The sequence below is a fragment of the Nakamurella aerolata genome, assembly GCF_013002705.1.
GTDB lineage: Bacteria > Actinomycetota > Actinomycetes > Mycobacteriales > Nakamurellaceae > Nakamurella > Nakamurella aerolata.
The window spans coordinates 173,015-230,685 of the sequence record NZ_JABEND010000008.1 but is presented as its reverse complement, the minus strand read 5'-3'; the positions used below and the strand labels follow the sequence as shown (position 1 = coordinate 230,685).

At 69.2% G+C, this 57,671-nt stretch carries 44 protein-coding genes, 1 pseudogene and 1 riboswitch (1 of these 46 cut by a window edge); of the genes and pseudogenes, 22 read left to right on the top strand and 23 right to left on the bottom strand.

The genetic code is table 11. The features are described from left to right. Nucleotides 1-198: 198 nt before the first annotated feature. The 4 genes from HKD39_RS14420 to HKD39_RS14405 all read left to right on the top strand — a co-directional run bounded on the left by HKD39_RS14420 (nucleotide 199) and on the right by HKD39_RS14405 (nucleotide 4,587). A complete protein-coding gene (locus HKD39_RS14420) occupies nucleotides 199-1,299 on the top strand; it encodes a mechanosensitive ion channel family protein (protein ID WP_171200563.1) in 1,101 nt (366 codons plus the stop codon). A 36-nt stretch (nucleotides 1,300-1,335) separates the two neighbouring features. After that, a riboswitch (SAM riboswitch) is annotated at nucleotides 1,336-1,451 on the top strand. A 56-nt stretch (nucleotides 1,452-1,507) separates the two neighbouring features. Beyond that, nucleotides 1,508-2,686 (top strand): isopenicillin N synthase family dioxygenase, encoded by a 1,179-nt coding sequence (locus HKD39_RS14415; protein WP_171200562.1) that lies wholly within the window; start codon nucleotides 1,508-1,510, stop codon nucleotides 2,684-2,686. 176 nt (nucleotides 2,687-2,862) lie between these two features. Further along, entirely contained in the window at nucleotides 2,863-3,549 is a 687-nt protein-coding gene (locus tag HKD39_RS14410) for a hypothetical protein (protein WP_171200561.1), read from the top strand. 168 nt (nucleotides 3,550-3,717) lie between these two features. Beyond that, nucleotides 3,718-4,587, top strand: a complete 870-nt coding sequence (locus tag HKD39_RS14405; RefSeq protein WP_171200560.1) for an oxidoreductase — start codon at nucleotides 3,718-3,720, stop codon at nucleotides 4,585-4,587. A gap of 82 nt (nucleotides 4,588-4,669) precedes the next feature. Here the strand turns inward: HKD39_RS14405 and HKD39_RS14400 are convergent, their stop codons facing one another. After that, a complete protein-coding gene (locus tag HKD39_RS14400) occupies nucleotides 4,670-5,623 on the bottom strand; it encodes an NAD-dependent epimerase/dehydratase family protein (RefSeq protein WP_171200559.1) in 954 nt (317 codons plus the stop codon). Between the two features lie 140 nt (nucleotides 5,624-5,763). Between HKD39_RS14400 and HKD39_RS14395 the strand changes: the two genes are divergently transcribed. Beyond that, the gene (locus tag HKD39_RS14395; RefSeq protein ID WP_171200558.1) at nucleotides 5,764-6,480 is read left to right on the top strand and encodes a TetR/AcrR family transcriptional regulator; all 717 of its coding nucleotides are present in this window, start codon (nucleotides 5,764-5,766) and stop codon (nucleotides 6,478-6,480) included. A gap of 36 nt (nucleotides 6,481-6,516) precedes the next feature. Then, the gene (locus tag HKD39_RS14390; RefSeq protein WP_171200557.1) at nucleotides 6,517-6,972 is read left to right on the top strand and encodes an AAA family ATPase; all 456 of its coding nucleotides are present in this window, start codon (nucleotides 6,517-6,519) and stop codon (nucleotides 6,970-6,972) included. Here HKD39_RS14390 and HKD39_RS14385 read toward each other — a convergent pair. Beyond that, nucleotides 6,949-7,725 (bottom strand): SGNH/GDSL hydrolase family protein, encoded by a 777-nt coding sequence (locus HKD39_RS14385; protein ID WP_343074722.1) that lies wholly within the window; start codon nucleotides 7,723-7,725, stop codon nucleotides 6,949-6,951. The two genes, HKD39_RS14390 and HKD39_RS14385, sit on opposite strands and share 24 nt — an antisense overlap. A 372-nt stretch (nucleotides 7,726-8,097) precedes the next feature. Between HKD39_RS14385 and HKD39_RS14380 the strand changes: the two genes are divergently transcribed. Beyond that, complete coding sequence (locus HKD39_RS14380) at nucleotides 8,098-10,029, top strand: ABC transporter ATP-binding protein (protein WP_171200556.1); 1,932 nt, start codon at nucleotides 8,098-8,100, stop codon at nucleotides 10,027-10,029. Nucleotides 10,030-10,393: 364 nt separating this feature from the next. Here the strand turns inward: HKD39_RS14380 and HKD39_RS14375 are convergent, their stop codons facing one another. After that, nucleotides 10,394-11,437: an LLM class flavin-dependent oxidoreductase gene (locus HKD39_RS14375; protein WP_212754578.1), complete on the bottom strand. Its 1,044-nt coding sequence runs from the start codon at nucleotides 11,435-11,437 to the stop codon at nucleotides 10,394-10,396. A gap of 9 nt (nucleotides 11,438-11,446) precedes the next feature. Continuing rightward, on the bottom strand, nucleotides 11,447-11,596 hold the full coding sequence (locus tag HKD39_RS14370; RefSeq protein ID WP_171200555.1) for a hypothetical protein: 150 nt from the start codon (nucleotides 11,594-11,596) through the stop codon (nucleotides 11,447-11,449). 1,428 nt (nucleotides 11,597-13,024) lie between these two features. Here HKD39_RS14370 and HKD39_RS19730 point away from each other — a divergent pair. From HKD39_RS19730 to HKD39_RS14355, 3 genes are all read left to right on the top strand, one after another. Further along, on the top strand, nucleotides 13,025-14,029 hold the full coding sequence (locus tag HKD39_RS19730) for a ParA family protein (protein ID WP_343074730.1): 1,005 nt from the start codon (nucleotides 13,025-13,027) through the stop codon (nucleotides 14,027-14,029). 139 nt (nucleotides 14,030-14,168) lie between these two features. Beyond that, complete coding sequence (locus HKD39_RS14360) at nucleotides 14,169-15,380, top strand: ParB/RepB/Spo0J family partition protein (RefSeq protein ID WP_171200554.1); 1,212 nt, start codon at nucleotides 14,169-14,171, stop codon at nucleotides 15,378-15,380. A gap of 513 nt (nucleotides 15,381-15,893) precedes the next feature. Beyond that, nucleotides 15,894-16,457 carry a GNAT family N-acetyltransferase gene (locus HKD39_RS14355; protein WP_171200553.1) on the top strand — a complete coding sequence of 188 codons (564 nt, stop codon included), beginning with the start codon at nucleotides 15,894-15,896 and terminating at the stop codon, nucleotides 16,455-16,457. Nucleotides 16,458-16,897: 440 nt separating this feature from the next. Here the strand turns inward: HKD39_RS14355 and HKD39_RS14350 are convergent, their stop codons facing one another. The 3 genes from HKD39_RS14350 to HKD39_RS14340 all read right to left on the bottom strand — a co-directional run bounded on the left by HKD39_RS14350 (nucleotide 16,898) and on the right by HKD39_RS14340 (nucleotide 19,993). Further along, nucleotides 16,898-17,443: a GNAT family N-acetyltransferase gene (locus HKD39_RS14350; protein ID WP_171200552.1), complete on the bottom strand. Its 546-nt coding sequence runs from the start codon at nucleotides 17,441-17,443 to the stop codon at nucleotides 16,898-16,900. 129 nt (nucleotides 17,444-17,572) lie between these two features. After that, nucleotides 17,573-18,586: a D-alanine--D-alanine ligase family protein gene (locus HKD39_RS14345; RefSeq protein ID WP_343074721.1), complete on the bottom strand. Its 1,014-nt coding sequence runs from the start codon at nucleotides 18,584-18,586 to the stop codon at nucleotides 17,573-17,575. Between the two features lie 111 nt (nucleotides 18,587-18,697). After that, entirely contained in the window at nucleotides 18,698-19,993 is a 1,296-nt protein-coding gene (locus tag HKD39_RS14340) for an aminotransferase-like domain-containing protein (protein ID WP_171200551.1), read from the bottom strand. Between the two features lie 122 nt (nucleotides 19,994-20,115). Between HKD39_RS14340 and HKD39_RS14335 the strand changes: the two genes are divergently transcribed. Beyond that, a complete protein-coding gene (locus HKD39_RS14335; protein WP_212754577.1) occupies nucleotides 20,116-20,916 on the top strand; it encodes a GNAT family N-acetyltransferase in 801 nt (266 codons plus the stop codon). Nucleotides 20,917-21,088: 172 nt separating this feature from the next. Here HKD39_RS14335 and HKD39_RS14330 read toward each other — a convergent pair whose 3' ends face one another. Continuing rightward, nucleotides 21,089-22,102 carry a helix-turn-helix transcriptional regulator gene (locus HKD39_RS14330; protein ID WP_171200550.1) on the bottom strand — a complete coding sequence of 338 codons (1,014 nt, stop codon included), beginning with the start codon at nucleotides 22,100-22,102 and terminating at the stop codon, nucleotides 21,089-21,091. A 409-nt stretch (nucleotides 22,103-22,511) separates the two neighbouring features. Between HKD39_RS14330 and HKD39_RS18915 the strand changes: the two genes are divergently transcribed. After that, nucleotides 22,512-22,688 (top strand): VOC family protein, encoded by a 177-nt coding sequence (locus HKD39_RS18915; protein ID WP_212754576.1) that lies wholly within the window; start codon nucleotides 22,512-22,514, stop codon nucleotides 22,686-22,688. A 72-nt stretch (nucleotides 22,689-22,760) separates the two neighbouring features. Here the strand turns inward: HKD39_RS18915 and HKD39_RS14320 are convergent, their stop codons facing one another. Continuing rightward, nucleotides 22,761-24,008 (bottom strand): ROK family transcriptional regulator, encoded by a 1,248-nt coding sequence (locus tag HKD39_RS14320; protein ID WP_171200549.1) that lies wholly within the window; start codon nucleotides 24,006-24,008, stop codon nucleotides 22,761-22,763. A gap of 356 nt (nucleotides 24,009-24,364) precedes the next feature. Between HKD39_RS14320 and HKD39_RS14315 the strand changes: the two are divergent. The 3 genes and pseudogenes from HKD39_RS14315 to HKD39_RS14305 all read left to right on the top strand — a co-directional run. Next, nucleotides 24,365-26,596, top strand: a pseudogene (locus HKD39_RS14315) (alpha-N-acetylglucosaminidase); the annotation flags it as partial. A 100-nt stretch (nucleotides 26,597-26,696) separates the two neighbouring features. After that, the gene (locus HKD39_RS20610) at nucleotides 26,697-27,518 is read left to right on the top strand and encodes an NPCBM/NEW2 domain-containing protein (protein WP_343074729.1); all 822 of its coding nucleotides are present in this window, start codon (nucleotides 26,697-26,699) and stop codon (nucleotides 27,516-27,518) included. A 725-nt stretch (nucleotides 27,519-28,243) separates the two neighbouring features. Beyond that, a complete protein-coding gene (locus HKD39_RS14305) occupies nucleotides 28,244-32,101 on the top strand; it encodes a glycoside hydrolase family 2 TIM barrel-domain containing protein (protein ID WP_343074728.1) in 3,858 nt (1,285 codons plus the stop codon). Between the two features lie 64 nt (nucleotides 32,102-32,165). Here the strand turns inward: HKD39_RS14305 and HKD39_RS14300 are convergent, their stop codons facing one another. The 3 genes from HKD39_RS14300 to HKD39_RS14290 form a co-directional block, all read right to left on the bottom strand. Next, nucleotides 32,166-32,615: a GNAT family N-acetyltransferase gene (locus tag HKD39_RS14300; RefSeq protein ID WP_171200546.1), complete on the bottom strand. Its 450-nt coding sequence runs from the start codon at nucleotides 32,613-32,615 to the stop codon at nucleotides 32,166-32,168. Nucleotides 32,616-32,768: 153 nt separating this feature from the next. Beyond that, nucleotides 32,769-34,004 (bottom strand): hypothetical protein, encoded by a 1,236-nt coding sequence (locus tag HKD39_RS14295; protein ID WP_171200545.1) that lies wholly within the window; start codon nucleotides 34,002-34,004, stop codon nucleotides 32,769-32,771. A gap of 54 nt (nucleotides 34,005-34,058) precedes the next feature. Then, nucleotides 34,059-35,228 carry an N-acetylmuramoyl-L-alanine amidase gene (locus tag HKD39_RS14290; protein ID WP_171200544.1) on the bottom strand — a complete coding sequence of 390 codons (1,170 nt, stop codon included), beginning with the start codon at nucleotides 35,226-35,228 and terminating at the stop codon, nucleotides 34,059-34,061. 142 nt (nucleotides 35,229-35,370) lie between these two features. Here HKD39_RS14290 and HKD39_RS14285 point away from each other — a divergent pair, with 142 nt between their 5' ends. The 3 genes from HKD39_RS14285 (at nucleotide 35,371) to HKD39_RS14275 (ending at nucleotide 38,272) form a co-directional block, all read left to right on the top strand. Continuing rightward, nucleotides 35,371-35,592: a hypothetical protein gene (locus HKD39_RS14285; protein ID WP_171200543.1), complete on the top strand. Its 222-nt coding sequence runs from the start codon at nucleotides 35,371-35,373 to the stop codon at nucleotides 35,590-35,592. 287 nt (nucleotides 35,593-35,879) lie between these two features. Then, nucleotides 35,880-36,518, top strand: coding sequence for an RNA polymerase sigma factor (locus HKD39_RS14280; RefSeq protein ID WP_212754574.1), 639 nt, complete (start codon nucleotides 35,880-35,882; stop codon nucleotides 36,516-36,518). Further along, the gene (locus HKD39_RS14275; protein WP_171200542.1) at nucleotides 36,515-38,272 is read left to right on the top strand and encodes a hypothetical protein; all 1,758 of its coding nucleotides are present in this window, start codon (nucleotides 36,515-36,517) and stop codon (nucleotides 38,270-38,272) included. The genes HKD39_RS14280 and HKD39_RS14275 overlap by 4 nt, the downstream gene beginning before the upstream one ends. Before the next feature lie 71 nt (nucleotides 38,273-38,343). Here HKD39_RS14275 and trxA read toward each other — a convergent pair whose 3' ends face one another. Further along, nucleotides 38,344-38,667, bottom strand: coding sequence for a thioredoxin (trxA, locus tag HKD39_RS14270; protein WP_171200541.1), 324 nt, complete (start codon nucleotides 38,665-38,667; stop codon nucleotides 38,344-38,346). 91 nt (nucleotides 38,668-38,758) lie between these two features. Then, on the bottom strand, nucleotides 38,759-39,823 hold the full coding sequence (trxB, locus tag HKD39_RS14265) for a thioredoxin-disulfide reductase (protein WP_171200540.1): 1,065 nt from the start codon (nucleotides 39,821-39,823) through the stop codon (nucleotides 38,759-38,761). Between the two features lie 78 nt (nucleotides 39,824-39,901). Here trxB and HKD39_RS14260 point away from each other — a divergent pair, with 78 nt between their 5' ends. Further along, nucleotides 39,902-41,008, top strand: coding sequence for a hypothetical protein (locus tag HKD39_RS14260; protein ID WP_212754586.1), 1,107 nt, complete (start codon nucleotides 39,902-39,904; stop codon nucleotides 41,006-41,008). A gap of 116 nt (nucleotides 41,009-41,124) precedes the next feature. On the opposite strand, the gene HKD39_RS14255 is transcribed toward HKD39_RS14260, so the two are convergent. From HKD39_RS14255 to HKD39_RS14215, 9 genes are all read right to left on the bottom strand, one after another. Then, nucleotides 41,125-42,990: an alpha/beta fold hydrolase gene (locus HKD39_RS14255; RefSeq protein WP_171200539.1), complete on the bottom strand. Its 1,866-nt coding sequence runs from the start codon at nucleotides 42,988-42,990 to the stop codon at nucleotides 41,125-41,127. Between the two features lie 306 nt (nucleotides 42,991-43,296). Continuing rightward, nucleotides 43,297-44,289 (bottom strand): helix-turn-helix transcriptional regulator, encoded by a 993-nt coding sequence (locus HKD39_RS14250; protein ID WP_171200538.1) that lies wholly within the window; start codon nucleotides 44,287-44,289, stop codon nucleotides 43,297-43,299. Between the two features lie 71 nt (nucleotides 44,290-44,360). Next, the gene (locus HKD39_RS14245; protein ID WP_212754573.1) at nucleotides 44,361-44,972 is read right to left on the bottom strand and encodes an AAA family ATPase; all 612 of its coding nucleotides are present in this window, start codon (nucleotides 44,970-44,972) and stop codon (nucleotides 44,361-44,363) included. Nucleotides 44,973-45,143: 171 nt separating this feature from the next. After that, a complete protein-coding gene (locus HKD39_RS14240) occupies nucleotides 45,144-46,424 on the bottom strand; it encodes an ATP-binding protein (protein ID WP_171200537.1) in 1,281 nt (426 codons plus the stop codon). Between the two features lie 399 nt (nucleotides 46,425-46,823). After that, nucleotides 46,824-49,571 carry a sugar-binding protein gene (locus HKD39_RS14235; RefSeq protein WP_171200536.1) on the bottom strand — a complete coding sequence of 916 codons (2,748 nt, stop codon included), beginning with the start codon at nucleotides 49,569-49,571 and terminating at the stop codon, nucleotides 46,824-46,826. Nucleotides 49,572-49,751: 180 nt separating this feature from the next. Continuing rightward, entirely contained in the window at nucleotides 49,752-50,555 is an 804-nt protein-coding gene (locus HKD39_RS14230; protein ID WP_171200535.1) for a carbohydrate ABC transporter permease, read from the bottom strand. Then, the gene (locus HKD39_RS14225; protein ID WP_212754572.1) at nucleotides 50,555-51,514 is read right to left on the bottom strand and encodes a carbohydrate ABC transporter permease; all 960 of its coding nucleotides are present in this window, start codon (nucleotides 51,512-51,514) and stop codon (nucleotides 50,555-50,557) included. Before HKD39_RS14225 ends, HKD39_RS14230 begins: the two co-directional genes overlap by 1 nt. Beyond that, the gene (locus tag HKD39_RS14220) at nucleotides 51,511-53,055 is read right to left on the bottom strand and encodes an ABC transporter substrate-binding protein (RefSeq protein WP_171200534.1); all 1,545 of its coding nucleotides are present in this window, start codon (nucleotides 53,053-53,055) and stop codon (nucleotides 51,511-51,513) included. Before HKD39_RS14220 ends, HKD39_RS14225 begins: the two co-directional genes overlap by 4 nt. Before the next feature lie 17 nt (nucleotides 53,056-53,072). Then, nucleotides 53,073-54,317: a carbohydrate kinase family protein gene (locus HKD39_RS14215; RefSeq protein WP_171200533.1), complete on the bottom strand. Its 1,245-nt coding sequence runs from the start codon at nucleotides 54,315-54,317 to the stop codon at nucleotides 53,073-53,075. A gap of 679 nt (nucleotides 54,318-54,996) precedes the next feature. Here HKD39_RS14215 and HKD39_RS14210 point away from each other — a divergent pair. From HKD39_RS14210 to HKD39_RS14200, 3 genes are all read left to right on the top strand, one after another. Then, nucleotides 54,997-55,782 (top strand): DeoR/GlpR family DNA-binding transcription regulator, encoded by a 786-nt coding sequence (locus tag HKD39_RS14210; protein ID WP_171200532.1) that lies wholly within the window; start codon nucleotides 54,997-54,999, stop codon nucleotides 55,780-55,782. Beyond that, nucleotides 55,779-57,113 carry a 6-phospho-beta-glucosidase gene (locus tag HKD39_RS14205; protein ID WP_171200531.1) on the top strand — a complete coding sequence of 445 codons (1,335 nt, stop codon included), beginning with the start codon at nucleotides 55,779-55,781 and terminating at the stop codon, nucleotides 57,111-57,113. Before HKD39_RS14210 ends, HKD39_RS14205 begins: the two co-directional genes overlap by 4 nt. A gap of 368 nt (nucleotides 57,114-57,481) precedes the next feature. Further along, nucleotides 57,482-57,671 carry the beginning of a DUF4185 domain-containing protein gene (locus HKD39_RS14200; RefSeq protein WP_171200530.1) on the top strand. 2,108 nt of this gene lie beyond the right edge of the window, so the window shows 190 of its 2,298 coding nt (coding positions 1-190); its start codon is at nucleotides 57,482-57,484; its stop codon lies off the right edge, out of view.

Below are 57,671 nucleotides of genomic sequence, written 5' to 3'. Positions count from 1 at the left end.
GGGGTTGGGTGCTGATCTGGTCTTGCGCTGATCGGCTCCCGCGGCGGGCGGCGGACACTGATGGGATTGTCAGCCGATCCTCATCCGACGGTCGTCGGTTGGCGATCCGCGGCCGCCACCATGTGTGGCGCGGCGGGTGCCGACCTCCGATTGCCGCGGCACCGTCGCCGGGTGAATTCTGAACAGTGAGCGATATCGATGACCCTGCAACAGTTTTTCACGCTACTGCTGTGCGCGGTGCTGGCCGGTGCCGGCGCGTGGCTCTTGGCAGCGGCGGTGCGCCGGGTCGCGCTGCGGCGCGGCCCCGAGATCCTGGTGGACGGAGACCGGTTGTGCCGGCGCGCCCTTGTCGGCGCGGTAGCCGCGATCACCACGCTGAGCCTGATGGTGGGCTGGAACAGCGCCGGCGGCTGGCAGCGGATCGGCGTGATCGTGGTGATCGCCGCCGTCACCTATCTGGTGGTACGCAGCCTGAAAGCGTTGGAAATCTTCATCTTTGCCCGGGTCCGGATCGACGGGCCGGACAACAAGCGACGCCGGCGGGTGCGCACCCAAGTGACGTTGCTGCGGCGGATCGTGGCGGCGGCCGTGGTGTTGATCGCGCTCTGCGCCGTGCTCATCACCTTCCCTGCGCTGCGCACCTTCGGCACCTCGGTGCTGGCGTCGGCCGGCCTGGCCGGTGTGGTGGCCGGGCTGGCCGCGCAAACCACCCTCGGCAATGTTTTCGCCGGTCTGCAGCTGGCCTTTTCGGACGCGGTGCGCATCGACGACGTGGTGGTGGTGGAAGGCGAGTGGGGGTGGATCGAGGAAATGACGCTGACCTATGTGGTGGTGCGCACCTGGGACGAGCGCAGGCTGGTGTTGCCGACCAGTTACTTCGTCACCACACCGTTCCGCAACTGGACCCGGAACCACTCGACGGTGATCGGCAGCGTGCAGCTGTACCTGGACTACTGCGCGCCGATGCCGTTGATTCGCGAACGGGCCGAGCAGATTGTGACAAGTTCGCCGCACTGGGACGGCGGCACGTTCGCGGTGCAGGTGGTGGACAGCACCGAAAAGGCCATGGTGGTAAGGATTCTCGCTTCCGCTCCGGACGGGCCGCGGTGTTTCGACCTGCGCTGCGAGGTGCGCGAGGGAGTGCTCAGGTTTCTGCAACACCAGCACCCGCAGGCGCTGCCGACGGTGCGCGTCGCCGGTCAGCAACTGGCCGGGACCGGCACCACCGCCGGCGTCGGGTCGGGAGGTGAAGGGGTGTCGCCGGTGTCGCCGGCGGACCAGGTGATGGCGGCCGTCTGAGCATTCCGGCGCGATGGCTGCTAGCGTCGACGGCACGGTCAAGAGTCTCAGCGCGAAGCCCTGGCTTGCTGAGCGGCAACCCTCTCCCGCGGTGGGGTGCTCCAGGTGAAGACCTGGCCGGGCGGCGACCGCCACCCGAGCAAGCGCGGTCATCGCTCGCCGGTGACCACTCCGGGTATCCCGGAGCAGCCCGGAAGGTGCCTGCACGATGACGGATCAACCTCTCCACGACCAGGCCCGAGACTTGGAACGCGACCTGGAGTGGGACTCGGAACGCGACCTGGCCACCGGCGGCCCGCGGCTGCCGGTTCTCGACCTGCGGCAGCTGGGCGATCCCGCACAGGCGGAACGCTTCACCGACGAGCTGGCCACTGCCACCCGTGATTGGGGATTCTTCTACCTGACCGGGCACGGTATCCCGGATGCTTTGCAGCACAGGCTGATCGAGGTGTCGCGCCAGTTCTTCTCGTTGCCGGACAGCAGCAAACAACAGATTGACAAGCGATACAGTCCGCAGTTCCGTGGCTACTCACGGGTCGGTGAGGAACTCACCCGTGGCCGCCGGGACTGGCGGGAACAGATCGACATCGGGCCGGAGCGGCCGGTGCTCACCGGTGCCGAGTTGCCGGAGTGGACCGTGCTGCAGGGCCCGAACCAATGGCCGGCGCAACCGGCGCAGTTCCGTGCGGTCATCGAGCAGTGGCAGCAGCACACCGAGCGTGTGGCGCGCACCTTGCTGGCGTCGTGGCTGCAGGCTCTCGGCCAGCCGCCCGGTGCATTGGACTCGGCGTTCACCGAACCGGACGTGCTGCTGAAGGTGGTCCGCTATCCCGGCAATCCCGCCCGGCCCGGCCGTCCCGCCGAGCATGGTGCTGCTGCCGATCCCGCCAACGCCGCGGATCCCGCGAGCGGCGCTGCCGAGGCGGTCGACCGCTCGCAAGGTGTTGGCGCACACAAAGATTCCGGTTGGCTGACACTGCTGTTCGTCGAGCCGGGCAAGGGTGGTCTGCAGGTGCGGCACGGCGATGCCTGGGTGGACGCGCCGCCACTGCCGGGGTCGCTGATCGTGAACATCGGTGAGCTGCTGGAGTGGGCGACCGCCGGCTACCTGCGCGCCACCGTGCACCGGGTGGTGTCCGAGCCGGGAACCGGCGACCGGATCAGCGTGCCGTACTTCTTCAATCCCGCCTACGGGGCGGAGATACCGCAGTGGCAGCTGCCGGAGCCGTTGGCGGCGCAGGCTCGCGGCGTCGAGGACGATCCCGACAACCGCATCTACTCCAACTACGGTCTGAACGCGCTGAAGAGCCGGCTGCGCAGCCACCCCGAGGTGACGGCCAAGTACCACGCCGCGCTGGCCGATCGGCTCTCCGCCGGGGTCAGCTGAGGCCGACTCGCCGGCACCGAGAGCAGCCGCAGTAGCCAGCGTCCGCCTGCGGTCGCCCACCGTCGTCCCGGCACGGCCCGTCCACCCGTGGGCGCTCCGTCGACGGTGGCGGTAGCGTTGACCGGCGAAGGGCGCCGCGGCGGCGTCCGGTCCGGTGCGCGAGGGAGCGAGAAGCGATGAATGCCAACACCCGCAAGACTTTTCAGAGCCTGACCAGCGGCAAGGCGCCCCGCGATCTTGAGTGGGACAAGTTCATCTCGCTGTGGGAGGACATCGCCGACAAGGTGGAGAATGAGTCGGGCGACCGGCTTTCGGTGACCATCAACGGGCACCGTGAGGTGTTCCGCCGCCCGCACGACGGCCGGGTCTCGATCGAAGACGTCGAGCGCGCCAGGCACCTGTTGGCCGAACACCCGCAGACCGAGGGTGGCCCCACCCCCGGCGGCACCGACAGCGTGGTCGCCGTGGCCATCGACGAGCGCACGGCCCGAATCTTCACCTTCAACATCGACGCCCAGAACGTGCAGGACACCGAGAAGACCATGCGCAACCCGGAACCTGACGACCGGCACCTGCGCAAGGTGGAGCGGCAGAGCGGCAACGACGAGAAGCACACCATGGTGACCTTCTACGACGAGGCCGCCAAGGAGCTGGTCGACGTGCTGAACGCCAACGGGCAGAACAGCTTTGCCATTCTCGGACACGGCAAGGGCACCTCGAACGCCGGGGAGGGCCTTGCCGAACGGATTCGCGAGAAGCACCCCGCGCTGCGCTCCCGCCTCGCGGGCGTGGCCGATGTCGATCTCTCGGCGGCCAACGACGCGGAGCTGGAGCAGCGGGCCAGGGCCGTGGTGGGTGGCTGAGGCCGAGACGTCGGCTCTCGGCGCTGGTTCTGGGCCGGCTCAGGGCTGGTGCCGGCCGGGGCCGGTGCTGACACCGATCCTCTGACACCGACCCGCTGACACCCACACCGGCGGGCAAGGCGCACCCGGCGCTGGGCAGCCGCGCGCCGGTGTGGTGAGCTTGAAAGCATGACGGACCTTTTCGAGCTGACCGGACACCAGGTGAAGCGCATGGGCTTCGGCGCCATGCAACTGCCTGGACCCGGAGTGATGGGACCACCGCGCGACCCCGACGAGGCACGTGCGGTGCTGCGCACGGCGATCGAGCTCGGCATCAATCACGTTGATACCGCACAGTTCTACGGACCCGACGTTGCCAACGAGCTGATCCGCGAGACGCTGTCCCCGTATCCCGCCGACCTGGTCCTGGTGTCGAAGGTCGGTGCCCGCCGGGACAGCGCCGGCGCCTGGTTGCCGGCCCAGCGACCTGCCCAGCTCACCGAAGACGTGCACGCCAACCTGAACACCCTCGGGGTCCAATCGCTGCCGGTGGTGAACCTTCGGGTGATGCCACGCGAGGAGATCCCCGCGACCGAATACGTGCCGCTGGACGAGCAGCTCGGCGCCATGCAGGAGCTGGTGAAATCCGGTGCGCTGCAAGCATTCGGCGTCAGCAACGTGACCCTGGAACAGGCCGAGATCGCCATCGACGCCGGCGCGGTGTGCGTGCAGAACGCCTACAACCTGCTGCATCGCGACGACGATCCGGTGCTGCAGCTGACCAGCTCCCGCGGGGTCGGCTATGTGCCGTTCTTCCCGCTCGGATCGGCCTTCCCAGGGTTGCCCAAGGTGCCGGAAAACCCGACGGTGCAGGCGATTGCCGAGCGCGTCGGCGTCACCGCGTCGCAGGTCGGGCTGGCCTGGCTGCTGGCCCGCGCCGACAATATCCTGCTGATTCCGGGGACGTCGTCGGTCGCGCACCTCCGCGAGAACACCGCGGCGCAGCAGCTGACCCTGGCCGCTGACGACCTGCAGGAGCTGGACGCGCTGGCCGGTTGACCGGGCCGGGCCGGCCATAGCGCTGGGGACGACGGGCGCCGGCGATCGGTGCGCGGCGCTGCCTGCCTGGGTGCAGGTTCGCTCACGCCGCCGGCTGTTCGGCTAGCTGGCCGCGCCACCAGTCAACGGTGGCCGCGAGCGCCTGCTGCAGCGGGGCGGGCACCAGGCCGAGCCGCCGCTCGCTGCGGGTGGAGTCGAGCACGAACGGGCGGGCGAACTGATACCCGGTCTCGGCGAGCTCCCTGCTGTCGGTGGAGAACACCCCGGCGGCGCGCAGCGCCCACAGCGGAATGGTCGACATCTTCGGCACCGCAACGTTTCCCGCGCGGGCGACCGCCTCGATCAGCTGCCGTTGGGTGAGCGCCGGACCTGTCGGTGCGTGCAGCAGGGTGTTCCAGAGCGCCTGGTCGACGGCCGCGCGAATCATGGCAGCGGCAAGGTCGGGGACATAGGTCCAGGAGTGCGGGGCATCGAGGCTGCCGACCACCCGCATGGTCTTTCCCACCAGCACGGCCGGGATCATCCGTTCTCCGGCGTGCGCGCTGCGTACCAGCGGACCGAAGAAGTCCGACGCTGCGACGCTCACCGTCGGGGTGCTGTGCTGCTCCCGGGCGCGCAGCAGCTCGGCGCGGATGCCCAACTTTCCGGTTGTTGCCGCGAGCGGGGTGTCCTGCGTGATGGGCCCGGTGACGGGGCCGTAGGCATACAGGCTCTCCGGAAACGCCACAACAGCACCGACTTTGCCGGCCGCGTCCATCACCACCTGCTCGGCCCGCGGCAACTCCGCTCGCCAGGTGTCCGCCCGGTACTTCGAGCCGTGGATGCAGTGATAAACGGCAGCGGCGCCCTCGAACATCCCGGCCAGCGCCACGGGATCCGAGACGTCGACCCGTCGGCGCTCGATCAACGGGTGGTCGGGACCGCCGCCGGAACGCGTCAAGACCCGGACCCGCAGGCCCGCGGCGGCAAGTTGGTTGGCGACCGTGCTGCCCACCGGGCCGGCTCCGGTGACGACGTGTAGTGCTGGCGTGTTCATAGCGACTCCTCGGGACGCGAGCATCAACCTGAAAAGAGAGCGGTGCTCTTACAAAAAGTGTGCGGTGCTCTCACTAGCTTGTCAAGAGCGGCGCTCTCTTTTGTTGACGGTGCTCTGAGTGGATTGGCATGCTTGGCATCATGACCGGCACCCCCCGTGAGCGCGCCCGGGCGCAGACGATGGCAGAGATCACCAGAATCGGCTGCCAGCAGCTGATCGAGCACGGTGCGGCGGGACTGTCACTGCGCGCGGTGGCGCGCGAGCTCGGGGTGGTCTCGTCCGCGGTGTACCGCTACGTGGCCTCTCGGGACGACCTGCTCACGCTGCTGCTGGTGGACGCCTACAACGAACTGGGCGATGCGGTGGACAACGCGGTCGCCGAGGTGCAACAGCGCGACGGATTTGATTCCGGCCGGGCACAGTTCCGCGCGCTGGCTCGGGCCGTCCGCGGCTGGGCCGTAGCCGAGCCGGCGCGCTACGCGTTACTGTTCGGCAGCCCGGTGCCGGACTATCACGCCCCGGCGGAGCAGACCGTCGGCCCCGGCACCAGGGTAATCGTCACGCTGATGCACATCATCGAAAGTTCGTATCGCACAGGCGATCTGACCCAACCTGTCAGCATTCCGGCGGCATCGCTGCCGGCCACCCTGCGGCGTGACTTCGACCGGATCCGCGGCCAGTTCGAGTTCGAGGTACCCGATGCGGTGATCGCCCGCGGGCTGCTGGTGTGGTCCGCGCTCTTCGGTGCGGTGTCGTTCGACGTGTTCGACCAGTACGGCACCGATACCTTCACCGACCGCGGGATCCTGTTCGACCATCACATCGACATGCTGGCCGACTCCCTCGGGCTCAGCTGACATGCCCACCGCCACGGCGTCGGGGCCGAGCGCGGCGTGAGCCGAGTACTGCTCTCCGGCATGTCCGGCACCGGCAAGTCCACCCTGCTCGAGGCCGTCGCGCGGCGCGGTTACCGCTGTGTCGATACCGACGACGGCGACTGGTTCGACGAGCAGAGACGTTGGGACACAGCACGTATCACCGAACTGCTGGAATCGTCCGAGACGCTGCTGGTGCAGGGAACAGTGGAGAACCAGGGCCAGTTCTATCACTGGTTCGACCACATCGTTCTGCTCTCAGCGCCACTGGACGTGTTGCTGGCCAGGGTGCGCTCGCGAACCAACAATCCGTACGGACGCACGGCGGCCGAACGCACCGAGATCGCCCACTGCCACCGCACGGTGGAACCGTTGCTACGCAAGGGTTGCACACTGGAGCTGGACGGCCGGCAGTCGGTGCAGCGCCTGGCCGACACGGTGGAATCGCTGCTACGGCAACCGATCTCCGGATAACCGATCAGCCAGCTGGTCCGCGACGAAAGCCATCCCCCGCTCGTTGGGGTGGAACGAGCCGGTGGTGCGCAGCGGATCGGGGATGAAGTCGAACACGAACGGTTCCGCCGAGCCCAGCCCGTGCCCGGACGACGCCGCGCTGATCGGCATCAGGTCCACCGCCTCGTCGTCGGCGGCCCGCCTGAAGCCGGCGGCCAGCTGGGTCTGGCGCTGCCGGAACAACGCGAGTTCCGTTGCGCTGTAGTCGATCTCGGCAGAGCCACGGTCGTCGTCCAGCACGGTGAGATAGTCGACGAGGACGATCCTGGCGCCGGGTGCATGCTCGCGTACCGCCCTGACCACTCTGCCCAGTCCTTCCGCTACCCGGCCGATCGGGTCCTCCAGCGCACCCGGCGGTTCTATTCCCTGCAGCACAAGGCTTTTCGCGTCATGCCGGCGCCAAGCGTGGTACATCATCGCGCCGATGAAGCCGATGTCGTTGCCACCGACGGTGATGGTCACCAGGTCAGCGTCCGGTGGCATCCCGGCCAGCTGCGGCGGGTATTGCTCGCCGGTCATCGTGACCTGCGGCACGTCGATCACGGTCTTTGTGGTCGCGCCCGACACCGTCAGATCCACCAGCTCGCAACCCAGCCGGCCGGCGAGCAATCGCGGATAGTTGCGCATTGACCGCATCGCTGGTCGATCGGCGACCGGCCGCAACAGCGGTCCGGCGGCGAACGAACTGCCCAGCGCAACCATCGATCGGTACACAGCTCCCAGCTTGGCAGCCGGTCCCTGGCGAGGGTGCAGCCGGGTCCGGCTCCGGCGATCGTCATCCGGCGCGGCCCCGCGAGCAACACAAGCCGCAAGACCACCGGGAAGGGGCGGCATCCACATAGAGCTGGTCCAGGCCCAGCGACCCAGGGCGCGGCGGCAGCACAGCAACCGGCCGTCCTCGGCGGCGACCAGGTGCGGCGTCCCGGGAGGCGAGCGGCCGGCATCGCGGGGCGGGCCAACACATGTGGATGGCCGCAGCGCAACGGACGGCAGTGCGCGGTGCCGCCGATAGCGGTCCGCCGGTTCGCTGGCAGCCGAACGCGCGCGGTGGACCTGATGTCGGCTTGAAGGTCTAGCGTCGCCGTTATGAGCATGGATGTCACCGCGTGGAACGCGATGTACAACGCGATGCACGCCACTTCCGACCGGCGGCCGTTCTCCGTCGCGACGCTGCGACGGATCGGCGGGTTCGCGCGGCCGCACCGATCCGCGTTGATCTGGTTCCTGGTGGTCGGCATCGCGACCGCTGGCACCGCAGTGGCGACCCCGCTGCTGGCCGGCCGCGTCGTCGACGCGATCACCCGCGGCGGCCCGGCCAGGGTGATCGTCCTGCTGGCGGTGCTGATCGCGGTGATCGCGGTGGCCGAGTCGGCGCTGGCGCTGCTCGGTCGGTGGCTGTCCGCGCGCATCGGCGAAGGGCTGATCTACGACCTGCGCACCGCGGTGTTTGACCACGTGCAGCGGATGCCGGTGGCGTTCTTCACCCGCACCCGCACCGGCGCGCTGGTCAGCCGCTTGAACAACGATGTGATCGGTGCGCAGCGTGCGTTCAGCGGCACGCTCTCCGGGGTGGTCACCAACCTGGTGACGTTGACCTTGACGTTGGTGGTGATGCTCGGCATCTCGTGGCAGATCACGCTGCTGAGCCTGGCGCTGCTGCCGCTGTTCGTGATCCCGGCGCGGCGGATGGGCGCGAGGCTGGCGGCGCAGTCGCGGGAGGCGGCCAACCACAACGCGGTGATGACAACCCAGATGACGGAGCGGTTCTCCGCCCCCGGCGCCACTCTGGTCAAGTTGTTCGGACAACCGTCGGCCGAGTCGGCGGAGTTCGCCACGCGCGCCTCCCGGGTGCGCGACATCGGGGTACGCACCGCCATGTTGCAGTCGATCTTCACCAACTCGCTGACCCTGGTCTCGGCGCTGGCGCTGGCGCTGGTGTACGGCCTCGGCGGGGTGCTGGCGATCGGCGGCGGGCTGGAGGCCGGGCAGGTGGTTGCGCTCGCGCTGCTGCTGACCCGGCTGTATGCGCCGTTGACGGCCCTTGCTGGGGCGCGCGTCGACGTGATGAGCGCGCTGGTCAGCTTCGAGCGCGTCTTCGAGGTGCTCGACCTGAAACCGCTGATCGCGGATCCGCCGAATCCGAAGCCGCTGCCCGCCGGCGGACTCGCCGTGCAGTTCGACGACGTCCGGTTCAGCTACCCGTCCGCGGACAAGGTGTCACTCGCCTCGCTCGAGGAGGTGGCGACGCTGGACACCCGCGGCGGCGAAGAAGTGTTGCACGGCATCAGCTTTACCGCTCAGCCGGGCAGCATGGTGGCGCTGGTCGGATCGTCCGGCGCGGGCAAGTCCACCATCGCGCAGCTCACCGCCAGGCTGTACGACGTCGACTCCGGAGCGGTGCGGATCGGCGGTGTCGACGTCCGCGACCTCACTGCCGAGTCGATCCGCCGCGCCGTCGGCATGGTCACCCAGGACGGGCACCTGTTCCACGACTCGATCGGTGGCAACCTGCGGCTGGCCGCGCCCGACGCCACCGACGACCAGCTGTGGGCCGCGTTGCGGCGGGCCAGGTTGGAGCAGCTGGTGGCGTCGTTGCCGGACGGTCTCGGCACCGTGGTCGGCGAGCGGGGCTACCGGCTGTCCGGCGGGGAGCGGCAGCGGCTGACCATCGCCAGGTTGCTGCTCGCCCAGTCCAGAGTGGTGATCTTGGACGAGGCGACCGCCTCGCTCGACTCCACCTCAGAGCGGGCCGTGCAAGAAGCCCTCGCCGAGGCCCTGGCCGGACGCACGTCGCTGGTGATCGCGCACCGACTCTCCACCGTGCGCGCCGCCGACCTCATCCTTGTGCTGGAGGAGGGGCGGATCGTCGAGCGCGGCACGCACGCCGAACTGCTCGCCGCGTCCGGCCGGTACAGCGAGCTGTATCGCACCCAGTTCGCCGGTGACGACGCGCTCGCCGAGCGCGCCGGCGACAGCCGCCGGGCGGGCGACGATGAGTGCTGCCTGCAGACGGCCTGATCGCTGGGTCGGCCGGTAGCTGCGTTCGGCTCGGTCCGGTACGTGGGCTGGCCCGCCCTGGTGGGCGCTGCGTTGCGCGGGCTTGTCCGGTCGCGGGCTGCCCGGCGTTGGCGGTGGCTTGTTCGGTCGTGGGCTGCCTCGCCCGGCGGCGACGTGTAGTCCGGGTTTGTCTGGTCGGGGCTGGTGCCGCCTTGTCGGCGCCGCGTGGGCTGGGTTCCGGTCGTGGGCCGCCCGCTCCCGCCCGCCCGGCCCGCTCGTCCAGACCGGTCAGGGTGTGTCGGTGCTCGTGACGCCCGGTCGGTGTCCGTGTTGTGTCGGTGAGGTTGGGTGCCCGGCTGGAGTGCGGATGGAGTGCGGCGGCCTGTCAGGTCAGGGCGCGGCGCAGCGCGATGACGTCGTCGATCTGGCCACGAGCGATCTCGAGGTCGGGCGCCGGGAACATGCTGACGCCGCGAATACCCCGGTCGCGAAGCTGCTCGACGTAGGCCACCGCGTCGTCGAGGGTACCGATGGCGCCGATCTGACCCCACCAGTCGGCGGGCATGCCGGCGAGGGCGTCCTCGCCGCGCTTGCCGAGCTCAACCAGCTCATCGTGAAACGGCAGCGCGGCCAGACCCGGATGGTGCTGGTCGAGCATCTCCGTGAGGAAACCGGCGCTGATGCGATACGCCTCCGTGCGATCGGGGACGATGCACATGGTGGCGAAGCAGCGGTATTGAAAGTCGTCCGGGCTGCGGCGGCACTGGTCTTTCGCCCAATCGACGTAGCTGGGTGGGCAAGGTGCATCGAGCAGCACCCCGTCGGCGAACCGGCCGGCGTGGCGAAGGGAGCGCGGCCCTCGAACACCCGCCACCACCGGCGGAATCGGCTGCGGGGCGTGCTCCAGCCGGACGTCCGTCAGATGAACCTCACGACCGTCGACGGTCACGGTTTCACCGGCGAGCAGCCGGCGGACCGCACCGATCACCTCATCGAGTGTGGTGACCGGCGATGCGGTTTCCGCTCCCATCTGGCGCATCCAGCTCTGCACTCCATGGCCGATCCCACCGATCACCCGGCCGGGTCCGAGGCCGGCCAGAGTGGCGATCTCCATCGCCGTAATCGCAGGGGTGCGGGCAACGGCCGGCAGAATCCCGAGGCCGACGCTCAGTCGGTCGGTGACCGCCAGCGCAGCCGCGGCCAGCGGTGGTGCCGTGGTGTAGAAGCAATCCTCGATCAGCCAGAGCTCGTCCACTCCCCCCGCCTCCAGCCTGTGGGCGAACTCGGTGACCGCCGCGGCGGGAAAGCTGCGGTCGAAACACATGCCGACGGTGAAGTCTGCGCCGGGTGCAACCTGCGGCGCGCGGGCGCCGTCGTTGTCCGTCGATGCAGTGGCGGGAGCGGTGGGAGCGGTGGGCTCGGTTGTCATGTGTCGACCTTAGAAGGTGGCGGCGACGCCTCCGTGCCCAGCGGGATGCTGCCGGCTGGTCACCGCGGCCGGCCCGGACAAGACGGACACCTCGGTGCCCAGCGGGATGTTGCCCTTGTGGGCCTGCTGTCCCTGCGCCCACGGCTTGAGCGCACGCAAGGTGTTGTTTCACGTGAAACAGAGCGTCGGGCGATGGTGGTGTTTCACGTGAAACAAGGCCGGCAGGAGTCTCGAGGTTTCACGTGAAACATGCCGTGGTCGACCGTCGTTCGGGCCCGCAGTCCCGAGCGTGAACCGATCACCCAGGTGTTCGTTGCGGCGAGGTGCTCGACGGTGTTGTCCACTTGTCCACACTGCTTCCGCCGTACGAGAGCGGTTGTCCACCGATCCGGCCGGAGCTGTCCACACCGGGGGCGAATCGGCGTCTTATGGGCCGGATCGGTCCCGTAGTGTCGGTCCGGTCGGCGACCGCCGCCCGGGCCGACGTATCCATCCTTCTTCGGAGGAGTGTTCTTGACCGAGCCGTCCGAGACCGAGACCGCTGTTCGTCCCGACCAGGATCCCGCAGCTGATTCCAGGTCAAAGTCCTCCAACCAAGGCGCCGAAGTCGCCGGCAATTCGGCCGCGGATCGCGAGCTGGCGGGGGAACCAGCAACAGTGGGCCGTACTAACAGCGCCGAGGCGTCCGCGGACGGCAATGCTCTCGGCTCCAGCAGCGAACGGGGCGCTCATCGAGATGCCAGCTCCGGTTCGGAGTCGCCCTCGCACAACGAAGCGGACGCCGCCAATTCGGTGGACGGTCCATCAGTGAACAGTGAGAGTGAAGGCGAGAGCGCCGGTGCTGTAGTGGTCGGCTCAGACGACGTCGCGACGGTCGCCGTACCGGGTGAGCCTCGAATCGGCGAAGACAACCTGATTCAGAGCAACGACCTGATTCAGAGCAACGACGCGGTTTCACGTGAAACATTGACGGGAGCCGACGATGCGGACGGGGAAACTGCGAGCGACGCCTCGGCGCAACAACATGGCGACGCAAGCCTGCTCCCCGGCAGGGCGATGACTGCCGACGCCCGGCAGCCGTCGACCATCGACGACAGGACCGAGGGTGGCGCCGGCGCCACCGACGCGGCCAGTGTCGCGAGCGTCTCGAAGATGGAGCCGCCCGCCGTCGAAGGTCGGGATGCGGATGGTGACGGCTCTTCAGCGGCAGCAGCTGCTTCAACCCAGATGGCAGGCGTCGATGCCCCACAGCCGTCCACCGGCGCGACCTCAAGCTCGCAGACCGAGGATTCCGATTCTCTCGACAGCGGGCGCGGCAACGCAGGTGTTGGCGGCGATGTTTCACGTGAAACAACGCCCAAGACTGATGACGACGGAGCCAGAAACAGTACGGAGCTGGGTGCAGCTGCCGACGGTGCAAGCGACGTGGCCGCGAGCCTGGGAGCGAATCACACTCCCGCCGGGAGCCGTGTTTCACGTGAAACCGCGACCGGTACGACCACGGGTTCCGAGCGGGTGCTGGGTGTCCGGGATTCGGCCTTCGGCAGTGCCGACACCGAGGATGACGAGGACGGCGACCCGTCGGCCCTGCAGGAGGACACGCCAATTGCCCGAGCTGCGCGGCAAGCGCTCGAAGTGCAGCAGGGCGACCTGACCTTGCCTCGGCCGCGCCAGCGACGGGTGTTCACCGTGGCCAACCAGAAGGGTGGCGTAGGGAAAACCACCACCACCGTGAACATCGCGGTCGCGCTGGCTCTGGCCGGGCTGCACGTGTTGGTCGTCGACCTCGACCCGCAAGGAAACGCCAGCACGGCACTCGGTGCCGAGCGCCGACTCGGCACCCCCTCGGTGTACGAGGTGCTGCTCGGCGAGATCGAGGCCGCCGAGGCTATCCAGACGTGCCCGGACGCGCCGCGGTTGGGCGTGCTGCCGGCAACCATCGATCTCGCCGGTGCTGAGATTGAACTCGTCACCATGGAGCAACGCGAGTCCCGGTTGAAGGGCGCCATCGACTCGATCCGTGGCGAGTACGACTATGTCTTCATCGACTGTCCACCATCGTTGGGACTGCTCACCATTAACGCCATGACGGCGACGCAAGAGGTGCTGATCCCCATCCAGTGCGAGTACTACGCGCTGGAGGGACTCGGGCAGCTGCTCAACAACATCTCGCTGATCCAGCAGCACCTGAACACGCAACTGGCCGTCACCACCGTGCTGCTCACCATGTACGACGGGCGCACCAAACTCGCCGATCAGGTAGCGCAGGAGGTGCGCGGACACTTCCAGGAGAAGGTGCTGCGCACGGTAATCCCCCGCTCCGTCAAGGTGTCTGAAGCCCCCGGCTTCGGTCAGTCCGTCATCACGTACGACGCGGGTTCCCGAGGCGCGATGGCGTACCTCGACGCCGCTCGGGAGATCGCCCACCGCGGAACCAACCGCGATGTTTCACGTGAAACCGATGTCGCCGACCCTGCCACAGCTTCCGCGTCAGATGAGCCGGGCGTCGGCCCGACGGAAACCGTCGGTGCCGGTTCGCCCGAGGCTGTCCACGTGGCTCAGCACGAAGCCGCCGCGGAGTCGTCACTGTGACGGGCACTGGCCGGCCCAAATCGGCATCCAGCGCCCGAGCTGTTGCCGGTATCGAACAGTCGGCGCGGCGCCACCGCACGCCATTCATCAGGCCCGAATCGGCTGATCGCCGATCCGTCCGTCAGCACGAGGAGTCGTCATGAGTAAGTCGAGGGGCGGCCTCGGCCGCGGTATCGCCTCGTTGATCCCCACCGGTCCGACCACCAACACGGTGTCGCACGTGCTGCTTGGCGACGGCAAACCCGTCTCCGACCCGCGTCGGGATCGCCCTGTCGATGCACAGGATGGCGACGCGCCGGAGCGCAACTCACCGGAGCCCGCAGCGGCCGAGCGACCTCCGGCGGACCCCGACGCGCCGCATTATCAGGAGCTCTCGCCTGCTGACATCCGGCCCAACCCACGCAACCCGCGCTCCGTCTTCGACGACGAGGCGCTCGCCGAGCTCGAACACTCGTTGCGCGAGTTCGGCATGCTCCAGCCGGTGGTAGTGCGGCGACTGGCCCAGCCGGTCCCCCGCACCGCCGCAGGTCAACCCGACACCGGCGCCGCCCGGACCGAGACGCCGAGCACCGGGACGCCGGGCAGCGAACGCGAGACGCCTGCCGAGGGCGGAGAAAAGGGTGCTGAAAAGAGACCCGAAGAGGGCGCCGCTGAGGAGCAGCTGGTCCACTACGAGCTGGTGATGGGCGAACGCCGCTGGCGTGCCGCCCAGCTGGCCGGCCTCGACACCATCCCCGCGATCGTCCGGCGCACCGAAGACGCCGATCTGCTCCGCGATGCGTTGCTGGAGAACATCCATCGCGCCAATCTCAACCCGCTGGAAGAGGCCGCGGCCTACCAACAACTGTTGGACGAGTTCGACGTGACTCACGACGAGCTGGCTACCCGTATCGGACGCAGTCGACCCGTCATCTCCAACACCATCCGGCTGTTGCGACTGCCGGTGCCGGTGCAGCGTCGGGTGGCGGCGGGGGTGCTCTCCGCCGGGCATGCGAGAGCACTGCTCTCTTTGGAGGACGATGCCGACGCGCAGGAGCAGCTGGCGGCGCGGATCGTGGCGGAAGGACTCTCGGTCCGCGGCACCGAGGAGCAGGTGACGCTGCTGAAGTCTGCGATTCCCAAGAAGAAGCCGGCGCCCCGCAAGAAGATGATCATGCCGGGTCTCGACGATCTTGCCCGCGGACTGTCGGATCGGTTCGACACCCGCGCCAAGGTCGAGCTGGGCCGCCGCAAGGGCAAGATCACGCTGGAGTTCGCCTCGGTCGACGACCTCGAGCGCATCGTGGAGATTCTGGCGCCGGAGCTGACGAACCGCACCCGCCCGGCTGCCGCCGACGACGCCTCGTCCTAGGGACCATGGCGCTCGAAGGGCGGTGCCGCGGCTGCTCCGGCAGGGCCGCGGTGTTCCGGCCTGCCGAAAACACCGTCGGCGAATAACAAACGTGTAATTCCATCGGGCGACCACGCGCACTAGTTCCGTCACTGTGACGATACGGTTGCCCGCTGCTCGAAGTGGTCGGCGTAGGGGCGCGAAAGTGATTGCGACACAACAGTTTTGACCGCCGCCCGGCGCGTCGATTCGGATTCGGGACCCGCGACCGTCGGAACTGCCTTCCGACCGGCGGCGTCACCCGGCACGAGAGCCGTCGCCGCCTTGAGCGTCCGCGGCATCGGCGCTCGCTCGGATCCGGCGGCCCGAACCAGGCGTCCGGTCGCCGCAAGGGGCCTGGTCGTGGCGGGCCTGCGGTGGAAAGGTCGTACCGGTGGGTATGGGCCACAGCGCTGGAGGGACACAGTGCTGGAGGGACACAGCGCCGGCACGGACACAGCGCTGGAAAGGTCACCGCGCTGAAAGGACACAGCGATGACGGACTCGACGACGCCGCGGCTGCGTGTTGAGCCGGCCACCGGCGACCGATGGACCGACCTCGAGGAGCTCTTTCCGGCGTCGGGATTCAACGGGTGTTGGTGCCAGTACTGGTTGTTAGGGGCGCAGTATCACCGGCGTCCTCACGCGGAGAACCGGGATGCGCTGCGCGAGCAGCTGGGGTCCGGGTCCGCAGGATTGTTGGCCTACCTCGACAATCGGCCGGTCGGCTGGGCGCGGCTGTCCCCACGCAGCGAACTGCCGTGGCTGGCGCGCCGTTTCGGAAGGCTAGACGTCTCCGAACCCGATGTGTGGTCGCTGCCGTGTTTCGTGGTGGCGTCGAATGCCCGCCGACAGGGGGTGATGACGGCGCTGATCGGTCACGCGACGGCATGGGCCCGGGCGACCGGTGCGGTGCTCGAGGCCTACCCGATTGACGACGCGGCGCCCGGCGCAACCCGCAACCGGTTCACCGGCGTGTTGAAAGCCTTTGAACGCCAAGGGTTTTCCGTGGTTGATCGGCTGTCCGACGACAGACCTGTTGTCCAATACCGCGGCTGATCCGGGACGATCGCGCCACGACGGGTCTCGGTTGATCGCCTCGCGCGGGCCGTCGCCGTCGCACGCCCACCCCGCCGCGCACAACCACTGCGCCTACCCCGCCGTGCCGACCCCGCCGCGCGCAACCGCCGCGCCCAATCACTGCGGTCGACCACTGCGGTCGACCGCCCCCTCACCGATGGCAGGGACGGCATAGCCCGTCCACTGCGTGACCTGCCGACCGGCCGCCGAGCCGAACTGCCGACGAGCCGTGGAGCCGGCCGACCAACCACAGCGCACTGGCTCAAACCGGACCGGACCAGGGGACTCCGAGACCAGGACACAACGCAGCCGCGACCGCAGCACCAGCGCCGCGCCCGACCGCGCGCCGTCGCCGCGGGCCGCCGGATCCGAGCCCGTGGAACCGGACGGCGCAGTACCGGGCGGGCGTCCGGCGTGGATCAGCGGCGCACCATCCGGATCTCGTCGCAACCGAGGTCGTCGTCACGGAGGCGACCACCGTCGGTGCGAAAACCGTTGCGCCGGTAGAAGGATTGGGCGCGAGCATTCTGCTCGACCACCCACAGGTATGCCGGTCGATCGGGTCCGAGCGCGGCGTCGACCAGCCGCTGCGCCACCCCGCTGCCGTGCTGCGCTGCGAGCACGTTGATCGCCCAGAGCTGGCTGGCGGTGGGAGCGTCGTCGTCGCGGGCGGCTCCGACGCTGATGAACCCGACCAGTGCGCCGGAAGCGGCGTCCTCGGCAACCCTCGTCATCGAGCCGCGGGCGCCGTCGGAGACGATGTATTCCGGTTCGGCCTCGACGCTGCGTTCAGCGGCCCGCTGCCACATGTCCGCGTAACCGGCGGGATCGAGATCGGCCAGCGTCTGTGCGCTCATCATGCCGCCGTACGCCTCCCGCCAGACCCGCACGTGCACCCGGCCGAGCTCATCGGCGTCGGCGACGCGCAGTGGACGAATCAGGAAACCATCAGCGGGGGCACTCATGCCAAGACCGTAACGGCGCACCGCAACGGGTCTCCACCGCATTTGCCAACCCGCACTGGCACCGGGATGCGATCACCCTGTGGCGCAACGGCTCTCCCCATACCAGCATCCGCCACAACAGGACGCCAGTCAGCGCAGCAGCGGACCGCGGGCGGCGGCATCGTCGAGGAGCCGGGAGTACACCGCACCGAGATCGTCCCCGGCCGCCTCCACCGCCATCGGCAGCAGCGAGGTCTCGGTGAGCCCGGGCGAAACGTTCACCTCGAGGAACTGCACGGTTCCGTCCGCATCGATGATCGCGTCAGTGCGGGACACGTCGCGCAGGCCCAGCGTGCGATGCGCCGCCACCGCCAGCTCGCCTGCGGCGGCGGCCACCTCAGGGTCCAACCGGGCCGGCGCATAGTAGGTGGTGACACCTGCGGTGTACCTGGCTTCGTAGTCGAATACGTCTGCGGGGAAAGAGATCTCGACCGCCGGCAGCGCGACCGGGTTGCCGGCCGGGTCGTCGATCACCGACAATGCGATCTCGGTGCCGGTCACGAAGCGCTCCACCAGCAGCACATCACCGTACGCGAACGACGATACCAACGCCGCGGGCAACTCGTCGGGCTCCCGCACCACGTTGGCACCCAGCGCCGATCCGCCCTGGTACGGCTTCAACATCAACGGCAGCCCGAGCGATGCCACCAGCAGATCGATGATGCCGGCCGCACCCAGATCACGGAACGTGCTGTGCGACAACGTCAACCACTCGGGCGTGGTGAAACCTTGGCGACGCAACAGGTTCTTCGCGGTGGCCTTGTCCCAGGCCAGCCGGCAGTCGTGGGAGGCGGTGCCCACGTGCGGCACCCCAGCCATCTCCAGCACCGCCTGCACGGCACCGTTCTCGCCGCGACCGCCGTGCAGCGCGATCACCGCGGCGTCCGGACGGTGCGCCAGCAGCCACGGCACCAACTCGGCGTCCGCGTCGCGTACCGTCACGTCGATACCGTTGCGCCGCAACGCACCCGCTATCCGCGATCCGGAGCGAAGTGACACCTCACGCTCGTGGGTCAGCCCACCGGCGAGTACCACCGCATGTCTGGTTGTCGTTTCCGCCGCAGTCTCGGCCTTGAGCTGGTCGGTGGGGGCTGGAGCAGTCACAGCGGCCTCCTTGCGTGAGGTGATGCAGGGGTGCGGCCGCACCGGCGGCTCACACGTGTTGCGCCGGAAAAAACCGTCACCGCAACAGGTTTCCCGACAGAATCAGGCATCTCAGGTGGTATCCGGAGACGGCGAGTTGGGCCCGCGACCGACGCTGCGCCGAGCAAACCCGGTTCCGAAGGTCCGCATGATCTCCTGCTCCCCCTCCAGCACCGCGCCCAGCCGGCGCACGCCCTCGGTGATCCGTTCCGGCGTCGGATAGCAGAACGACAATCGCATCTGCCGGGTGCCGAAACCGTCGGCGTAGAAGGCTGTTCCGGGAACGTACGCGACCCTGGCGGTCACCGCCCGGGGCAGCATGGCCGCGGTGTCGAACCCCTCAGGAAGCGTCACCCACACGTAGAAGCCGCCGTCCGGGTGGGTCCAGGCGGTGCCCTCGGGCATGTGCGCTTCCAGGGCCGCCAGCATCGCGTCCCGGCGCTCGGCGTACAGCTCGCGGTAGGTCTTGATCTGGCCCTGCCAGTCGAAGTTGGCCAGGTAGCGGGAGATCATCATCTGGTTGAACACCGGCGGGTTCAAGGTCGCAGACTCGTTGGCGAGCACCAGCTTTTCCCGCACCGCGTGCGGGGCAAGCACCCAGCCGACCCGTAGCCCAGGGGCGAACGTCTTCGAAAACGACCCGAGGTAGATCACGTTGTCGGCGTCCATCGAGCGGATCGCCGGGTACACCGTTCCGGAAAAGCCCAGCAGCCCATAGGGATTGTCTTCCAGCACGGTGATGCCGGCCTCGGCGCAGATCGCCGCGATCTCGCCGCGGCGATGTACCGCCAGCGTCGTTCCCGCCGGGTTGTGAAAGTTAGGGATGGTATACAGCAGTTTGATCTTTCGGCCGGACTCGCGCACCGAGGCGATCGCGGAGCGCAGCGCGGCGGGGATCAGCCCGTCGTCGTCGGAATCGACGTGCACCACCTGCGCCTGGTAGGCCGCGAACGTGCCCAGCGCCCCGACGTAACTGGGCGCCTCGGCCAGAATCACGTCGCCGGGATCGCAGAAGATCCTGGTCACCAGGTCCAGCGCCATCTGGGAACCGACCGTCACCACCACATCGTCGGGGTGCGCGTTGATCCCCTCGAGGCTCATCACCTGACAGATCTGCTCGCGCAGTTCGGGCAGGCCCTGCCCGGAGCCGTACTGCAGCGCGACCCGGCCGTCCTTGGCGATCAACTCAGCCGATTCCGCGGCCAGCTGGTCGAGCGGCAGCGACGCCAGGTACGGCATGCCCCCGGCCAACGACACCACCTCCGGCCGATTCGCCACCGCGAACAGGGCCCTGATGGCGGAAGCTCGCATGCCCTCGGTACGGGCGGCGTACCTGGCAAGATGCGGGTCGAGCGAGTTTCCGGTCATGTGGGAGTCACTTCTCTGCTGCGGGGCCGGCTGCTTGGATGGACGGCTGGAAGTGTCTGAGTCTACGGGCCGCGGGCCCGCCGCCCGGGCGGACGCTCCCTGGCACCCACGGAAGGACGCGGATGACGCTGGCGCTGGTCCCGCTGTCGATGTCGACCATCGGCGACCTGCCGGAGCCGTGTCGGCACTGCGCCTTCTGGGAGATCGGCCCGGACGGCGCCGCGCTGCTCGCCGACCGCAGCGCCGCCGCGTTCGAGAAAGAGGTGTGGCTGTCCGGCGTGAGCCTGACCTGGGGCAGCGCCGGGCTGCTGGTCACCGTTGACGAGCGCACCGCCGGTTACGCGATCTTCGCGCCGCCGACGACGGTGCCGGGCGCCGCGGTGATGCCCAGCGGACCGGTCTCGCCGGACGCGGTGTTGCTCACCGCGGCCCGGATCGACGCCGACTTCGCCGGCCATGGCGTCGGGCGGTTCCTGCTGGACGGGGTGGTCGCCGCGCTGGCCGGCCGCGGGGTGCGCGCGGTCGAAGCGTTCGGGGATGAGGGCGCTCCCCAGGCGGAGGCCGGTCCGGACACCGGCCCCGACCTGACTGATCCGGGGCTGCGGCTGGTCGCCGCCGAGGAGCACTGGGCGGGCACCAGCGGTCCGGTGCCGTGCGTGCTGCCGGCGGGATTCCTGCGGGCCGTCGGCTTCACCGAGGTGCAGCCGCACCATCGGCTGCCGCGGCTGCGTTACGAACTGTCCGCCGGCGAGCATCGGTGGCAGGCCGAGGTGGAGGCCGCGCTCGACCGGCTGTTCACCGCGGCGCCGGCGCGCAGCGCGGTGGTGGTGCAGCCCGCGCTGGCCGGGGTGTGTAGCCGCGGCGATGTCGTCGATCGGGGTCTGGTTTCGGTTTCGACCCCGGATTCGGGCACGACAGGCTGACGCGACCCGGATTCGCGACATTCAGTCGGAGTAACGCGCCAGCAGCGCGGTGGTGGTGTAGCCCGCGCTTGCCGGGGTGTGCAGGCGCGGCGATGTCGTCAATCGGGGTCTGGTTGCGGTTTCGACCCCGGATTCGGGCACGACGAGCTGACGCGACCCGGATTCGCGACATTCAGCCGGAGTAACGCGCCAGCAGCTCGGCCCCGATCCGCGCCAGTTCGGCGCGGACCGCGGCCGGCGCCGTCACCTCGATGGTGCTGCCGAAGCCGGCGAGCTGTTCGGCCAGGCCGGTGACGGTGTGCGCCGTCACCACTGCGTGCAGCGCGGCGCTCGGGGGCTGCCGCGGCTGATCGGCGGGCTCCAGGGTGAAGTGCCGCCCGAACAGCTTGCGCAACACCGGAACCAACGCCGCCGGCACCGTGACAGTGGCCGCGACCGTCCCGCGGATCGCTTCCACCTGCGCCACCGCGGTGCTCCAGGCGGCCCGCACCTCGGCCGGCTCTGGCGCGGTGAAGTGCTCGCCGGTGCGCGTGGCGGAGCGGATGCGGTCGATCCGGTAGGTGCGCGTCTCGGCGGGGTTGCGGTCACCGGGGCCCGGCTCGCGTCGCTCGCCCCGTTCGGCGAGCAGGTACCAGCTGTCGCCCTTGCTGACCACGGCCAAGGGCCGCACCACCGCAACGTCGTCGCCCGAGGAAACCTCGGCGGACCCCTGCCGCGGCCGATACCGCAGCCGCAGCTCGGCTCGATCGATCACTGATTGTTCAAGTGTCGCAACGATTTCCGGGCGACCGGCGCGCTGCTCGCCCCACCCGGCCGGATCGACGAGCACGGCCAGACCGGCGGCGGCCGCACCCGCGCGGAACGACGCAGGCAGCGCCTGGTGCAGCTTGGCGAGTGCTGCGGTGGCGTCGGGTCGGCCGGCCGCCGCGGGTCCGAGCAGCAGGAACAGCTGGCGGGCCTGCGATTCGGTGAGGCCGGTGAGATCCGTGCGGGCGCCCCCGACCAGCTGCCAACCACCACCCCGGCCGGGCTGCGGGTAGACCGGCACTCCGGCTGCCGACAAGGCCGCAAGGTCTCGCCGGGCGGTCGCCACAGAGACCTCCAGCTCGCGGGCCAACTCGGCGGCGGTCACCCGGGTGCGCGCCTGCAGCAGCAGGACGGTGGCGATCAGTCGATCCGCGCGCATCCCAACACTCTTTCAAGGAAAGTAGTCATTGGGTGAGCACTTTTCACAGGTGCACTGGTGGCACGCCGGTCAACGGCGCCGACCCGAGCAACCGGCACGGGCCCGAAGAACCGGCAGCGCAGAACTGGCAAGCCCGGAGAAACCACCAAGGAGAAAGTGACCATGCTCAACGGCATCAGCACCCTCACCTACCTCGCCGACGATGTCGCCGCAGCGGCCGACTGGTACGCCGAGTTGCTCGGCCAGCAGCCCTATTTCCGGTAGCCGGCCGAGGGAGTTCCCGGCTACGTCGAGTTTCGGGTCGGGCCGGATCAGGTGGAGCTCGGCATCATGCAGCGCGGCTATGCGCGCGCCGCAGACGGCACCGCGGCCAGCACCGAACCGGGCGGGGTGATTGCCCTACTGGGCGGTGGACGACCTGGAGCGAGTCTGGAATCAGTTGCTGCGCAGTGGTTGTCGCGCGTACCAGCCGATCACTGACCGTGGCGAGGGGTTCGCCACCGCGGCAGTGCTCGATCCGTTCGGCAACCTGCTCGGCATCATGCGCAATCAACACTGGGAGCAGCTGCACAGCAAGAGATCGTGAAGCGTGCGCCGGTCCCGGCGTGGCTCACAATCTCCGCGAGGAGAACGGCTGGCCATGTGCGATACCGGTGGCTCAGCTGCTGATCGCCTGCTCCAAACGCGCGTCAACGGTTTCCAGCGCGCGGTGCATGGCGCCAAGGCAAACGGCCCGCTCACCCAACTCGGAGCCGACGATCTCCGGATCGGTGAGCACCCGCTCCCTGAGCTGTTCGCGGACTCGGCGCAGCACCGGCGGCCCGGCTTGAGCGACCCGGCCGCCCAGCACCAGCATGCCGGGATCGGCCACCAGCACCAGCGCGGCGACCCCGTCGCAGAAGTCGGCAATGAGCTTGCGGCACAGGGATTCTGCCTGTACGACCACCGGTTCCGGGGCCGAGAGTTTCGCCGCGCCGGCCGGCTCGGCGCAGCCGAACAGGGTGGCGAGCCGGTCGTCCTCGGGCACCGACCGCAACACCGCGGCCAGCTCGGCCGGCGCCGAGTCCAGCGTGCGCAGCAGCCCCGGCAGCCCGACCCTGTCCTCGAACGCACCGAGCGTGCTGGACGTCGCCCCGGGTGCGGCCTGCAGAAAACCGACCTCACCGGCGGCGAAGTGGCTGCCGCGATACTGCTGCCCGTCGAAGACCAGACCGGACCCGACCCGCTCGTCCCAGTACACAAAGGCGAAGTTGCGGTGGTCGCGCCCGGCGCCGGAGAGCCGCTCGGCGAGCGTGGCCAGGTTGACGTCGTTGTCGATCAGCACCGGGCAGCCGAGCCGCTCGCCCAACACCCGGCTGACCGGCAGACCGGCCCAGCCGGGAATGCTCGGTGCCAACCGGACCGCCCCGGCGTCCGGGTCAACCACGCCGGGGCTGCCAACACCGACCGCCCACAGATCGCCCGGCTGCCTCCCCAGATCGCGCACCGCGCGCCGGGTGGCATCGGCGGCCGCGGTGAGCACCGTGGGCGCCGCCGGGGTGGTAGCCACCCGATGTTCGGTCAGCACCTGGCCGGCCAGGTCGGCGATCAGCACCTGCACCTGTTGCGGCCCCACCTCCAGTCCGGCGACCAGACCGCGGTCGGCGGCGAAGCGAAATCGGCGGGCCGGCCGGCCGGCGCCGAGCGGCCGGGCCGACGCCAGCTCGGTGATCAGCCCACGCTCGTCAAGATCGACCAACGCTCGTCCCACCGCCGGACGGGAAAGTCCGGTCGCCGCAACGAGTTCGCTGGCAGTGACGGCCGCTCCGTCGGCGGCGTGATCGCGAAGTCGGCGCAGCACCGCCGAGCGACTCAGCCGCCGCAGCAGATGCGGCCCATTGCCGGTGCCGTCGCGTCGTTCCACCATGGTGCCGTCGGGTGTCCTCTCCGCGTGGTAGCGCTGCCACGGCGGGGCCGGCCCGATCGGAGCAGCGGAAGCCGCCTCGTCACAGCAGGTAGCGCCCCGGTCGTTCGGAGCTCAACCGTTCTCGATCAGGCGAATGATCGGACCAATCTGGCCACCACCCTTGACAGCCAAGCAGACTACCGGGATTAATAACGATCTATTCGTTACTAATTGCTTTCCCGCGGCCGGGCGGCCGCACCGGGCCCGATCACCCACCAGGCCCGATCAAGCACCAGACCGGATCATCACCAACCCGCGTCACGCAGCCGGAACCGGATTACGCCGCATCGCCGAAGTGGACGACAGTGAGGTCAGCCATGAACCCGCAGCCGAAACAACCCATCGTCGTGGCGCCCGGACCGCGCCCGCAGCCACGGCGGCACGGGCAGCCGGGCATCCGCCGGCACTCCGCTGGGCGCGGCGGTCGCCGATTCCACCGCATGGTCGCTGGTGTGGCTGCCGCTCTCGGATTGAGTCTGGTGGTGGGCACCGTGCTGGCGCCGGCCGGCACCGCGCAGGCGGCGCCGGCCGCCGCGAAGGGCGCGCCCAGCGCGACAGCAGCGGCCGGCTGGAGCACCGCGCCGGCGATGGCCGCCACCAAGCGGCTGCTCGGAGACGTGGCCGCGGCCCGGTTCGTCTTCGTTGCCGAGCAGCCGGCGCAGCCAGGGGTGGATAGCTACCGGGTGGCGGCGCAGCGCGGACGCATCCTGATCGGGGGCAACTCCCCCGCGGTGCTGGTGCGCGGGCTGAACGCCTATCTCACCGAGGTGGCCAAGGTGGAGATCTCGTGGAACGGCGACTCGCTCGGTGCGAATCCGCGACTCCCGTTGCCCACCAAGGAGATCACCGGAAAGGCGAACGCCAAGAATCGTTACATCTTCAACGACACCGACGACGGCTACACCGGTGCCTACCGGGGCTGGGACGAGTGGCAGCGGACCATCGACGTGCTGGCGCTGCACGGCGTCAACGAGGTGTTCGTCCCGGTCGGCACCGAGGCGGTGTACCTCGACACCTTCACTAAGTTCGGGTACTCGAAGGCGGAGATGCTGTCCTGGATTCCGCAGGCGGCGCACCAGCCGTGGTGGTTGCTGCAGAACATCTCGAGCTTTCCGTCGCCGATCAGCGAGACGGTGCTGAATCAGCGGGCCGCGCTCGGCAAGCAGATCGTCGGCCGGCTCGACGAACTCGGCATGAAAGCCGTTCTGCCAGGCTATTTCGGCACCGTCCCTGACAACTTCGCCGCGCGTAACCCCGGTGCCAAGACGGTCCCGCAGGGGCTGTGGTGCGCCGTGCAGCGCCCGGACTGGCTGGACCCCACCAACGCGGTACTCGCCGCGGTGGCCAAAGAGTTCTACGCGGCCTCCAAGGCCCGGCTCGGTACCGCTGGGCTCTACAAGATGGATCTCCTGCACGAAGGCGGGCGTGCCGGCGATGTGAACGTCGCAGCCGCCAGCAAGGCGGTGCAGGCCAGCCTTGAGACGGCCCGACCCGGCGCTCTCTGGGCCATCCTCGGCTGGCAGAACAATCCCCTCGCTACCACGCTGAACGCGGTCGACAAGTCGAAAATGCTGATCGTGGACGGGATTTCGGACCGCTACAACAACCTGAACCGCGAAACCCAGTGGCAAGGAACGCCTTACGCGTTCGGCTCGATCTGGAACTTTGGTGGGCACACCACGATGGGCGCCAACATCGGGGTTTGGAACCAACGCTACTGGGCATGGAAGAGCAAGGCCGGCAGCGCTCTTGACGGTATCGCCGTGATGCCGGAGGGCAGTGACAACAACCCGGTGGCCTTCGAGTTCCTGACCGATCTGGCCTGGGCCGAAGGGCCAGCCGACCTGACCGACTGGTACACGCAGTACGCGCAGCGCCGTTACGGCGGCACCGACGCCAACGCCGCTGCCGCGTGGAACATTCTGGCCAGTACCGCCTACAACACCCCGTCGGGCACCTGGTCGGAGGCGCAGGACAGCTTGTTCACCGCCCAGCCCAGCCTCACCGTCACCCACGCCGCCACCTGGTCACCAGGGCAGATGCGCTACGACGCAGCGGCTTTCGCCGCCGCCCTGCCCAAGCTGCTGGCGGTCGACCCGAAGCTGCGGAACTCCAGCGCCTACCGCTACGACCTGATGGACGTCAGCCGGCAGGTGCTGGCCAACACCAGTCGCGAGATGCTCCCGCAGATCAAAAAGGCTTACGACGCCAAGGATCTCACCGAGTTCCGCCTGCTCACCGAGCGCTGGATCGGCGCCATGAGGCTGCTCGACACGGTGACCGGCAGCAACGCCCAGACCATGCTCGGCCCGTGGTTGGCGCAGACCGATCAGTGGGGCGCCAGCGAGGCCGAGCGGCGCGAGCTGCGCACCGACAGCAAGCTGCTGTTGACGGTGTGGCTCAACCGCACCGGCTCGGTGGACGGGCAACTCAAGGACTACGCCAACCGCGAGTGGTCGGGCCTGATCAGCGGCTACTACCTGCCGCGCTGGCAGGCCTACTTCGACAGCCTGGACGCCGCGCTGGTCTCCGGCAGCAGCCCGAAGCCGATCGACTGGTTCGCGATGGGCGACGCCTGGGCCAAGGGGCAGCAGCACCGACACACTGCCCACCACCCCGTCCGGCGACATCAGCAAGCTCGGTGCTCAGGTGGTGGCGTTCGTCTCCGCCGACGCCCAGCCCGCCGTGGTCGCCCTGCAGGCAGACCACAGCTACCTCAACGCCTCCGACCCGACCACGGTGACCGTGTCGGTGCGCAATCCCAACCCGCTCACCGATCTCACCCAGCTCACCCTCGAACCGCAGCTGCCCGCCGGCGTCACCGCCGAGCTGCTCACCCCGGCACCCGGCGTCGTGTCCGCCGGCGCCACCGTGACGGCCAGCTACCGGTTGACTACCGACCCGCAGGCGAACCTGCCGGCCAAGGCCACCGTCACGGTGCGGGCCACCGCGGTGCCGGCGGGCAGCAACCAGTCGGTGCGCAGCAGCGGCTCGATCGAGTTGTTGGGCGGCGGTCCGGGCGCCGGCACCCACTACCTGTCCGACCTGCCGTTCCTGTCGTCCACCGGCGGTCTCGGGCCGTGGGAGCGCGACATGAACAACGGCGAGGGCGCGGCCGGCGACGGCGGGCCGCTGGTGCTCGCCGGCGTCACCTACGCGAAGGGCTTGGGTACCAACTCGGTCGCGAAGGCCGAGTTCTACCTGGCCGGGCAGTGCAACCGGTTCACCGCGGTGGTCGGCATCGACGACAGCATGAACAAGCCGGGTGCCGACGGTGACGTCGAGTTCGTCGTCGCCGCCGACGGCACCGAGAAGTACCGCAGCGGCACCGTGCGGGCCGGCGAGCAGCCGCGGCAGCTCGACCTGGACGTCACCGGGGTCAACGTGCTGCGCCTGGACGTCGGCAAGGTGGACGCCGACAACTGGTGGGACCGGGCCGACTGGGCCGACGCCAAGGTGAGCTGCAGCTGACCCGGTCGGCGGCAACCAGTCCCGGCGGTTTCCGCCCCGCTTGCCGAGGCGGGCGCCGGTGGATGGCCGTGTGAGTCACCCGATGACTCGCCGCCGCGGCGTCGGTATCGGCCCTGGCCACGACGCCCGCACGCTTTCGCAAACACCTGTCCGGTCAAGACAGCGCCTCTGCGTGGGGCGCCTGACGGCGGCGTCGGTTGCCGCTGCGACAGCACCGCCAGTGCACTCCGCACGAAAAGCGCTCGGTTGACCGATCAAGTATTGCCAAACTCGAACACAATGCGACATGCTTGGCGGGTTCGCTGACATCGATGTCACCGCGTTGTCCCAGCGAAGTGCGTCCCGGCATTCGCGCCGGCCCGGCTGAATCAGCGTTGTCCGGCCCGGGCATCGGCACGGATTCGTCGGAGGGGTACCCGCTTCTCAGCGCAGAGAGGACCCGGAACATGTTCCGCTACCCGGCCAACACCACGAACGCAGCGCCACCCCACTCGCGACCAAGCCGGGCGAGGTGGCACCGGTGGCGCGCGGCGGCCGCGATCGGCACCGCGGCGGCGGTGGTGGTCAGCCTCGCCGTCGCTCCGGCCCAGGCCGGCACCCAGGCACGCACCGACGCGCGGGCCGGAGCGGCCACTGCGGCGCCGACTGCCGATCCGACTGCCGACACTGCCGCCACTCAAGCCACTCAGGCCACTGGGGCCACTCAGGCCGAGCCCAAGGGCGTCATCGGCGGCAGCTACGTCGCCCCGCGCGGCACCCAGAAGCTCACAAGCTGGCCGGCGCCGGCCAACGGCTACCCGGAATGGGACAACAACATCCCGGTCTTCCAGGTGAACAGCGAGCCGGCGCACACCACGCTGATGCCGTACGCCAACACCGGGCAGGCGCTCAAGGCCGACCGGACCAACTCGCCCTACCGACTCCGGCTGGACGGCACCTGGAAGTTCCAGCACGCGATGACGCCGGCGGAGCGCGACACCGACTTCTACGCCGAGAACGTCGGCCCGTCCGGCTGGGACGACATCAAGGTGCCCAGCAACTGGCAGCTGTCCAAACTGCCCGGCATCGACAAGCCGATCTACACCAACTCCACCTACCCCTTCTGGGGAGCCAACGGCAAGGGCGAGAACGCGCAGCCGCCAAGGGCTCCGCAGAAGTTCAACCCGGTCGGGCAGTACCGGCGCAGCTTCGAGTTGCCGCAGAACTGGTCGGGCAGAACCACTTTCCTGCACTTCGAGGGTGTCAAGAGCGCCTTCTACCTGTGGGTGAACGGGCAGAAGGTCGGCTACCGCGAGGGCAGCTACACGCCCAGCGAGTTCAACATCACCGACTACCTGCGGCCGGGCAGCAACAACATTTCCGTTGAGGTGTACCGCTTCCCGGACGGAGATTGGATGGAGGACCAGGACATGGTGCGGCTGAGCGGCATCTTCCGCTCGGTGTATCTGTTCTCCACCCCGCAGGTGCACCTGCGCGACTTCGCCATCGCCACCCCGCTGCGCGACAACTACACCAATGCCGACCTCGACGTCACTGCGTCGGTGCGCAACTACGGTGCGGACGCCACCGGTACCTACACCGTCCGCACCCAGCTGTACGACGCCGACGGCAAGCCGGTCTGGGACGCTCCGATGGACCAGAAGGTGAACATCGGCTCCGTCGCCACTGGGCTGGACGCCACCAGCTCGGCCCGCAAAGCCGTTGCCGCGCCGAAGCTCTGGTCGGCCGAGCAGCCCAACCTGTACACCGCCGTGCTGCAGCTGGTCGACCCGAACGGCAAGGTAACTGAGACGCTGTCCAACCGCGTCGGTTTCCGGGAATTCGGCATCAAGGACGGGCTGCTGCGGATCAACGGGCAGCCGATGTCGGTTCGCGGCACCAACCGGCACGAAACCGACCCGGACAACGGGCAGGCCGTCACCGAGGCCAACATGCGCCGCGACATGACGTTGATGAAGAAGCTGAACATCAACTCGGTGCGCACCTCGCACTACCCGAACAACCCCGCCTGGTACGAACTGGCGGACGAACTCGGCATCTATGTGATGGACGAGGCGAACATGGAGACGCACGGGGTGCGCAATCAGTACCCCACGTCCAACCCGGACTGGACCGCGGCCAGCCTCGACCGTATGCAGCAAATGGTGTTGCGGGACAAGAACCATGCGTCGGTGATCTTCTACTCGCTCGGCAACGAGGCGGGCGGCGGATCCAACTTCCAGAACATGCGCAACTGGGCCAAGGACTACGACCCGACCCGCGTCATCAACTACGAGGGTGACAACCGGCCGGAGGTCTCCGACATCCGCTCGGCCATGTACGAAAGCCCGACCAATGTGGAGAAGCGGGCCAGTGCCGTTGACCAGCGGCCGTATCTGATGATCGAGTACGCGCACGCCATGGGTAACTCCAACGGCAACTTCAAGGAATATTGGGACGTGGTGCGCAGGCACGACATCCTGCAGGGCGGCTACATCTGGGACTTCGTCGACCAGGCGCTGCGCTGGGACATCCCGCCGACCCGGAACGTGACCGAGAGCGGCCCCGGCAAGCTCAGCTCAGAACTGTTGCCCGGAGCCGAATTTGCGGCGGACAAGGGGTTGACCGGCGGCGCGCAGTTCGCGCAGAGCGACGCGCTCGACCTCACCTCTTCGCTCACCCTTGAGGCCTGGGTGACGCCGAACAGCATCGGCGGCCACCAACCGATCGTGGTGAAGGGCGACACCCAGTACTCGATCAAGCAGAACGGCAGCAAGCTCGAGTTCTTCATCTACTCCGGCGGCAAGTGGATCTCCACCAGCGCGCCGCTGCCGGCGGACTGGGTCGGCAAGGAGCATCACGTCGCGGGTGTCTTCGACGATAAGGCCGACCAGCTGCGGCTGTACATCGACGGCCAGCAGGTGGCCACCAGCGCCACCACCGCTGCGCCGCAATCCAACGGTGCGGCAGTGGGTCTCGGCGTCGACTCGCAGAACCCTGACCGGGTGCTGGACGGCACTATCCGCGCCGCCAGGGTGTACAACACGGCACTGGGCGCCGAGCAACTCGCCGACCCCGGCCGCACCCCGGCCGGCGCCGGTGTGCAGTTCTGGTTCGACGCGGCCACCGCGAAGTACGCCGAATCCGCCGACCAGCAGGGCACCTACCTTTCCTACGGCGGCGACTGGGGCGACAACCCCAACGACGGCAACTTCATGGCCAACGGCATTGTGCAGGCCGACCGGAAGATCGGCGGCAAGGCCACCGAGGTCAAGAAGGTCTACCAAGAGCTCAACGTGGCCGCGACCGATGCGGTGAACAAGGTCAAGCTCACCAACGAGTACCTGTTCACCAACGCCAACGCCTACCTGGCGGAGTGGACGCTGCTGCAGGACGGAATGCCGATCCAGCGCGGCCGGCTGAACTCGACGCAGCTGGACGTGAAACCGTTGAGCAGCAAGGAGATCACCCTGCCGCTGCGGCTGCCCAGCAAGCCGGCGGCCGGCACCGAGTACCAGCTGCAGTTCTCGTTCAGCACCAAGGTCGCCACCGCATGGGCACCGGCGCGCTATGAAGTGGCCAGCGAGCAGCTGCCGCTGGATCTGTCCAGCCCGGTGGTGCAGGAGCGGCCGCTGTCCGGTGTCCCGGCGCTGCGCATGACGCAGAACGCCGACGCGGTGACGGTGTCCGGCAGCACCTTCGCAGCGGCCATCGACAAGGCCAGTGGCACCCTCAGCAACTACACCGCCGGCGGGCAGCGGCTGGTGAATTCCGGTCCGGCGCCGAACTTCTGGCGCGCGCCCACCGACAACGACGAGGGCAACGGGCAGCCGGGGCGGCAGGCCACCTGGCGGCAGGCCGGTGCGAAACGCACCGTCACCTCCGTCACCGTCACCTCCGTCACCGTCACCGAGCTGGCCGACAAGGCCGTGCGCGTTGACGTCAAGGGCACCGTCCCGACCAACCCGGTATCGAACTACGGAACTACCTACACGGTGTTCGGCAACGGAGAAATCAAGGTGGACAACACCTTCCACCCCGGCGCCGCGACGCTGCCCTACATCCCGGAGATCGGCACCATGCTGACGCTGCCCAAAGAACTGGACAACGTCAGCTACTACGGCCGCGGTCCGCTGGAGAACATGTGGGACCGCAAGACCGGCTCGTTCGTCGGGCAGTACTCCACCACCGTCGACGGTCTCGGCACCGAGTACATCCGGCCGCAGGAGAACGCCAACCGCACCGACATCCGCTGGTTCGCACTCACCGGCGGGTCCGGCTCCGGGCTGCTGGTGTCGGCGGAGCCGATGCCGGACGCCGACGGCAAGCAACAGCTGCTGGAGGTGAACGCCTCGCACTTCACCCCGGAAGACGTCTCCCAGGGGGTGCGGCATCCGTACCAGTTGAAGCCGCGTGACGAGGTAGTCCTGCGGGTGAACTGGCACCAGATGGGTGTCGGCGGCGACAACAGCTGGGGCGCGCAAACCCACGACGCCTACAAGCTTTTCGCCGACCGCGACTACGCCTACACCTACCGGCTGCGGCCGCTGGATTCGGTGGACAACGCGTTCGCCCTGACTCGCTCGCCCACCGGCACCACGTAGTTCCGCTCGGCACGCGAAAGGGGCCAGGAACCGCACGGTTCCTGGCCCCTTTCTGTCGGGCACGTCAGCGTTCATCACCTGCCCGGGTACCGCGGGAGAGCTGACGTTCGAACACCAGCCCCGTCGGGTCCTCGCGCGGCGCACCGACGTAACGAAAGCCGCCCCGCCGCGCGAGCGCCTGGGACGCGGCGTTGTCGGCGGAGGTGATGATCACCAAGCGCCGCAGGTCGCCGCGTTCGGTGGCGAGCTCGACCAGCCGCGCGAGCGCCCGTGTTGCGTAGCCGCGCCGACGGTCGGACGCCGCGAAGACGTGGTACGCGATCAGCGCCTCACCGTTCGCGAGATTGATGTCGTGCAGCACTATCTGGCCGACAACCCGCCCGGCTACGTCGATCCCGAAGTGGTCGGTGTCGGGTTTGTTGATCCAGTGCCCCCAGGGCTGGGCCGTCTGCTGCTCCGCGATGCCGCTGACCTCGTCCGGGTCGACTCGTCGCAGCCGCACCGTGTCCGTCATGGACCAAGTGTTTCAAAGGCTGCCGAATCCCGGTGGACGCCTGGTGGACGCCCGGCGCGGCGGCCGGCGAGTCAGCGAGGTGGCCAGCGCGGTGGCCAGTGCGGTGGACGACGGGGTGGACCGGAAAACGACTGCAGCGCCGGCGCTTTCGCGCTACTGCAGCGTCCAGCAGGCGACTTCTGGGATCAGCGAACCATCGGTGCAGAGCGGGTTCTTGGTGTTCCAGCGCAATCCGCCGTACGCCTGGGTCTTGCCCGGATCGCCGACCGGGCGGGGCGCGGCGCTGCCGTCGGCCGGCGCCAGCGCCATGGTGAAGCCGGACGGCAGCCGGCTGTCGTTCTTCTTGTTTGCGGTGACCAGCGCGATCAGCGAACCATCTGGGGAGTAGCCGCCGGCCATGGTGTACGCGTCGGCGGTGCCGGGCACTGTCTTCTTGGCGCCGGTCTTCAGGTCGACGACGGAGGTCTCTCCCGGCAGGAAGCGCTGCAGGTCCGTCTTCGACACCAGCGCGTGCTGACCATCGGGTGAGGCGCCCAGCAACAGCGGCTGGCCCTCGCCCAGCGGCACCTGTGGGCCGGCCGGGGTTCCGGCCGGCAGCGTCAGCGAAACCAGCCGGGTGTCGTTCGGGGCGACCCGGCGCAGCGTCACCAGCGTCGAGCCGGCGAGCGTCACCCGGGTCAGCACGTCGTACGGTTCGGTGGCGCCCGGTACCAGCTGCTTGGTGCTGCCGTCAGCCGGGTTCACCTGCACCACCCCGCTGCCGATGGTGACGCCGTAGAGCGTGTCGTTCTCGCCCCATACGAACGCGGCCATCAGCTCCGGCAGATCGGGCCCGCCGCTGCCGGCGGGCGGGCTGCTCGAGCGCGCGCTACCGCTCGGCGCGCTACCACCCGGCGCGCTGCCGCTCGGCTCGGTGGGGCTCGGGGCGCCGGCGCCTCGACCGGACGGCAGCGTGCGCCGCGGGAGTTCGATGGTGGTGGCCTTGCCGGTGTCGGCGGCCACGATCCACGCGCCCCCGACCGGCGGGTATCCGACGGTGCGCGGGTCGGTGAAAACGACGTACCGGTCGCCGGCCGGTGCCAGCGCCACCGCGGGCTTGGGTCCGTCGTCCGGCAACTGCGCGCACACCGGCTGGTCGGTGCCGCGGACGCTGCACACCTTGTTGTTGTCGATGGCGACGGTGCGGCTGCCGTCGGCGGAGATGGCGATGATCTCCCCGCCGGGCGGTGGGCTCTGCGTCAGGCGCACCTTGTCGATCGCCGGTGGCTGGTAGCCGGATTCGGCGTCACCGGCGACGGGATCGGAGCACGCCGTCAGGGTGAGCAGCGCAACGGCGAGCGCGGCGCCCGCCAGCCGGCCACCGAGCGCCGTCCGGGTGGTTGCAGACATGCCGAACAGTATGCGGAGCGCACGTCCGGCCCGAGGCCGAATGGGCCGAATCGGCTACTCGGCGCCGTGCACCGAGCGTTCGTGCGCCATCAGGTCGGACAGCGTGAAGGTGCCGGTGTGCGGCTCGTCCCTGCCGTCCATGTAGAGCCGCTTCACCGCGACCAGAATGCCCTCGGCCACCCGGTTCCGGAACTCGGGGTCGAGGAGCTTGGCCCGGTCATCCGGATTGGACAGATAGCCGAGCTCCAGTTGGATCGCCGGCATGTTGGTGAGCACCAGCACGCCCCAGGCCCCGTGGTGCACCCGGCAGTCGAGCATCCGGGTGCGGGCCACCAGCTCGCGGTGCACCAGCGAGGCCAGCTGCTCCCCGAGCGTCGACGTCTTGCCGGTGTCGGTGCCGAAGTGGAAGGTGGCGATGCCGGACGCCAGCGGCGACGGGTTCGACTCGATGTGCAGGCTGAGCAGCAGGTCGGCGTCGATGGAGTTGGCCAAACCGGCGCGCTGCTTGGGATCCGGGTCGTCGTTGGGGCCGCGGGTGAGGTAGGTGGCCATGCCGGTGGCCGTCATCCGGCCTTCCAGCCGGCGGGCCAGGTCGAACACCAGGTCGGCGGCGCTCATCTGCTCGCCGTCCGGACCGGTGATCAGGAAACCAGTGTCCGCGCCGCCGTAACCAGGGTCGATGACGATGCGCTTGCCGCGCAGCCGCGGCCCGGCCGACCGCACCCGCTGGTGCTCCCGCAGGTAGTGCGGGCGGCCGCCGGTCACCAGTTGGCGTTTGGTGATCCGCTGCAACTCCCGCCCGGTCTCCAGGCCGAAGACGCCGTCCTCCGGCAGCCCGCAGTCGCGCTGGAACTGCCGGACCGCGGCGTCGGTGCGGGCTCCGAACAGCCCGTCCGGGCGGCCGGTGTTGTAGCCGAGATTCGACAGCTGGTTCTGCAGATCAACGATGTCGTCGCCAGTCATCGGCGCGGACAGCGTGTACGACAGGGTGCGGTCGCCGAGCTTCCAACGGGCGTCCAGCAGTGCCTGTTCGGTGGCCGGCCCCACCTTGCCGTCGACCAGCAACTGGCGTCCCTGCTGGAACGCGCGCACCGCTGAGTCGACGTCACGGTCGAAGACCTCCGCGCCGGACTCCTCGGTGGTCTGGGGCGGCAGCAGCCCGAGCGACGACAGCGATCGCCGCAGCTGCCCGACCTCGGGGCCGGCGTCGCCGAGTCGCAGCAAGCTGGTTCCTCCTGGTGAAGCGGTGCGCTGTCCGGTGGTGCTCTGGGGTGGTGCCGGCCCTGTGGTCAGGTGGTGCCGCCCCGCTCGTCGGATCGATGGCCCCGGCAGTTCATCAACCCGCTCCGGGCCGAGTGTGCCACGGATGCCGATCGGCACGACATCGCCGCCACGCACGGTGATGAGATGTCATCAATTCGTGGCGACGGTCTTCGCCTCGGTGGGTCAGTTCACGGTACGCCGTCAGGGCGGGCGCTCCGGCGGGCTGGCTGCCAGGAGCCATATGTCCGAAAGTGGCTTCTCGTTCGAGTTCGCCCGCGGGGCCATCCGCGGTTTGCGGATCGAGAAGCCACTTTCGGACAAATGAGCAGGCTGACTGCGGCACAGCGCCGCCAGATGCTGGTCCGGACGCTGGCTAGATCGCGACCGAGCACTGCACAGATCGGTGTCGGCCGAGCGTTGGACAGGGTATGAAGCAACTTGTCGGGAGGCCAACATGACCAGCAACGCCAGCAGTACCGGCAGCATCCGCAGCACCGGTAGCCAGTCGATACCGCCGCCGGAAGCCGGCACCCGGCCCGCCGGGTACGCCGGGCCGGCATGGGCCGCTGGCTTTGCCCGGCCGGCTCGGTGCACCACAGACCGGCCGGTCCGGTGACGACGCTGCCGATGGCCGCCGACGACCCGCCGCCTGCGGTCCTGCCCGCCGTGGCGTCCACCGGTGGTCGTCCAGCGGATCGCTCCGGCTCAGACCGTCCCACGCTGGCGGCAGCGGTGGCCGCGCCCGCCGGCGCACGCAGCTTCGAGGGGTTCCTGTCGACCGAGCTCACCGACCTGACCCGGTTCGCCGGTGTGCTGACCGGCGACCGGCAGCTCGGGCAAGACGTCCTCGCCGATGCGCTGCTCAAGGCCGGCAAGCACTGGCGCCGGATCGCCGCTGTCGACGACCCGCGCGCCTACGTCCGCCGGATGGTGGTCAACAGCTATCTGGACGAGCGGCGGCGCTCCAAGCGCAGGCCGGTGCTGCTGACCTCGGACACCGCGGTGCTGGATCGGCCGGCCGGCGTCGATCCCGCCGCGACCGCGCAGGTCCGCGACCAGCTCAGGACGCTGCTGGATGCGCTACCTCGCCAGCAGCGTGCGGCGGTGGTGCTGCGCTACCTGTTCGACCAGACCGACGACGAGATCGCCGCCGCCATCGGGTGCCGCCCGGCGACCGTCCGCTCCCACCTGTCTCGCGCGCTGCACCGCCTGCGGTCCAGCGCCACCCCCACTTCGGAGGCATCGTCATGACCGACCAGCAACCCGATCGTTCCGACGATCTGGAAAACCAACTCCGCCAACACCTTTCCGCCGCCTACCGCAGCGGCGCGAACGCCACCGACCCGCAGCGCATCGCCGCCGACGTCAGGACCGGTGTGGCCAGAAGCTCCCGCCGGCGCACCGCTGTCACCAGCGTCGCCGCCGCAGCTGCCGTGGTGGCGCTCACCGCCGGCGTCACCGTCGCCGTCAACGGGCAGCGGGACGCCGCCGAATCCAGCCGTAGCGCCGCCGCAGCCCAGAGTTCACCCGCCGGCAGCGCCGCGGCCTCCGATGCACCGGGCGCTCCACGTACCGATTCGATACCGATGCAGCCGGTTCCTGAGCAAGAGAATTGCGGCACCGGCGATCTGCCCAAGATGAATCAAGGGTGGAGTTATCTGGACAACGCTCCGATCGCACCGCGGACGCCGGCGGCAACGGTATGGACCGGCAGCACGATGCTGGTGGTGGGGCGCGCCGGGAACGCGTCCTGTTCGGCGTCCGACGCGCGGCAGGGAGCGGCCTACGATCTGAAGACCAAGGCGTGGAGCAAGCTGCCGGACGCGCCGAGCCCGATCGGTGCAACCGGGAACTTCGGTTCGGTATGGACCGGCAGCGACCTCGTCGTCTGGACCGCCGGTGCCGATACCGCCCTCTACTCCCCCTCGGCCCAGCGCTGGCGGACGGCGCCGCCGCTGCCGTTCGACGTGCGCGGCAGCGAACCCGACGACGTTTCGCATCAAACGGAGCAGACCGTGTGGGACGGCAAGCGCATCGTCGTCCTGGCTCAGGATGTCAAGCGCCCCAACCACATCAACGTCGCGGCGCTCGATCCGGCGACGCTGCGCTGGGCCGAGCTTCCCGGCATCGATCTGGCGCCGGGGCGCAATGCCGATCAGATCGCTGCCGCCGTCCCGACCGAGGGCGCGGACGCGGGGTCGGTTTACCTGCGGATCGGCTGGTGGGCCGGCATCGCTGACCGACCGGCCGGGTCGGGTGCCGAGCAGTCGGGTGCCGCGCGGTCCGGTGTCGAGCGATCCGGCGCCGAGCAGTCCGCGGCCGGGCGGTTGGTACCAGAGCAGTCGGCGGCGGCGCCGCAGCTGCCGGATGGTGCGGGCCCGTCAGACTACGGAACGGTGAGCTACCGGCTCGCTGCCGGCGCGAAGGGCTGGGCGGCGGCCCCCAGCATCGGGCAGCGCGAGGACTTCGGCCAGCTCTATGCCGCCGGCGACACCCTGGTCTGGGCCGGCGGCCGAAGCTCGATCCTTGACCCCAAGGCGTCCGACGAGGGAAAGAGTCAGTTGTCGGTGTGGACGCTGCGTCTGCCCGACGGCTCGGCGGAGCGGGTCAAGACACCCGGCCCCCGCGCCGACGGCCAGTGGCTGGAACCGGGCGGAACGCCGATCTGGACCGGCGACGGGCTGATCTACCTGCACGAGTACCCGACGCCGGGCGGTGCGACGGCCGAACGGACCGGCGAGAGCGTCCGGCGCTGGAGCCTGGGTGACGACAGCTGGGCCAGCCTGGGTCTGCCGATGAGCAGCGACGGCGACTACTCCGTCCCGGGGTTGGTGTGGACCGGTAGCCAGCTCGTGGGATGGGGCACCGCTCCCGGCATCACCATCGACACCGGGTCCGCCCCGGCCAGCGGCGCCACGCAACGGCCGGACGGAACCTCGCTGGTCCCGTTGCAGCCGGAACCGGTGGTCGGCATCGGGCTGCAGTTCACGCCGACGGAGAAGTAGCTCCGAGCAGCGAAAGGGCCGGCACCCAGCACGGGTGCCGGCCCTTTCGCCGCGGCGAGAAGCGTTGCGGCTCAGGCCAACACGTCGCTGAACTCGCTGAGCAGCTTGGCCTTGGGGTGCGCACCGACGACCTGCTTGACGACCTCGCCGTTCTTGAACACCAGCATGGTCGGGATCGACAGGATCTGGTACTGCTGCGCGATCTGCGGGTTGGCGTCGATGTCGAGCTTGGCGACGGTCACCTTGTCGGCGTTGTTGTCGGCGATCTCTTCGAGCACCGGGGCGACCACCTTGCACGGGGTGCACCAGGTGGCCCAGAAGTCGACGATCACCGGCTTGTCGGACTGCAGTACGTCCTTGGCGAAGTCGGCGTCGGTGGTGGTGATGGTGGCCATGGTGTTGCCCTCCTGAGGGTTTCGGTCCGGGTCCGGACGATGGGGGATGGTGGGTCTGGGTGGTTGGTGCCGGTTGGTTGTATCCGGTGGGTCAGACGTTCGCGGTGTGCTGCTGCAGCGGAGCGTTGTCGGCGCCGTCGGTGCTGTGCTCCGGCTCCGGGTCGGTGGTGTCGGCGCCGTGCGAAGCCAGGTAGTGCTGGCTGTCCAGCGCGGCGGCGCAGCCGGAACCGGCGGCGGTGATGGCCTGCCGGTAGGTGTGGTCGACCAGGTCGCCGCAGGCGAACACGCCGGGTGAACTGGTGGCGGTGCCGGCAATGTCGGCGGGGGCGCCGGGAATGTTCTTGCCCGTCAACACATATCCCTCGGCGTCGGTGGCCACCTGGTTGCGGAACAGCTCCGACCGCGGGTCGTGCCCGATCGCCAGGAACAGCCCGGTGGCGTCCAGCTTGCGGCGCTCGCCGGTGACGGTGTCGGTGAGTTCCAGCGACTCCACCTTGCCCTCGCCGTCGACGCCGGTCACCTGCGCGTTGGTGGCCCAGGAGATCTTCGGGTCGGCCTTGGCCCGGTCCAGCATGATGGGGCTGGCCCTGAAGTTGTCGCGGCGGTGCACCAGGGTGACCTTGTCGGCGAAGCGAGTGAGGAAGGTGGCCTCCTCCATGGCGGAGTCGCCGCCGCCGACCACCGCGATGTGCTGGTTCTTGAAGAAGAACCCGTCGCAGGTGGCGCAGGCCGACACGCCCTTGCCGATCAGCCGCTGCTCGTCGGGCAGGTTCAGGTAGCGGGCGGCGCTGCCGGTGGCCAGCACGATGGCCCTGGCGGCATAGACCTTGCCGTCGACGGTCACCTTCTTGATCGGGCCGTCCAGCTCCATGTGTTCCACGTCTTCGGGGCGCAACTCGGCGCCGAACCGCTCGGCCTGCTCGCGCATCCGCGCCATCAGGTCGGGGCCCATGATGCCCTCCGGGAACCCGGGGTAGTTCTCCACCTCGGTGGTGGTCATCAGGGCGCCGCCGAAGCTGATGCCCTCGAACACCAGCGGGTGCAGATCGGCGCGAGCCAGGTACAGCGCGGCGGTGTAGCCGGCCGGGCCGGACCCGACCACGATCACCTCGCGGACGTCCTGCGCACTGCCGGTATCGGTGTTACTGCTGGTCACGGGGCTGCTCCCAGGTTCTGCGGCTGACGCTGGACTGGTCGACGCGTCTGCCGAGTTTTCTGATTGAAGAATCCAAAAGTGGAAACGCCAGCGTACCCAGCGGCATTCCCCGCTGTGCTCCGCGCGGCCGGTGGCGTGCAGGTCGGGCTCGGCAGTGTGCTTGCCTGCACCACCCGCATCGTCCGCATCGAGCGCGCGCCCGGCGCCGGTGCCGGGACCATTGCCCCCGCGCGTTCGGCCCGGGTGACGGACAATGCACCGATGACGTTCGACGTGCGCACCACTTGGCCGCTGCTGGCGTGTTTGGCGTCGTTCATCGTGACGTTTCTGGTGACGAGGCTGATCACCAGGATGATCCGCGCCGGACGCGGCCCGTTCCGCAACAACGTCACCTCGTCCGGGGTGCACATTCACCACGCGGTGCCAGGGCTGATCCTGCTGCTGATCGGCGCGGTGATGGCGCTGGCCGCCGACTGGCCGGTCGCCAGGATCCTGGCCGGGGTGGCGGTCGGAGTGGGCGCGTCGCTGGTGCTGGACGAGTTCGCGCTGATCCTGCACCTGCAGGACGTGTACTGGGCCAAACAGGGGCAGGCGTCGGTGCAGGCAGTGGCGCTGGCCACGATGTGTCTTTCACTGGTCGCGCTGGGGGTCTCCCCGGTGACGGACTCCGATTTCACCGGCGGCTGGCAGGTGGTCGTCCCGGTGGCGGTGATGTACGCGATCACGTTGGTGTGCTTGGTCATTGCCGCGATGCGGGGCAAGTACCGGCTGCTGTTGCTCGCGGTGTTCTTCCCGCCGGTAGCCTGGGTGGCCGCGAGTCGGCTGGCCAAGCCGAACTCGGCCTGGGCCAGGCGGCACTACCCGGAAGGCTCCAAGAAGCTGGCGAAGGCGCAGCGCCGCGAGTCGAGGCTGTCGCGGGTGTGGGGCAAGCGCTGGACGGAGTTCGCGGACGCCGTCGCCGGTGCGCCGGACTCGCCGCCCGGGGTGGCGTCCGATGCGCCACCGGCGCTGGCGTCGGACTCGGCCTCGTCGCGGGGGGTGCCGCCGGATGTGCGGTCGGACGTGCCGCCGGATGTGCGGTCGGACGTGCCGCCGGATGTGCCGTCGGACGGGTCGTCGGCTTCGGGACAGGACGCCCAGGCAGCTGCCAGGGCCGCCGCTGGTTCAGACCCGGCGCAGCGGTAAGGGCCCGCTCCGATTCGGAACGGGCCCTTACCGGGTTGCCTCACCGGTGTTGCGTCAGGCCTGGTGCGTCATGCGTGTTGCCACCTGCCTGGTGCGTCGCGCCTGATTCAGCCGGGTCAGCGGCCGAAGCGCTTCAGCACCGCAAGGCCGGCGGTGCCGTACTGCTCCGCAACCTGCGCGCGCAGCAGCCGCTCGGATTCGGCGTTCGCCAGCAGTTCGTCACCGGCGGTGCTGGTGGCGATCTTCTTGGCGGTGCTGCCGGCCGGCGTCCACGGACCGGGATCGACCGGCACGTGCTTGGCCTTGTTGTTGAGCTTGCCCCAGTTCTCGTAGGTGGTGTCTTCCAGCGGCAGCGGCAGTGCCTGCGACACCGCAATGTCCTTGGGCTGCTTGCCCTTCAGGAAGTAGTTGATGATGGGGCGGTCGAAAGCCTCTGTGCCGTAGGGGAACAGACCGTGTGATCCCTCGTTGTCGACCGCCGAGAAGCTGGTGTTGGGCAGCTTGACACCGCTGGTGTAGCCGGTCTCCCAGGCGGTCTGCGAGTCCATTTCGGACTGCGCCACAACGGTTTTCGGGAACCACTTGGTGGCGACCGGCATCATGTTGTTGGTCCGCCAGAAGGCGCACAGTGGGACACTGGACAGCAGCCCCCACTGCGCGGTCAGCGGGGCCTTCTTCGCCGTCTTGGCGTTCTTGGCCTCCCAGTAGGCGGCACCCTGGGTCCATTGTCCGTCGTTGCAGCGGATCATGTCGAACGCGTCGTTGAAGGTGCCGGTGGTTTGCGCCGCGGCCGGGGCCTGACGCGCATCACGGTTGCCGCCGAGCTTGGCCAGCTCCAGCGCCAACTCGCGGTTCTGGTCCAGCTCGGCCGGGGCGGCCATCCGGTTGCGGGCGCCCGGCTGGGCCGCCTTCCGCTCCAGCAGCGCGGCGACGGTGGCGGCCGGGTCAGCCGCTGCGGCGGCAGCGGCGTCTTCAGGACTCTCGCCGATTTCGATCAGCGTCTGCACCACGCTGCCGGCGGCCGGGTAGTTCTCGTTCGAGCTGAAGGCGCTGGTGCCGCCGAACAGGATCCAGACAAACCTGACGAGGCCGGGATCGAGCTTGGCGGTGGCGGCGAAGTACCGGTTGTAGATGGACCTCGGGTCCTCGCCGAGGCCGTAGGTGTCGTTCTGCCTGGCGATCCAGCTCATCATCCGCATCTGGAACTGCCGGTCGCGGGCGATCGGCTGCAGGTCCCAGGTCTTCTGCAGGGTCGGCTCGGTGACGTCGGTCGAGGAGTCGAGCAGGAACCGGCCGCCGAACTTGGCGCCGAAGACGTTCTCGTACCAGGCGCCGAGCCAGGTGCCGTAGGAGTAACCGATGTAGCTGAGCTTCGGTGCCTTCAGCAGGTACCGGATGAAGTCCATGTCGTAGGTGGTCTGCTCGGTGTTCACCGCGCGGATGGCCGGGTCCTTGCTGCACGCCGCCGCGATGGCCTTCGACTCGGCGTTCGGGTCGGTGGAGTTGGCGTCGTAGCTGTACTGGCAGCTGGGCACCGTGCTCTGGCCGACGCCGCGCGGGTCGAAGCCGATGTAGTTGTAATACGGATTCAGATCGGGAGTGCGTTCCTGCATCGCCGGGCCCCAGACCAGGCCGGAGCCGCCGGGGCCGCCGGGGTTGGTGAAGATGGTGCCGGCGTAGCGCGGGTTCTTCACATCGATGTTGTGGGCCTGCGAGATGCGGACGGAAAAGGTGTTGCCGTCCTTGGGGTTATGCCAGTCCCGCGGCACGGTCACGGTGGCGCACTTGACGTTCGGCTGGTTGAAGCGCTCGTTGAGGGCGGCGCTGCCGAAGTCGCAGGTCTCCCAGGTCAGCTTCTGCCTGGCCAGCTTGCCGGCCAACTTGCCGACGTCGGGGGCCTGCCCGGCGGTGTTGGTCCTGGCCTGCGGTGGCGGCGCCGCCGCTGCCGGGCTGGCGCCCAACAGCCCGGCTGGCAGTGCCACCAGGGGCAGTGCGACGGCGGGAACCAGGGCAAGAGTGGCGATTCGTCCGCGCCGTCCGTGTCTTCCGGACCGGGAACCATTGGCTGGGCGGGCGGCCGCCGGGGTGCGGGTAGTGGGTAGTCTCATGCTGCCTCCGAGGTGTTGGGATCGGCGTGCGGACGCCGAGCTTGCCCGACAGGCAATCAGGCGAACCCGCTAGCGGCCAAGAGTTCTCGGTGGCGCGAATCGGCATTGTCAGGAATACGACACCGCCGCCGATCCATCCGCACTCGATGTTGTTGTCTCAGCGGCTGACCTGAACCGCGATCAGATCCAGCCGCGTTTGACGGCCTGCACCCCGAGCAGGAACCGGGAGTTGGCGCCCAGCAGTTGCTGCAGTCGGGTGACCCTGCGGTGCACGGTGCGTTCGCTGACGCCGAGTTCTCTGGCGATCGAGGCGTCGGTGACACCGGTGGCCAGCAGCCGCAGTAACAGTCGGTGTTCGGGAAGGTCGCCGTCCTCGGAGTCGGCGGTGAGCCGTCCCACCGGCACCGCGAGCTGCCAGATGGCCTCGAAGGTGCGCACCAGCGCGTCCAGCAGCGCGGACGGGTGCACCACCAACGCGTCCACGTCGGTCGGGCCCTGGTCGGTGGGGTCGGTGCCGTACGGCAGCACGACGACGGCAAGGCTGTGGTCGGCGATCAGCATCCGCATCGGCACGTTGGGGTAGGTGCGGGCCTCCTCGCCCAGTTCCAGCGACTGCCGGACCGCTGCCATCACCAGCGGGTCGTCCAGCGCCCGCTGCTGGTACACCACCCGGTACTTGATGCCGCGCGCCGACACCTCGGGCTGGGCCGGTGCGATGTCGCCTCGGGACTGGCTGAAGTACGGCTCCCGGTCGAAGCACAACACCGTGGTCTCGGCCCGGTACTGCAGCTGATCGGCGACGTCCCTCGCCTGGTCGAGGCCGCGCACCAGCTCGAGGAACCGGCCGTGGGTGGTGCGCTGCAGCGCGGCGAACTGGTTGGCCGCCGACCGGGCCTGCCGCACCCGCAGCTCCTGCTCGGTGGCCCAGCGTTCGACGGCCAGCCGGATCGGGATGGCGACCAGCCGCTCGTCGTCGGTGACCCGCAGCAGGCCGACCTGGATCAGCGCAGCGAGATCGGCGTCCCGTCCGGCGAGGTCGGCGCTGGCGACGGCGGTGGCGGCGGACACTTCCGAGTACAGCTGCTCTGCGCTGTCGGTCAGTCCCAGCGGGGTCAGCAGCCCTGAGCCGGGCGCCAGCGACTCCGGTGTCGGCGAATCCGCCTGTTCTGTCATCGGCGACTCCCCGCGGTGGCCTCGGTGTGGCGACCGATTCTATCGCGGTGACCTGGGCAAACCGTCGGCGGCTACGGCTTGTGGCCGGCCCGGTTGCTGGCTCGGTTGCTGGCTTTGGTGCCGTCGCCGTCGCCGGGCTGGTCGGCGAGCTGCTCGGCCGCCCGGTGGGCCGGCTGCTCGGCTGGGTCTGCGATCGCCGCGACGATGGTGTCGACGACGACGCCGATCGGTGCGGTGGCGTCGATGCTGATGCCGCGGGCCGGCACGTCCGCTCCGGTGCCGTGCAACCGGATGATCAGCTCACGTTGGTCCGGATCGGCGCCGAAGTCGTTGTCGGTGCGACGATCCAATCGCTGCAGCAGGGTGTCGCGGTCGACGGTCAGTACGAACACCGCATCGAAAATGTCGATGAACGCCGCGAAGTTCCGCGACCCGCCGCAGAAGAACGTGACCGGCGAATTCTGGTCGGCGGCAAGGGTTTTGACACGTGCGACGTCCCAGATGTGATGCTGGTGGCTGATCGGTTCGCCGGTGTCACGCGGCCGGCCGGTCGCCGGGTCGCCCTGGTACGCCAACTCCCGGTCGCCGTGAATCGCCTGGAAGCCGCGGCGCTGCACCTCCGTGCACACCGCGGTCTTGCCGGTGGTGGAGACGCCCTCGATCAGATAGTTCCGCACACCCACGTCCGCGACGCTAGCAATCTCGCCACACCATGGCACTCGGACAACCACCGAATCCCGATGCGCAGCCGCGGTTTCGTCCGGCCATCGATGGTGCTGTTTCCGGTAATCACGCATTACCTGAAACGGTGTACCGCCGATATCGACGCAATCACCGGTACCGGCGGTGGCGCGTCACCCGGCGGTGCGCAGGTAACGGCCGAAATGCGGGACGGTGAAAGCGATCCGGCCGCGTTCGCCGGAGTAGATCAGGCCCTTCTTGAGCAGCGCGTCGCGGGCCGGGGAGAGCGACTGCGGCTTCTTGCCGAGCAGCGCCGCGACGTCGGCGGTGCTCACCGACTCGGCCTCCTTGGCCGTCTCGGCGGACTGTTCGGTACCGGTGTTTCCGGCGCTCTCAGGGTCCGGGGCATCGGGGGAGTTGTTGGGCTGCCCGGGATCCGGCCCCACCGCGACGTCGGCCATGGCCCGCAGGTACTCCCGCTCGGCCGGGGTGGCGCGCTCGTAGCGCGAGCCGAAGAAGCCGACGGCCAACTCCTCCTCGGCCAGCGGGGCGGCCACCGCGACGTCGGCTGCGGTGATCGGCGAGCGCGGGGCCTGGTCCCACACCGCCTTCCCATACGCCTGCACGAAGTAGGGATACCCGGAGGTGACGGCGTACATGGCGGCAAGGGCCTCGTCGTCGAAGCCGGCGTCCTCGTCGGAAGCGGGGGTGCTCAGCGCCTTGTCGGCGGCGGTGCGGTCCAACCGGTCGATGCGCGAGTAGCGGAACAGCCGCTCGGAGTACGACTTCGACGCCGACAGCACCGCCGGCAGGTGGGGCAGCCCGGCACCAACGACGATCACCGGCAGCGCCGCCTGGCTGAGCTCGTGGCAGGCCGCGCAGAGCGCCGAAACATCTTGCGGCGCAAGATCTTGCATCTCGTCGATGAACAGCGCCACGCCCTGCCCGAGGTCGGCAGCCAGGCCGCCGATGTCGCTGAGCAGTTCCAGCAGGTCGATCTCGATGTCGCCGGAGTCGGCCCGGCCACTGGTGGCAGGGGCATCGATGCCGGGCGACCAGCGGTCGCGCAGTTTGCCGGCGCTGGCGTCCGGGTCGCGCAGCGCGAAGGCCTTGACGGTGCCAAGCACGTGGTCGACCTCGGCGGCCGCCGGATGCCCGAGTTCTCGCACTGCGGTGTGTGCGGCGGCGGCGATCGGCCGGCGCAGCCGCTGGTCGGGGCGGGCCTCCAACTTGCCGGTGCCCCACCCGGCCCGCACCGCGGCCGAGCGCAGGCTGTTCAGCAGCACGGTCTTGCCGACGCCGCGCAGCCCGGTGAGCACCATCGACCGCTCCGGCCGGCCCTTGGACACTCGCTGCAGCACCACGTCGAAAGTGGCGAGTTGCTCGTCGCGACCGGCCAGTTCCGGCGGGCGCTGCCCGGCGCCGGGCGCGTACGGATTACGGATCGGATCCATGCCCGGCACGGTAACGGTGGTTCGATCGCGTTCGATGCAGCTGTATCGGCGTGTCTAGCAGCTGGCCAAGACAGCCGTATCGGAGCCGATCGCCCGGGCGCTCGCCGGTGCTCGAGTCTGCGCCGCAGCTGATCCTGCCGATCGCCTGCGCCCGAGAATTCAGCACCACCGACAGAAGCGGCCGGTTTCCGGTCGAACTGGGCCGCCGGCGGGCCAGGTTTGTCGGTGGTGCTGAAAGTCGACTCCGACACCGCGGCTGCGCAGTGGCCCCGACCCGCCCGCCACAGCTGATACGGGTGCCTGCGCCCGAGAATTCAGCACCCACAGCAACAGCGGCCGATTTTCCGGCGAGAACGCCGGAAATCGGCCGCTGTTGCTGCTGGTGATGAATCTGAGCGGTCAGCTCACCCGCAGCGGGATCTGGGACGACACCGTGCCGCCCTGCCCGTCGTCCCAGCCGACGAGTGCGGTGGCCGCGCCGGACGGCGCCCTGGTCAGCGGCACCGTCACCGTCGAGGTGCCGGCGCCGACGGCGGTGGTCACCGAGCCGACGGTCCCGGAGGCGTCCCGGATGAACGCATGCACGGTGCCGGCGCTCGCCGCCTTCACGGTGACGGTCGCGGTGGATCCGGACGCCATGGCCGAGGTGACCGCCCAGCCGGCGCGGGCGTTCGGCGAGGCCGGATCACCGGCCAGTGCCACGTTGTTCCGCACCGCCTGCTCGATCGACTGCGGGCTGTCCAGCGACGACAGCGCGGCGGTCGGCATCACCGGGTCACTCGGAGTGGTGGGCCGGTCGGCCGGCGGGGTGTACCCCGGCAGCGTCGCGATGCCCCAGCGGTACGGGTCGCCCTGCACGCCGCCCCAGGTGGACCAGCCGATGCGGGTCTGCCCGGTCTTGTCCTGGGTATCGGAGTCGTACGGCAAAATGTTCAACCCCATGTGCTGCGGGTCAATTGCGCTGGGCAGCAACGACATCGGGATCGCGGTCTCCACCATGTAACCGGTGTACGGCGCGGTCACGGTCGAAGCGACCTTCATGCCTGGCGCGGTCTCCGGGCCGGGGCCCTGGTGGTTGTCGGCGTCCCGCAGGTAGCACGGCGGGCCTTCCTTGGTCCACGGCAGAATCGCGGCCTTGAACGTGGTCGAGGTGTTCTCGCTGGTGCCGCGCGGGTCGATGGCGATCTCAACGGCGTCGGTGCGCCAGTGCCGCTTGCAGTCCGCGGCGTCCAGTGCTGTGCCCTTGACGTCGTCCTTGACGGTGACCGCGATGTACAGCGTGTCGTCCCGCCAGGCCACCCGCGCCGTCGCGGAGCAGTCCGCCGCCGACGAGCACGCGGTGCCCTCCCACAGCCGGCCGACGTTCAGCTCCTGGCCGGGGTACTCCCCTTGGCTCACCACGCCGTCGACGGTGGGTGCCTGCTGCGCCTGCTCGATGGCGGTGGTCGGCACCAGCTCGAAGGCTTGCCGGGTGGTTCCGGTGGCGCCGGAGCTGGTGGTGTCGATGGTGTAGAGGTAGTCGCCGTTCTCGCCGCCCTGGTTCGAGGTCGGCATGCCGGCGTCGGTGTTGGTCACCGTGAACTTCACCGTCGTGGTGGCCCCCGGTGCCAACGACGAGTACGGCGCTGACGCCGGCGTCATGCTGAAACCTGTTGGCGGGCGCGGGGTTACGGTGCCGGACTGGCTGGTGCTGCTGTGGTTGGTCACCGTGACGTCGATGGTCCTGCTGCCGCCGCTCGGCACGGTCAGCACCGGCCGGACGATGTCGCTCAGCTGCGCGACGTTGCTCTCGGTAGCCCACTGCTGGAACTGGATGACCTGCGGCAGCAGCTGCTGGGTGGCGGTGACGGGGGCCGTCACGCGCACGGATTCGTCGTTCCAGCCCCGCATGCCGTTGGCGGTGCTCACCTGCACGCCGATGCGAACGTTGCTGCCGAGCGGCGCGTTCGCCGCCGGGGTGATGCGCACCGTCCTGGTCATCGCGCGGCCGGGGGTGACGGTGCCGAGCGAGCCGCCACCGGAAACGGTCCAGCCGTCCGGCACCACCAGCGTTGCGGTGGCGCGGGGCAGCGCCCGGCGCGGCGCGGTGAGCGTGACGGTGGCCTCGAAGGCCTGCCCCGGCAGCACCCGGTAATCGGGAATGTCGAAGTCCAGTCCGGTGCCGAGCGGGAGGTCGCCCTTGCCGGCCAGCAGCGCGCCGGCGAGCGGAGACTGGTTGGTGTAGGCGGCATCCGTGCCCGGCCGCGGGATCGGCGTCCTTGAGTCGATCAGGGTCAGGTAGTCGCAACCGAGCTGGTTCGGATCGGTGGGCGGGTCGGGGAATCCGGACCAGCCCTGCGAGGCGTACTCGCGTTGCGCCTGCCGCTCGATGGCGGCCCAGGTCTGCCCGTCGGGGGCCTTGGTGCCGGACCACACGCCGTAGACGTCCTGGCTCGGGTCCTCGGGTTGGAAGCCACGGGCGCAGGCCGGTCCGGTGGCCGACTTGCCGGCGGCGCCGGCGCGGAAGATTCGTGACGGCGCAAAGGGTTTCAGCCCCTCGTCGCGGATCTGTTCGGGGTAGGCGTTCGGGTCGCCGGCCAGTCGGTAGGCGTCGATGGCCAGCCGGCCGGCCTCCTGGTGGTTGCCGTGCTGGCCCGGCGACGGGGCCGGGTTCATCGTCACCAGCACTTCGGGACGGGTCTGCCGGATCACCCTGACGATCTTGCCCAGGGTGTCATCGTGGTTCCAGACCTGCGCGGTGAGTGGCTCGGACACGGTGTAGTAGAAGTCGACCTTGTCGAGGTTGAAGATGTCGGTAATGCCGGCCTTGCCAACGGCTTTGCGTTCTTCCGCCTCGCGGATCAGGCCGAGTGCCGGGCCCTCTTCGGGCCCGACGGCGTTGCCGCCGCCCTCCCCGCGGGTGATGGTGATGACGCCGGTGGACAGCTGGTGGTCGGCGTTCCACTGCCCGAAAGTGGACAGCTGGCCGGACTCGTCGTCCGGGTGCGCCCCGATGAACATCACATCGAGATCTTTTGCGGTGCCGATGGAGGTGGTGGCGTCCGGTGGGGTGCCGGAGCCGGGCGGGGCGGCGCCGGCCGGTGGGGCCAGCACAGCGGTCACCACCAACCCGGCGGTGGCCGCGGTCGCCACCGCGGACACCGCCATCCGATGCGTACCTGAGGGCGTACAACGTGACGTTCGTGTCATGCGTGCTCTCCTTTGAGCGGGGCAGCGAGTCGGGTTGCTGCCACACGGTTTTCGGCGTTGTTCGGTGCCGGTGCTACGGAGCTGGGATTGCAGAACAAGATCGGGGAACCAACAAGTGCCACGATCAAGAACGGTGGGCTACTCCTTCACGGCACCCTCCAACATGCCGGCGATGAAGTGCCGCTGCAGGAACAGGTAGACGATCACCACCGGCAGCGCGACGATGGTCGCGCCGGCGGCCAGCAGGGTGAAGCCCTGGGTGTACTGGCCGGAGAAGAAGCTCAGGCCCAGCGGTGCGGTGCGCAGCGCCTCGTTGCTCGGCACCATCACGAGCGGGATCAGGAACTCGTTCCAGGTCCACATGAACACCAGCACCACCAGGGTGACGATGGCCGGCCGGGCCTGCGGTACCAGCACGCTCCACAGGGTGCGCAGCGATCCGGCGCCGTCCAGCCGGGCGGCCTCCAGCAGCGCCCGGCTCGAGGTGCGGAAGAACGCCCGCAACCAGAACGTGCCGAACGCCACCGACTGCGCCACCTGCGGCAGCACGATGGCCCAGAAGGTGTCGGTCAGCCCGATCGCCCGCAGGTCGAAGAACAGCGGGACGACGATCGCCTCTGCCGGCATCATGATGCCGAGCAGCATCAGGTAGAACAGCACGCTGGATCCGCGAAACCGCATGGTGCCGAACGCGAATCCGGCCAGCACCGACAGCACCACGCTGGTCACCACCACGAAGGCCGACACCAGCACGCTGTTCAGCAGTGACCGGCCGAACCGGCCGATCTCCCAGGCCTGCTGGAAGTTCGCGAACCCGCCCGGCGCCTGGGTGTCCTTGCTGAACGCCGCGACCAGGATGGTCAGGATCGGGTAGAGCGCGAACACCGCGAACACGGTGAGGATCAGATAGTTGGCGACCCGCTCGCCGCTCGAGATGCGCATCAGCTGGTCTCCGTGTCACGGTCGCCGACTCGGGTGATGACGAACGAGATCGCGAAGATGACGATGGTCAGCAGCACGCCGATCGCGCTCGCCAGGCCAACTTTGCCCTGTTCGAAGGCCTGCCGGTACACCTCGTACGAGGGCACGGTGGTCTGATAGCCGGGGCCGCCCTTGGTGGTCATGTAGATCAGGTCGAAGGTCTTCAGCGACGCGATCACGGTGAGGGTCAACGCCACCGAGATCTGCCCGCGCACCGCCGGCAGCGTCACCGCGAAGAACTCGCGCACCGGCCCGGCCCCGTCCAGCCGCGCCGCCTCGTACTGCTGGGTGGGGATGCGGCTCATCCCGGCCATCATCAACACCGTCACCAGCCCGATCTCGAACCAGGTGCCGATGAAGCCGACGGCGGGCAGCGCCCAGTCGTAGTCGCCGAGCCACCCACGGGTCAGCGAGTCAAGACCGATACCGGACAGCGCGGAGTTCAGGCTGCCGTCCGGCGCGTAAAGCTGGCGCCAGGCAACGGCAATCACCACCATCGGCACCACCTGCGGCAAGAACACCACCGACCGGAAGAACCCGAGGCCCCACACCCTGGCGCGGTGCAGGATCGCGGCCAGGATCAGCCCGACCACCAGCGGAATCACCGCGTAGAAGCCGATGAGCACCAACGAGTGCAGAAACGCTCCGCGCAACCGCTCGTTGCTCAGCACGTCGGTGTAGTTGGACAGGCCGGCCCAGGTGCCGAGCGTCAACCCGTCCCACTCGAAGAACGACAGGTAGACAGCCTTGCCGAGCGGGTACAGCGCGAACGCCGCGTACACCGCAAAAGCCGGCAGGATGAACAGGTATGCCACCTTGCGCGGCTCGCCCGGCGGGCCGGACCTGGCCCGCTTCGCGCCGTTGCCGAGCTCAGACGGTGGGCGGGCCGGTGCCGCGGTGTTGGCTGTCGGTGCGCTCACTGGCCTGACGTGAAGTCGCTGTAGTCCTGTTGCAGCGTCTTCATGGTGTCCTCCGGGCTGGTCCGGCCGGCCAGCAGATCCTGCAGCGCGGCACCGAGGGTGTCGCTCATGGTCGGGGTTGCCCAGTCCAGGTACGGCACCAGTCCGTCGTCGGTCGAGACGGTGTCGAACGCGGTGAAGACGTCGGTGCCCAGCGCGTCGGGAGCCTTCTGCTTGGCGGTGTCGACGATCGGCAGGTTGCCGGTCTCGGCGAGCACCTTCATCGCGTTCTCGTTGGTCAAGAAATTGATGTAAGCCGCTGCGGCGTCGGGGTTCTTGGCCTTGCTGGTGATGGCGAACGGCAGCCCGGTGGCACCGGTGGTCACCACCTTGCCGCCGTCAGCCTCCGACGGCGGCGGCAGCATGAACTTCACCTTGTCCTTCATGGCTTTTGACAGGTCGGACTGCAGCCAGGAACCGGCGATCAAGAACACTCCGGTGCCCTTGCTGAAACCCTGCCAGGCCGGGTCGTAGCCCTGTGCGTTCACGTCCTTGGACAGGTAGCCCTTGTCCACCCAGTCCTTGAGCTGCTGCGCGGCCTTGACGTTGCCCTCGGCGTTCCAATCGGTGCCGGGCTGACCGAAGCCGAGTTGGCGGATCTGCTCGGCCTGGGTGTAGCGGCCCTGCACCACGCCGAAAACATGGATGGCGGGCCACTTGTCCAGGTTGCCGAGCACCAGCGGCTGCTCGCCCTTGGCCTTCGCGGCGGCCAGCGCCGCATCGAACTCGGCCCAGGTCTTGGGCGGCTGAATGCCAAGGGCGGCAAGCTTGTCGGTGTTGTAGTAGACGCCGATCAGCTCGCCGACCTGCGGCAGCCCGTAAAGGCTGCCGGAGCCGAAGGTCTTGCCGTCAGCGGAGTACGACGAGGCGTTCCGCACCGACTGCGGGTACCGCTGGTCCCAGCCGTACGTCTTGGCGTACGAGTCAAGGTTGATGATCTGCTTGGCCTTGACAAACTCGCCCATCTGCGAGCGAGTGTTGTTGGCCTGCACCACATCTGGGGCTTCGTTGCCGGTCAGCGCCAGCCGCAGCGTCTTGGTCAGATCGTCGAAGGAGCGGGACACCCGCTTGATCTTGATGTTCGGGTACTTGGCCTGGAACTCTTCGTTCAGCTTCTTGATCTGCTGGTCCTGGCCGCCGCGCACCTCCTGGTCCCACACCGTCAGGGTGACGTCGCCGAAGGTCGACGGATCGGGTGCGGCCGCACCGCCCGCGGCGCCGGAACCCGCGGCACCGGATCCGGCCGCTCCCGAGCCGGCAGCACCGGAACCGCCGGCCGCAGACCCGGCTGCGCCGGAACCGTCGGCGCCGGTGGCGCCGGGAGCGGTGGTGCCCGCGCCGGCATTGTTGGTCGAGCTGGTGTCGTTGCTGCCGCCACTACCGGGGGCGCAGGCCGCGAGCACCAGCGCGGCGGCGATGGCCGCTGCCGCGAATCCGGTGATCCGGCTGGCCCGGTTCCGTCCGAGCGCGGCGCTGCGGGAGCGGGGAGATCGGCTGGTCATGATGCCTCCTGGCAGTGTCAGTTCCCGTCGACAGTGACGGGGTCGTCTTCGTTGACTTGAGTGGCGTCCTGGTCGGTCGCCGCCGAGTTCGCTTGTCCGGTGGGAGTTCCCGGCACGACGGTGGTGGGCGCGGACGCATCGGAGAGTTGAGCAACGGTAGCCGTCGCGCGGCGGGTGGCGGTGCGCGGGACGCTGCCGACGATGTCGTCGAGGAAGGCGAACCGGCGGGCCAGCGACCGGGACGCGGCGTGCCCGTCGTTGCGGGCGCGGGTGTGCTGCCACCAGTCGGCGATGTCGCCCCAGCCAGGTGCGGCGAGTGAGCCGCCGAACTGTTGCACCGCAAGGGCCGAGCACAGCGCGGCGAAGTTGAGCCGGTCAGCCAGCGGCCAGCCGGCGAGGGTTCCCATGGTCACCGCGGCGTCGAAGACGTCGCCGGCGCCGGTCGGGTCGATCGCCGGCACCCGCAACGCCGGCACCGAGACCTCCTCGCCAGTGGTGTTGTCGATGGCCAGCGCCCCGTTGGCGCCGTTGGTCACCACCGCGAGCGGGACCCGGTCGGCGATCGCGTACAGCGCGTCCTGCGGGGTATCGGCGCGGGTGTACGCCATGGCCTCTGCGGCGTTGGGCATGAAGGCGTGGACGTGCTGCAGCTGATCGAGCACCTGGGTGGGCCAGCGCTCGGACTCGTCCCAGCCGATGTCGGAGAACAGCAGCGCCCCTTGGGCTTTCGCGGTATCGGCCCAGCCGCGCTCCGGGTCGCCGACGCCGAGTGGATGGTCGACGTTGAGGTCGAGCAGCACCGCCCGGGCGCGCGGTGGGGTGCCGATCATCTGGTCGGCGGACACCGGCGGCGGGTGCTCGTGGGTCACCATCCGGCGGTCGCCGTCGGTGGCGATGGACACGGTGACCGGCGAGTGCCAGCCGGAGAAGCGCGCGGAGTGCGTCAGGTCGATGTGTTCCTGGTCGGCCAGGGTGCGCCAGCAGAACTCGCCGTAGGCGTCGTCGCCGAAAGCGGCGCCCAGCGCGGTGCGCAGCCCCAGCCGGGCGGCGCCGACGGCCAGGTTGGCGATGCCACCAGGACCCGAGCCCATGCCCTCGGCCCACACCTCGGTGCCGGGGTCGGGCAGCCGGCCCAGCCCGGTGAAAATGATGTCGAGGAACACGGTGCCGTGCAGGAAGACGTCGATCTCCGGATCGTCCGGGCGCCCCGGGTCGCGAAGATGGGCAAGCGGGTCGAAGGACGGGGCACTCACGGTGACCATGGTGACGCGCGAGAGCGCGCATGGCAAGAGCAGTTTTGCGTTGATTTGCTCAGTTTTGACTTCGGGAGTGGCTTGGTTTGACTTCGGGGCGGGGTCCGTCGCGACCGCCGCGAGCCTGGCGCGCCGTCGGACCACCACGATCGGGTGAGTCGAATCGGCGAGGTTCCGGTGGGCGTCCGGCCGGCATCGAGCCGGCGCAGCCGCGGGTGTCCGGCGGGCGTCCGGCGGGGCGTCAGGTGGGCGTCAGGGGTGCACATCACAGCCGAGATTGCACGTCACCGCTGAGATCGTCGACGAATCCGGCTGTGACGCGCGAACTCGGCTGTGATGCCGGGATGGTGAGTCAACCGCGCTGCCAACCGGACGAGCGCGACCCGAGCCCGAGGGCAACCGGAGACCAGACACCCCGACCCCGTCCCGACCCCACCCGCAGCGCCATCGGAAAACGCTGGCCGACAACTATTGAGCGAAAATGCTCACCGTTGATAGCCTCGCCGGGTGACAGGTGAGCGGCCATGGCCGGAACGCGGGCGCGGCGATGCGGGTGCTGCGATGCGGGTGCGGCGGCCAGCAGGTGCAGCATCCATGAGCGCACAGCCCATGCGAGCACAGCCCATGACAGCGCCACCCATGAGGGTGCAGCCCATGCGAGCGCGGCGGCCATGAGAGTGCAGCGATCATGAAGGTGCAGCGACACAGCCGGATCCTGGAGCGGGTCCGCTCCGGCGGCGTGGTGTCGGTCGAGCAGTTGTCGAGTGAGCTGGCGGTGTCGCCGTCCACCATTCGGCGCGACCTGCACCAGCTCGACAGGGCCGGTGTGCTGGCAAGGGTGCACGGCGGGGCTGCTTTGCCCGCGCATCTGTTGCCGGACGCCGACACCGCGCGGCCGTTCGCGACGGTCGCCAAGGCCGACCAGGACGAGAAGCTGATTGTGGCGAGGGCCGCTGCCGCCAGGGTGCGCGACGGCGAGGTGGTCGCGCTCGACATCGGCACCACCACCCAGTTGCTGGCCCGCGAGTTGCGTGGCCGCCCGGTCACCGTTGTCACCAATAGCCTTGCGGTGCTTGATGAATTGCGTGACGACGAGTCCGTCGAGCTGATCCTGCTGGGTGGGCTGGTGCGGCGCGCGTACCGCTCGATGGTCGGTGTGCTCACCGAGGACGCGTTGCGGCAGCTGCGGGTGGATCAGGCGTTCATCGGTACCAGCGGGGTCGACACCGCTGGGCAGGTGCTGGATTCCACCTTTGTCGAGGTGCCGGCGAAGCGGGCGTTGGTGGCAGCGGCCCGCGAGGTGGTGCTGGTGGCCGACGGCAACAAGCTGCCAGGCACCGGAACCCTTCGGGTACTTGATGTGCGGGACGTGCAGGTGCTGGTCACCACCGCGTCCGCGGACCCGGCGATCCTGGCGCTGTGCCGCGAGTTGGGTGTCGAGGTTGACGTGAGAACTATCGGAGAGGCCGCATGAAGCTGACAATCCTTGGCGGGGGCGGGTTTCGGGTACCGCTGGTGTACGGCGCGTTGTTGGCCGACCCGGACGGGCCGGTCACCGAGGTAGCGCTGTACGACACCGGCGCCGGCCGGCTCAAGGCGGTGACGGCGGTGCTGGAACAACAGGCCGCTGGGGTGGCCACCGCGCCGCGGCTGAGCGCCAGCACCGAACTGGCAGAAGCGTTGCGCGGGGCCGATTTCGTCTTCTCGGCGATCCGCGTCGGCGGGCTGCGCGGCCGCACCATCGACGAGCGGGTGGCGCTTGATCTTGGCGTTCTCGGGCAGGAGACCACCGGACCTGGTGGGCTGGCCTACGCACTGCGCACGGTTCCGGTGGCGTTGGAGATCGCCAGGGCCACCACCCAGCACGCGCCGGGCGCCTGGTTCATCAACTTCACCAACCCGGCCGGCATCGTCACCGAGGCGCTGCAGCCGATTCTCGGTGACCGGGTGGTCGGCATCTGTGATTCGCCGATCGGGTTGGCGCGCAGGGCCATGCATGCGCTGCGGCTCGACCCGGCGAGCACCACGATCGACTACGTCGGCCTGAACCACCTCGGCTGGCTGCGCGGGCTGGAGTCCGGCGGTAGCAACCGGCTGCCCGAGCTGCTGGCCGATGCGGCCCGGCTGGAGCAGCTGGAGGAGGGCCGGCTGTTCGGTCCGCAATGGCTGCAAGCGTTGGGCGCCATGCCGAATGAGTACCTGTACTACTACTACTACACCCGCGAGGCGCTGGCCTCGATCCGTGGTGCGGAGCAGACCCGCGGCGAGTACCTGTTGGAGCAGCAGCACGACTTCTACGACGACGTCGCCAAGCATCCCGACCATGCCCTCGCCACCTGGCAGCGGGTGCGGGCCGACCGCGAGGCCACCTACATGCGGGAGAGCCGGGCCGAGGGCGAGCAGCGCGATGCCGCTGACGTCGCCGGTGGCGGGTACGAGGGGGTCGCGCTCGACATCATGGAGGCGGTGTCACGGGGCCGGGAGTCGACCATGATCCTGAACCTGCGGGCCGGCGGCGGGGTCGGCCTCGACGCCGACGCGGTGGTGGAGACGCCGTGCATCGTCGGAGCGAACGGCCCTGTGCCGCAACCGGTTCCACCGGCCAAGGGTCACATGCTCGGCCTGATGCAGTCGGTCAAGGCGGTGGAGCGGCTGGTGATCGAGGCGGTCAACACCGGCTCGGCGGCAGCGGCCTGGGAGGCCTTCTCGCTGCACCCGCTGGTCGATTCGGTGAACACCGGCAAGGCGCTGCTCGATGGCTACCGGCGCGCCTCACCCGAGGTGGACGCCGTCTTCGACCGGTAACCGGCGGCTGCCGGTACGTTCCACGCTGGCCAGAGCCGCCCGGAACGCCCAATCACCGGCCCGATCACCGGCCCACGCGGGTGCTATGTGTGTCGGTGCACTGTGCCGAAGGGCCCGGCTGTGTGCCGATGCTGTGTGTCGGTGCACTGTGCCGAAGGGCCCGACCGTGCCCGATTCGCCGTTCTTGGTGTGCCGATCGGTTGAGGTGATGGGCGTAGATCCTGCACCGGGTACTAGATTCTCCGCGCAGGGTATCGATTTCTCGATGACGGCTCGCTACGGTAAGGCTTCCGAGCCAGTGCCGGCCCGGCGCCGAATCGGCTCGTGGATGTCTGCCCCGCTCCATCGAGAAGCGAAGGATGCGCGTCATGAAACCGGTTCGTCGTCGTTGGTCACGTCCGCTCGCCGCGTCAGCGGCGCTGGCGGCCCTCGCCCTGGTCAGCACCACCGTCAGCCCCGCCGTCGGCGCCGCCCCGCAGGCGCATGCCGGTGCGGGCGCGGCGCTCGCGGCGCCACCGGCTCCGCCCGACTCGTCAGCGCCCCCGCGCGGCTCCCGCA

What these genes read in the sequence shown, in the direction of transcription:
- HKD39_RS14250 (WP_171200538.1), bottom strand. Translation starts at nt 44,289, where the DNA reads ATGACAGAACAGGCGGATTCGCCGACACCGGAGTCGCTGGCGCCCGGC.
- HKD39_RS14275 (WP_171200542.1), top strand. Translation starts at nt 36,515, where the DNA reads ATGACCGACCAGCAACCCGATCGTTCCGACGATCTGGAAAACCAACTC.
- HKD39_RS14330 (WP_171200550.1), bottom strand. Translation starts at nt 22,102, where the DNA reads ATGCGCGCGGATCGACTGATCGCCACCGTCCTGCTGCTGCAGGCGCGC.
- HKD39_RS14210 (WP_171200532.1), top strand. Translation starts at nt 54,997, where the DNA reads ATGAAGGTGCAGCGACACAGCCGGATCCTGGAGCGGGTCCGCTCCGGC.
- HKD39_RS14320 (WP_171200549.1), bottom strand. Translation starts at nt 24,008, where the DNA reads ATGGTGGAACGACGCGACGGCACCGGCAATGGGCCGCATCTGCTGCGG.
- HKD39_RS14415 (WP_171200562.1), top strand. Translation starts at nt 1,508, where the DNA reads ATGACGGATCAACCTCTCCACGACCAGGCCCGAGACTTGGAACGCGAC.
- HKD39_RS14400 (WP_171200559.1), bottom strand. Translation starts at nt 5,623, where the DNA reads ATGAACACGCCAGCACTACACGTCGTCACCGGAGCCGGCCCGGTGGGC.
- HKD39_RS14395 (WP_171200558.1), top strand. Translation starts at nt 5,764, where the DNA reads ATGACCGGCACCCCCCGTGAGCGCGCCCGGGCGCAGACGATGGCAGAG.
- HKD39_RS14350 (WP_171200552.1), bottom strand. Translation starts at nt 17,443, where the DNA reads ATGAGTGCCCCCGCTGATGGTTTCCTGATTCGTCCACTGCGCGTCGCC.
- HKD39_RS14380 (WP_171200556.1), top strand. Translation starts at nt 8,098, where the DNA reads ATGAGCATGGATGTCACCGCGTGGAACGCGATGTACAACGCGATGCAC.
- HKD39_RS14335 (WP_212754577.1), top strand. Translation starts at nt 20,116, where the DNA reads ATGACGCTGGCGCTGGTCCCGCTGTCGATGTCGACCATCGGCGACCTG.
- HKD39_RS14240 (WP_171200537.1), bottom strand. Translation starts at nt 46,424, where the DNA reads ATGGATCCGATCCGTAATCCGTACGCGCCCGGCGCCGGGCAGCGCCCG.
- HKD39_RS14295 (WP_171200545.1), bottom strand. Translation starts at nt 34,004, where the DNA reads ATGTCTGCAACCACCCGGACGGCGCTCGGTGGCCGGCTGGCGGGCGCC.
- HKD39_RS14355 (WP_171200553.1), top strand. Translation starts at nt 15,894, where the DNA reads ATGACGGACTCGACGACGCCGCGGCTGCGTGTTGAGCCGGCCACCGGC.
- HKD39_RS14340 (WP_171200551.1), bottom strand. Translation starts at nt 19,993, where the DNA reads ATGACCGGAAACTCGCTCGACCCGCATCTTGCCAGGTACGCCGCCCGT.
- HKD39_RS14420 (WP_171200563.1), top strand. Translation starts at nt 199, where the DNA reads ATGACCCTGCAACAGTTTTTCACGCTACTGCTGTGCGCGGTGCTGGCC.
- HKD39_RS14405 (WP_171200560.1), top strand. Translation starts at nt 3,718, where the DNA reads ATGACGGACCTTTTCGAGCTGACCGGACACCAGGTGAAGCGCATGGGC.
- HKD39_RS14410 (WP_171200561.1), top strand. Translation starts at nt 2,863, where the DNA reads ATGAATGCCAACACCCGCAAGACTTTTCAGAGCCTGACCAGCGGCAAG.
- HKD39_RS14300 (WP_171200546.1), bottom strand. Translation starts at nt 32,615, where the DNA reads ATGACGGACACGGTGCGGCTGCGACGAGTCGACCCGGACGAGGTCAGC.
- HKD39_RS14220 (WP_171200534.1), bottom strand. Translation starts at nt 53,055, where the DNA reads ATGACCAGCCGATCTCCCCGCTCCCGCAGCGCCGCGCTCGGACGGAAC.
- HKD39_RS14285 (WP_171200543.1), top strand. Translation starts at nt 35,371, where the DNA reads ATGCCGATCGGCACGACATCGCCGCCACGCACGGTGATGAGATGTCAT.
- HKD39_RS14375 (WP_212754578.1), bottom strand. Translation starts at nt 11,437, where the DNA reads ATGACAACCGAGCCCACCGCTCCCACCGCTCCCGCCACTGCATCGACG.
- trxA (WP_171200541.1), bottom strand. Translation starts at nt 38,667, where the DNA reads ATGGCCACCATCACCACCACCGACGCCGACTTCGCCAAGGACGTACTG.
- HKD39_RS14205 (WP_171200531.1), top strand. Translation starts at nt 55,779, where the DNA reads ATGAAGCTGACAATCCTTGGCGGGGGCGGGTTTCGGGTACCGCTGGTG.
- HKD39_RS14360 (WP_171200554.1), top strand. Translation starts at nt 14,169, where the DNA reads ATGAGTAAGTCGAGGGGCGGCCTCGGCCGCGGTATCGCCTCGTTGATC.
- HKD39_RS14230 (WP_171200535.1), bottom strand. Translation starts at nt 50,555, where the DNA reads ATGCGCATCTCGAGCGGCGAGCGGGTCGCCAACTATCTGATCCTCACC.
- HKD39_RS14215 (WP_171200533.1), bottom strand. Translation starts at nt 54,317, where the DNA reads ATGGTCACCGTGAGTGCCCCGTCCTTCGACCCGCTTGCCCATCTTCGC.
- HKD39_RS14235 (WP_171200536.1), bottom strand. Translation starts at nt 49,571, where the DNA reads ATGGCGGTGTCCGCGGTGGCGACCGCGGCCACCGCCGGGTTGGTGGTG.